A 56455-nucleotide genomic window follows, 5' to 3' on the forward strand; every position below is an offset into this window, starting at 1 on the left:
GACCTCCCGAGGTAAGACCGACCGCCTTCACCGCACGCCCGCCGGATTTACCACCCCGACCCTTGATGACCATGGACTTCGCAATCATGTGCTTGCTCGTCCGGCCGGGTAGGCCTCGTTATCCGGTTCTTGTCCATCGGGTCGCGGCTTTGCCCCGCGCTGTCTTCAGACCCCATCTCGCGATGACGCCCTTGCGCTTCGCTAATCCTTCGCCGTCATCAGGCTGGATAGAGGACTTCCACCTCCAAGCTGTCGTTCATACTCGGCACACACAAAACAGGCCCGCATCTCCGCGGGCCTCTTGTCTTGTGTCTTACCAGCTCTGTGTCTTACCAGCGTCCGCCGCCGAAGCTGAACGTCACGCCGGGACCGCCGCCATAGTACCCATAGGGACCGCCGCCATAGTACCCATAGGGGCCGCCGCCGTAATAGCCGCGGCGCGGGTAATAGCCGTAGCTTCTGTAATAGGGCCGGTAATAGCCGTGATGATGCCGCCAGTGATGATGCCTGCGGTGCGCGCTGATGTCGGTGGATTGGCTTTCCTGCGCGGTCTGCTTGGCGCTTACGCTGCCGGCCGCGTTCGCCGATCCGCCGACAAACGCCGCCGCACCGAGGGCGATCGCGGCAATGAGATATTTCATGTCATCACTCCAGTTGAATGTCGTGTGACAACACATGAGCATCCCGTGTGTTCCGGCCAGTGCGGGCGTCGAAACGACGCAGATGTCAGTTCCGATTAACGCTCGTTAACGTCTGTGGATGTTTGAACGCCGCGCTTGTCGCATGACGACGCGTCGCTTGCTTACCCGTGCCCCCGACGCAGCGCAGCGTCTCTTCGACCATGCGCTGCTGAGCCGGGGCCCATGTTCCTGGTGTGCCCGCTGCATGGGTCCCGGCTCTGCGCAGCAGCGCGAAGAGCGCTGCAGCGCGTCCGGGACACGAGAGTGGGCACGCAGATTTTGGCACACCCTCTCATGGATGCGGATCGGGAAAGCCGTGGCGCTCGGAGAGCGCGGCGAGGATTGCGTCCTTGTCGGCGATGAAGGCGCGGCCCTGGTGGCTGCCGGTTTGGTGCGGCGAAGTCGCCCCAGTCGCGAGCACGAGCAGCGGCAGCGATTGGTTCTCCTCGCCGACCAGCGCGATCACGGCTTGCCGCGGCCGTGGCCAGGCTATCCGCTCGACCTCGAGCTTGTCGGCGAGCTGTGGAAATGAGGCCAGCACGCCCTCGATCAGGGCGCAGTGCCAGCAATAGAAGCATTGGCCCGGAAAAGCCGGATCCTCGAAGCCGGGACGCAGCAGAAACAGGCGGTCGCGTTTCATGGGTTGCTCCGTGGCGTCGTCGCGATCGTACACATTGAAGCCAGCGGATGACGGAGCTACTTGAACGGGTCCTGGATCGACGGGGCCGACTGGCGGATCCGGCGCACGCTGACCGGCGTGCCGTCGGAGACGAACAAAAGCTCGTAGGTCCGGCCCTCATTGTCGGTCGCCGAGCAGGTGACGTCGTTCACCTTCCTGGCGGCGAAATTGCCGGTCTGGCGGCAGATACCGGTCGAGGTCTGCTCGGCCGGCACCGGCAGGCCGTCGACCCTGGGGCGGTCCTTGGAGTTGAGCAGCATGCGGTCGATCGGCAGCTCGTAGGAATTGTCATCGGCGCGCTTGCCGTTCTCGCCGGAGAACGACACGACGTGGCTGTCATCGGAGGGGTCGTCGACCGCGACCGCGAAATTGACCCGGCCCCTGTCGCCATGGGCATAGGCCACCGTCTTGCACGGGAAGGTGCGGCCTGCGACCCTCAACGTCTTGCAGTGGCCGGACATCAGCGCCAGCAGATCGATGAAGGCGTTCTGCTGCACTTGCGGATTGTTGACCGGAATGGGTTTGGAAGTCTCGGCAAAACAAGGACTTGCCAAGGCCACGAGCAATGCGGCGAGGACCGGTCGGCAGAGGCGCATTGTTGGGCTCGTATGCCAGGGGGCCGTGACGGCGGAAAGGTTCCGCACCATAACCATCGAATCGTAAATTGGTTGCGATCCCGTTCGTTCTGCAATTCCGGTCTGGAATACCACCGCGTCACCCCCGACGACGATTCGTCCAAATCGCCCGATCCGTCCCATCAGGCACATGCCATCAGGGCGGTGTTTTTTTCGTGGCGGAGTTAGCCTATCGCCGCCTGCCAGCGCGCATCGCGTAGGGACGGCCGGCGGTGGAGGCGGGCGTCCAGCAGGGCACGCGCGCGAGGCAGATCACCGCTGCGCATGAGCGCGACGATAAAGGTGTCCTCGATCAGCTCGCGTTGGGCATGGCTGCCGCCGATGCGCACGACGTCGCCGAGGACCGGCGCGAGCATCCGCACGCAAGTCCCGTAATCCTCATCGGCGAAAGCCGCGAGCGCCCGGAAGATCGCCGGCACCACGGAGCCGGCCGGCAGCTTACCCTCAGCGAGCCGCTGCTCGATCACCGCAAGGCGCGCGGCGAGCGCCTCGCGGTTTTGCGTCGCGGCCGCGAACAGCGCCATGTGGACGTCCGCAAAGGACAGGCTCGACTTCGGAAACAGTCTTTGCGCGGCGGCGTCGGCCTCGACCCACAGCGCCTTCGGCACGGTATGACCGTAAGCCGACAGGCGCCAGAGCAGGGAGGCACTGTCGGTGACGACGTTCAGTGGCGGCGCCTGCGTCGTGGCAGGCTGAAGCACGTCGGCATAGATCGCAAGCGCCCGTGCGGCATCGCCATGTTCAAGCGCGCCGAGCGCCTGATGCCAGCGGATATGGCCGTGCAGGATTCCGGCGCGGTCGTAAGTCGGGATCCATTCGTCGACGAGGCGGTCGGCCGCGTCGATCGATCCATCCTCGAACATCGCATGCAGCACCGCGTGCACGGCATGGGCATTCTCCCGGCGCAGATTGAAGCCGCGCTCGGTGACGGCATGGCCGCGCGCGACGTCGCCATTCTCCGTCATCGCCCAGCCGGACATGGTGAGGAACCACCAGTCCTCGCCGTAATGCTGCGCGACGCGCTCGCAGAGCTCGTGCCGGGCGCGATCGTGATCTGCCATGCCGGAGAAGGCGAACAGGCCGAACGCGCCGAGCGGCAGCGATAGCACCACGGCGTCGCGGGGCCATGCGTCGATGTGCTTCAGCGTCGATGCGATCGCCTCCGGCAGCCGGCCCTCGATCGCGAGCGCCAGCGTCTCGACATGCGAGCGCTCGCGCTCGGTGCCGCGCTTGGCGACCAGCTCGCGGGCGAGCGCCGCCTTGCCTCGGGCGAGATCGCCCTGTTGGTAGAAGGCATGCACGCGACCGCGTGCGATATGGGCCAGCGCGAAATCCGGGTCGGTCGCAATCGCGCGCTCCAGCGTCTCTGCCGTGCCGGTCCACCCAGAGAGCATGAGATCGACGCCCTCGCGATAGGCGCTTGCTGCCTCGTGTGAGCTGGTGGAGAGCGCCAGGCCATAGCGGTCTTCAAGCGCCATCGAGGTCTCCCGTTCTCACGCCGTCCGCGCGCGGCGGCCTTCGATCGGATAGGCCGGGTCGTTATAGCCCGGCGTTGAGGGATGGCCTGGTGTCACCAGCCGGTCGATCAGCGCCTCGTCCTCCGCGGTGAAACGATAATCGAGCGCGCTGATGTAGCCGTCCCATTGCTCCTCGGTGCGGGGACCGGCGATCACCGACGAGACGAAGGCGGAGTTCAACACCCACGCGACCGCAAACTGGCCGGCGGTGATGCCTTTCTTCTTCGCGTGCATCTTGATCTCCTGCGCGAGCTGAAGCGATTCCGGCCGCCATTCGGTCTGCATCATGCGGGTGTCGTTGCGGCCAGCGCGCGTCTCCTTGTCGGGGGCTGCATCGGGCTTGTACTTGCCGGTGAGCACGCCGCGCGCCAAGGGACTATAGGGCACGATGCCGAGGCCGTAATAGGAACAGGCTGGGAAGTGCTCGACCTCCGGCATGCGGTTCATGGCGTTATAGTAAGGCTGGCTCACTGCAGGCCGGTCGATGCCGAGCCGATCGCAGATGTTGCAGATCTCGGCAACGCGCCAGGCGCGGTAGTTCGAGACGCCGAAATAGCGCACCTTGCCCGCGCCGATCAGATCGCCCATCGCGCGCACCGTCTCCTCCAGCGGCGTCGCATGATCTTCCTTGTGCAGGTAATAGATGTCGATGTGGTCGGTGCCGAGCCGCTTCAGGCTCTCGTCAGCGGCCTGCAACACCCAGCGCCGCGACAGTCCGCCGCGATTGGGATCCTCGCCCATGGGATTTGCGAGCTTTGTCGCGAGCACCCAGGCGCTGCGATTGCTGGCGATCGCGCGGCCGACGACCTCCTCGGATGCGCCTTTCGAATAGGCGTCGGCGGTGTCGATGAAGTTGATGCCGGAATCGAATGCCTTCGCGATGATCCGTCTTGACGCGGCTTCATCCGTCGGCCCGCCGAACATCATGGTGCCTAGACAGATCGGCGACACTTTCAGGCCGCTGCGGCCGAGCTGACGGTATTGCATGGGCGGGTCCTCGGTGCGTTTTCATGCACCAGCATAGCCGCCCGGTACCGTCATTGCGAGCGCAGCGAAGCAATCCAGAACTGCATCCGCGGCAAGATGCTGGATTGCTTCGCTGCGCTCGCAACGACGAAGTGGACGCTCATGCCCCATGCTCGGTGTCATCGCCCGCGAAGGCGGGCGATCCAGTACACCGAGACGGCTGTGATCGATCGAGAGGCCGCGGCGTACTGGATTCCCCGCCTTCGCGGGGAATGACAGCGGGGGTGTGGCGATCAGCAGGGCAGGCCTGACTGCTCGCTACCCCGGCCCCTTCAAGATCTTGAACACGCCATTCGCCATCACGATGCAGCGGTCGTCCACCGTCACCTCGGTGCTCATGAAAATCAGGCTGCGCGTCGAGCGCACCACGCGGGGGCGGGAGATCAGGATGTCGCCGATCTGGCCGGCCTCCACGAAGTGAGTGTCGAGCTGCACCGTCGCCATGAACTCCTTGCCGGAGGTGTAGCGGGCGGTCATGCCGCAGGTGCGATCGGCGAACGTCATCATCACGCCGCCCTGGACCATGCCGCGGCGGTTGTGGTGCTTGTCTTCGGTGGCGAGTGCGAACTCGTAATGGCCATCGACCTTGCGCTCCCACAACGGGCCGATCAGGTGCAGGAAGCCCGTGGTCTCCAGGGTGCTCCAGCCCTCTGATTTGAGCCTTGCGGCGGCCTTGTTGGTCATGTCGTCGTCCGTTCCTGTGCGGGCTCATTTCATCGGGGCCGGACGTGGTGTAGTCAAGCATCATGAGACCGTTCGACGATGCCACACGGCGGAATATCGCGGATGCCTGCGCAGCCTTCACGCGCCTGCGGGAGGATGATGCGCCGGCGACGCTGAAGCGCGCCGCGGTGGCGGTTGCGCTGACCGCGAGCGACGGCGAGGACACTGCGCTGCTGCTCACGCTGCGCGCATCGCATCTGCGCGCCCATCGCGGTCAATGGGCGCTGCCTGGCGGCCGCTGCGATCCCGGCGAGACGCCGGTCGAAGCGGCCCTGCGCGAGCTTGACGAGGAGCTTGGCCTTCGCCTCACGAATACGGATGTGCTCGGTACGCTGGACGATTACCCGACACGTTCCGGCTATCTGATCACGCCGGTCGTGATCTGGGCTGCCGATACCGCCGCGATCAGACCGAACCCGGACGAGGTCGCATCCGTCCATCGCATCGCGTTGGCAGCGATCGAGCGCGACGACGCTTTCGATTTCGTCGTGATCCCCGAAAGCCGCCGCCGCGTCATCCGCTTCCATCACCAGATGAGCCTGATCCACGCCCCGACGGCGGCGCTGATTTACCAGTTCCGCGAGGTGCTGGCAGGGCGGCACACCCGCGTCACCGACCTGGAACAGCCGGTATTTGCCTGGAGGTGACGATGGTAAACGGCGCGTTAACGTGACGGTTACCGGATGCCTGCTAAGAGGGCAGCATGCATCACATACCGATTCGACGCGTCCTGACGCTGGTTCCACTCGCGCTCGTCCTGATCTCGCCCGCGGCGCGCGGCGGCGAGGCAGACGCGTTCCCGCCCGCCGTTCGCAATGCCAACGCCCAGCTGCTGTCGCAGTTTTTCGCGCAAGGTGGGGCCTCGCCGGCCGTGCTCGAATATCGCCGCAAGCTTGCGGAATATCAGGCCGCGCGTGCCGCCTTCGATGCCGAGGCCGGCGCCTATTGGAGCCAGATCTCCGAGAAGCGGAGGACCCGCAACGCCAAGCGGCGCAGCGGACAGCAGATCACGCTCGACGATTACGTGCTGGAGCATCCGCCGCTCTACACCGGGCCGAAGCGGCCGGTGAACCCGGAGCCGGAGGAGACGCCGGAGCGTCCGCCCCGAAAGCCCATTCCGGTGGTCGCCGATTTGCTGCGCGCGGCGCAGGAGCTCTATCAGTTCACGCCGCAAAGCCCGTCCAGCGAGCTCGAGTTCAAGCGCGCCTATGCGCGCTACGCGCTGGCCTTAGGGCTTACGCGCGAGCAGGCGGTGCGGGTCTATTCGTTCGAGACCGGTGGCACCGGCAGTTACGACGTGCAGGCGGGCATCGAGCATGGCGGCAAGCGCGCGATCTCGACCGCGATGGGCTACAACCAGCTGCTGACCACCAACAGCGTCGAGCTGCTCGCCGAGCAGGGGCATGAATTCATTCGTGCGCTCTCGGAGAAGCTGGCGCGAAGCTCGGGACCTGCGCGCCAGGCGCTCGAGCACAAGCTCGCCGTGCTCAAGAAGATGGTGGCGCATGCGAAGTCGGTGCCCGACACCTGGTCGGAGCACGAGAAGATCGGCAACACGCCGCAGGGCTGGGCCATGCATGCGATGGTGCTGGACATCGACATCGGGCCGATGCTGCAGACTCACAAGCTATTGACCTCGGTGCTGTTCGCCCGCGCCAAGGGCTACGGCCGCCCGCTCACCGCGGCCGAGCTCGAGATGATGAATCTCACCGGCGACGGCACCGGCCTCGACATGGTGACGATGCCGCAGGCGATGCGCGAGCAGGTGCCGACCTCGAACTTCTTCCAACGCGGCGGCTATGAGCGCAACCCCGTCGCGATCCGTCATAACACGGTGGCGAAGTTGCTCGCGGTGACGGATGAGCGCATGGACTCGAACAGCAGCAAAGCCGGCGCAAGGGAGCTGGCGGGGGCGTTCTAAGAGCAACCGCTCTCGCCACGTCTTCCGCTGTCATACCCCGGCTTGATCGGGGCATCCAGTACGCCGCGGCCTCTCGATTCAATCACAACGGCCTCTGGAATACTGGATCGTCCGCCTTCGCGGACGATGACGCCGAGTGTGTGGCACCGCTATCGGCCGCTAGCTCAAGCCCTACTGATCCGGCCCGAACTTGAACTTGCCGTCGCCTTCGAGATAGGGCCCGGTGCGCATGTAGAGCTGGCCGTTGTGGCCGATGAAGAACAGTGTGCCCTTCGGCACCTTCTTGGCACCCTTCAGCAGCTCGCCGGCGTTGCTGGTGCCCATCTTGTAGGAGTAGGTCTTGCCGTCCTTGTCATAGGCGTAGCCCGTGTCGGGCTTGAGCTCCCAGGGCGTCGCTCCGCTTTGCGCCAATGCGGGCCCCGCGCATGCGCCGAGCGCGGCTGCGATTGCAAATGTCTTGATTGAAAATGCCGTCATCCCATCCTCCCACGGTCGGGACATTCCAGGCTTGAACAAATCACGAACGATGTGTCCGGGTCAATTTGCGAAAGCGCCGCAGCGCATCACGTCTTGCCCAGCAGCTTGTGATTTTCCCTTCGTCCCCTCGCGACTATGTTCCGCTTTCCGTCTAGAACGCAACTCGACAAAATTATTGGTGGGGATGATTCGGATGCGCCATGTGATCAAGCTTTGCTGGGCCGCTGTAGTGTCGCTGACGGCGCTGGCGCCGGCAGCCCGGGCCGATGATTACCAGCTCAGCCACAACCAGCGAATTTCCTGCAGCCGCGGTCTTGCCCCGGGCAAGCTGAACACGGCGACCTGCAAGTCCTACACCTATCTCTTCAACACCAAGACCTCGGAATATTTCCGCTGCCAGGTCTCCCTGGCGCTGACCCGCGACAACAAGGAGGTCATCAACGTCCAGACCGACGGCGGCTGCACCAAGAAGCCGCGCATCTTCGAGACCGACGGCAAGTATGATTTCGACGCGACCGAGACCGAGCCGCCGAACACCAACTCGTTCTTCGGTCCCGGCGGCTATTCGGTCTGGGCCGCCGACGTCACCGCGCAGAAGATCCGCGGCTGCATCACCATCTCCTCCGGCCTTGGCTCCGACATCTCCAAATGCCTGGACATGATGTTCCAGTAGGGCGCCCGACGTGGCTGCGGGTGAAGCCCCTCTGTCGCCGTGATGACGGTGCGCTCCCTCCCCCGCCTGCGGGGGAGGGCTGGGGAGAGGGTGTCTCCAGAACGGGACAGTCCCCTAGAGGAGAAAACCCTCACCCGGCGCCATAGCCGATGCGAAGCATCGGCGTCTTGCAGAACGGCGGCCAGAGGCCGCCTATTCCGACCTCTCCCGCACGCGGGAGAGGTGCGGAGCTCGTGCCGCGCGCGATTCAGCCTCGCGCTGCGCCACCTCGCCGCACCCGCCGGGTTCCCCAAAAATCCAGCCGGAACGGCGGTTTACCGCAGTCCTGTTTTGCCTTTTGGATGGGTTGACCCGCACTCCTCATCCGGCCAATTTCGCCGCCGGTTTGGGGAGTACAACAACCATGAAACGGACGATTTTCGGCGTGGCCGCAGCTCTAGCTCTGGCGGCGTCGGCACCTTGCGCGCATGCGCAATCCTTCATCAACGTGCTGACCGGCGGCACCTCGGGCGTCTACTATCCGCTCGGGGTCGCGATCGGAAAGATCTATGGCGACAAGATTCCGAACGTGAAGACGCAGGTGCAGGCCACCAAGGCGTCGGTCGAGAATTTGATCCTGCTGCAGCAGGGCCGCGGCGAACTGGCGTTTACGCTGGGCGACTCGCTGAAAGCGGCCTGGGACGGCGAGGAGGAGGCGGGCTTCAAGACCAAGCTCGACAAGCTGCGCACGATCGGCGCGATCTATCCGAACTATATCCAGATCGTCGCGACCGCCGACAGCGGCATTAAGACGCTCGCCGATCTCAAAGGCAAGAGCTTGTCGGTCGGCGCGCCGAAATCGGGCACCGAGCTGAATTCCCGCGCGATCCTCAGCGCAGCCGGCATGAGCTACAAGGATCTCGGCAAGGTCGAATATCTGCCGTTCGCCGAATCCGTCGATCTCATGAAGAACCGGCAGCTCAACGCGACGCTGCAATCGGCCGGGCTCGGCGTCGCCTCGCTGAAGGACCTGTCGACCTCGAGCCCGATCACGGTGGTATCGGTGCCGAAGGAGACCGTCGACAAGATCGGCCCGCCCTTCGTCTCGGCGATCATTCCGGCCAACACCTATACCGGCCAGGACAAGGACGTGCCGACTGCGGCCGTGATCAATTATCTCGTCACGAGCTCCGCCGTATCGGACGATCTCGCCTATCAGATGACCAAGCTGGTCTACGAGTCGCTGCCGGAATTGCAGAATGCCCACGCAGCCGGCAAGGAGATCAAGCTCGAGACCGCCGCGGCAGGCAGCCCGGTTCCGCTGCACCCCGGCGCGATCCGCTACTACAAGGAAAAGGGGCTGATCAAGTAGTCTCCCTCCGTTGTCATTCCGGGGCGGCTCGCCAGAGCCGAACCCGGAATCTCGAGATTCCGGGTTCGATGCTCCGGGCCGCGCTACGCGCTCCCGTCACATCGCCCCGGAATGACGGAGAGGATTATCGCGAATGCCCGGGACAAGCCCGGGCATGACGTTTTTAGAGCCCGTGCCATTGCTAATTCGGCAGGACAGGCTGAGGACGATTTGAAATGCTGGAAAAAGCAGAGGCCACCGAGACCCCCATCAAGGTCGAGTTCGACAATTTCGAGCATGGCTTCCCGGAAGGTTTTGGTCCGGGCTGGTGGGGCCAGCTCGCCTATTGGATCGGCATCGCATTCGCGACGTTCCAGCTTTATGTCGCTGCGTTCAACTATCTGCCGAGTCAGGTGGTTCGCGGTGTCCATGTCGGCTTTCTTGTCCTGCTCACCTTCGGCCTGATCGCCAACTTCACCGCGAAGAGTAATTTTGGCCGCGCGCTCGGCTGGCTGATCGGCGGCGCCGGCTTCCTCTGCGGTCTCTACCAGTGGATCTTCTACGCCGACCTGATCGCCCGCGACGGCGATCCGACCCGGCTCGATCTCGTGGTCGGCACGCTGCTCGCGGTGCTGATCTTCGAGGGCACGCGGCGCCTGATGGGCGCGGCGCTGCCGCTGATGTGCGGCGCCTGCCTGCTCTACTGGTTCTTTGGCCAGTACCTGCCGTCGCCGCTCAATCATCGCGGCTATGATTTCGACCAGATCATCACGCATCTGTCGTTCGGCACCGAAGGCTTTTACGGCGTGCCGATCTACGTCTCGGCGACCTACATCTTCCTGTTCATCCTGTTCGGCTCGTTCCTCGAGCGCGCCGGCATGATCCAGCTGTTCACCGACGTCTCGCTCGGCCTGTTTGGCCGCACCCGCGGCGGCCCTGCCAAGGTCGCGGTGTTCGCCTCGGGCATGATGGGCACCATCTCCGGCTCGGGCGTCGCCAATGTCGTGACCGTCGGCCAGTTCACGATTCCCCTGATGATCCGGTTCGGCTATCGCCGCGCCTTCGCCGCCGGCGTCGAGGCGACGGCCTCGATGGGCGGCCAGATCATGCCGCCGGTGATGGGCGCGGTCGCCTTCATCATGGCCGAGACGCTCGGCGTGCAATATTCGGAGATCGTGAAGGCGGCGGCGATTCCCGCGATCCTCTATTTCGCCTCCGCGTTCTGGATGGTGCATCTGGAAGCCGGCAAGCACGGCCTCGTCGGCATGAAGCGCTCTGAGATCCCGAGCGCCTGGAAGGCGCTGGTGACGCGCTGGTACCTCGTGCTGCCGCTCGCCGCCCTGGTTTACATGCTGTTCGAGGGCTTCACGCCGCTCTATGCCGGCAGCATGGGTCTCGCGCTGACGGTGGCGCTGATCCTGGGGGCGAGCATCACGGCCGGCGTGTCGACGGTGGTCATCCGCTACATCTTCTGGATCGGGCTCGCGCTGGTCGTCGCCGCGCTCTCGCGTGAGGGCCTTCAGATCGTGCCGGTCGCGTGCGTCGTGGTCGGGCTGATCGTGATCACCGCGTTCGTGCGCGGCGGTTTTGCCGCCTTGCGCGCCTGCCGCGATGCGCTGGCCGAGAGCGCGAAATCCGCCATCACCGTCGGCATGGCCTGCGCGATCGTCGGCGTCATCATCGGCATGATGTCGCAGACCGGCGTCGGCACCATCTTCGGCGGCTGGGTGATCGGGCTTGGCGAGAAGAGCCTGTTCCTGGCGCTGGTCATGACCATGCTGCTGTCGATCCTGCTCGGCACCGGCATTCCGACCATCCCGACCTACATCATCACCGCCGCGCTGGCCGCGCCAGCCCTCGCGAAACTTGGTGTGCCGCTGATCGCGAGCCACATGTTCGCGTTCTACTACGGCATCATGGCGGATCTCTCGCCGCCGGTGGCGCTGGCCGCGCTGGCGGCCGCTCCGATCGCGAAGGAGAACCCGGACAAGATCGGCTGGGAGGCGATGCGCATCGCGCTCGCCGGCTATGTCATTCCCTTCATCTTCGTCTATTCGCCGGCGTTGATGCTGCAGGCCGGCGATCCCATGGCGGCCAAGCTCGGCTTCTACGGCGCAGTGGCGCTGGCGAGCTTGAAGGCGCTGGTGGCGATCGCGCTGTTCGGCATGGTCGCGATCGGCTTCCTGTTCACGCGACTAACGCTGATCGAGCGCCTGGTCGCGCTCGACGCCGCGTTCTGCCTGCTCGGCGAATTCCAGTTCAGCGACACCGCTGGCTTCGTGCTCGCTGCGGCGCTCGTGCTGTGGCAATGGCGGCAGCGTCCGCCGGCAGCGGTCGAGGCGGCGTGAGCCTCTGCTTCGCAACGGCGGTTGGCACCAAGGCGCTGGCGCTGTCCGCGTTCACGCTGGTCTGGACGCACTCGATCGCGAAGGTCGACTGGCAGGAAGACTGGCGCGTCACGCCGGCCGGCCTCGAGCTGCTGCAGGTCCGCGTCAAGGGCACCGGCCCCGGCATGGAGCCGCCGCCTGAGGCGCGGCTGGTCGATGGCTGGTTTCAATGGCGGCCGAACCGCGCGCCGATGCCGGAGGTCGTGCTTGGCAATTCGGGCGCGGCCGGGGAATGGCGGTTGTGCCATGAGGGAAAGTGCCGGACATTGTCGGAGATTGTCGGGCGTCCGATCGGTGCTAACGTCACCAAGATGAGCATCTGCGAACAACAAGAGAAATAAGGGAGATCACGATGGATCGGCTCAAGGGCAAGGTTGCGATGGTGGTGGGGGCCGGCTCGATCGGGCCGGGCTGGGGCAACGGCAAGGCGACCGCGGTGACCTTTGCGCGCGAGGGCGCGCAGGTGTTTTGCGTCGATCGCAATGGTGCTGCGGCCGAGGAGGCCGCGAAGATCATCACCGGCGAAGGCGGCACGGCGACGGCGTTCACGGCCGACGTCTCGCGGCCTGCCGAGATCGAAGCGATGGTGGCGGCGTGCCTGAAGGCCTATGGCCGCATCGACGTGCTCGACAACAATGTCGGCATCGCCGAGATGGGCAGCGTGGTCGAGGTGAGCGAGGAAAGCTGGGACCGCGTCTTCAGCGTCAACCTCAAGAGCGCCTATCTCGCCATGAAGCATGTCATCCCCGTCATGGTGAAGCAGGGCGGCGGCTCGATCATCAACATCTCGTCGATTGCCTCGATCCGCCACATGGGCATCTCTTACGTCACCTACGGCACCTCGAAGGCGGCGATGAACCAGATGACGCGCACCACGGCGATCGAGTTCGCGCGCCATCATGTGCGCGTGAATGCGATCCTGCCCGGCCTGATGAAGACGCCGATGGTCGAGCACTCCGCCGGCCTTGCCGCCAGCTACGCCAAGGGCGACGTCGAAGCGATGTGGCGCGCACGCGATGCGCAAGTGCCGATGGGTCACATGGGCGATGCCTTCGATGTCGCCAACGCCGCGCTGTTCCTGGCGTCGGACGAGTCGAAATATGTGACGGGCATCGAGCTCGTGGTCGATGGCGGGATCACGTGCAAGGCGGGGGCGTAATTCCAATCTTGCCCGTCGTCCCGGATCTGCGCTCCGCTTCGCCACGCTTGTCCGGGACGACAGTAGAGGTTGTCGCTACCTACTGCGCCAGCACCAGAATCCCGCCGGCAAAGGCCTGCCACGCTGCGGTCTCGCTGACCGGCCAGTTCAGCACCTTCACCGCCAAAAGCGCGAGCGTGCCGGTGATGTAAACCGGATGCACGCGACCTTCGGTGCGCAAGTCGCGCACCATGGCGACGACGAGCAGAAGGGAGGCGACCACAGCCGGTGCGATCGTCACGGGCACCGGCGGCGGGCCGGGCGGTCCGGGAGGTGCGAGAAAGGTCAGGAACCAGCGCGCAATCGCGGCATCGAGGATCGAGACCGCCGCCAGCAGCATCAGGCGCTTGTGAATCTCGGGTCTGCGCGTGTTCATGATCGCCAGCACGAACACGACTGCGAAGAACGCGATTCCGCTCATCGGCACGATCGAGAAGCCGATGCCGGCTTCCTTCTGCCCGAGCGCGGCGGAATGTTGCATCACGTGCACGGAGGCAAGGAAGCCGAAAATCGTCATCGCCGTCGCGAGCGACACGCCTGCGATGCCGAGCGAACGGTGATTGACCACGCGGCCGGAGGCCGCGAGCCAGGTCTGGAGCACGAAATAGAGCGACCAGGTGAAGAACAGGAGCCCGTGAAAGTGAATTACGGGGCTTGCGGAAAATGTCCGATTGGCGAGCGGCAGCCAATAGGTCGGTGCGAAGCCAAGAAAGGCGGTGGCCGCGCAGGCCAGGGCCATGTGGAAATAAAAATATCGTGCAGGCGACGCATCACGCGCGCGTACACGACGGTCGTCGAACAGGGTCGTCATCAGGAATGTGTCTGGGGAGGCAGCGTTTGGTTCAAACTCGCTGTCGTCCCGGACAAGCGCAAGCGCCGATCCGGGTGGCTATGGGTCCCGGATCGGCGCGCGCTTTGGGCGCGCTTGTCCGGGACGACAGCGGAGATTAACCGCCTGCGCTCAATTCTGCGCGATCGAGCTCTTCCTCGAGCCGGTGAAACGCATCGTCGCCGATCACCTCGGTGGCGCGCAGATCGAAGATCGATTTGCGCGCCGCGTCGATGGCGCGGCGACGCAGGGGATCGGCGGGCAATTCGCCGTTGGCAATGCCGCCGTTCGGATCGGTCTCGGTCTGCATCAGGATGGCGCGATATTCGAGCCGCAGGATCTCCGCCTCCTCCGACGGATCGCTCTCGATCGCATCGAGCGCGGCGCGATAGGCAACCGCGCGCCCGCGGGCGACCTCGATGCCGACGGGATCATCGTCCTTGAGGCCGAAGGCGAGGATCAGCGGCCGCAGCGTCAGGCCCTGGATCACCAGCGATCCCAGCACCACTGCAAACGCAATGAAGACGATGAAGTCGCGATAGGGAAAATTCTCCGGCAGGGCAAAGGCGGTGGCGAGCGTGACGAGGCCGCGCATGCCGCACCAGGAGATGATGAGCCCGCCCTTGGGCGAGGCGACGGCCCTGGGATCCTTCGGATGATAGATCCCCTGCGCCACCAGCACACGCAAGGTTGTGCGATAGAACGTCACCCAGCCGAGGCGCACCAGCATCACCGTGAGCAGGATCCAGGCGGCGGCCACGCAATATTCCCAGCGCACGTCCGCGTCCAGCCGCGTCCAGATCGGCCGCATCTGCATGCCGATCAACATGAAGGCGAGCACGTTGAGCACGAACACCATCGTCTCCCACACCGCATAGGAGGGCACCCGCAGCCGCGCCGGGATGCGCGCCGGCGCGGTCCGTGCGACCGTGATGGCATAGACCACGATGGTGAGGATGCCGGAGAGGCCGAGATGCTCGGCGGCGATCCAGACCAGGAAGGTGGTGGCGAACTGCACGATGATGGCGCTCGGCGCCTCCGTCACGCGCTCCATGAACAGCGGAATGATGCGGCCTGCGGCGAGACCTGCGATGACGCTGCCGACCAGCGCCAGCGCCATGGTCGGCGCGACCTGGCTCCATGTCAGATGCTCGGTGGCGACCGCGCCGACGGCGATGCGATAGATCAGAAGCGCGCTGGCGTCGTTGAGCAGGCTCTCGCCTTCCAGGACCTTGACCATGCGATGGGGCAGCTTCACCTGGCTCAGGATCGCAACCGCAGCGGCCGCGTCCGGCGGCGCCACGATGGCGCCGAGCGCGACCGCGGCGGCCCAGGGCATGTCAGGCATCAGCCGGTGCGCGACATAGGCCACGCCGGCCGTGGTCAGGCCGACCGCGGCGACGACCAGGGTTGAGACCGGAACCCAGTTGTTGCGCAGGTCCCGCAGCGAGGTGTCGAAGGCGGCATCGAGCAGGACCGGTGCGACAAAAAGCGCCAAGGCCAGGTCCGGCTCCAGCGTCCAGGACGGGCTCGACGGCACGAAGGCGATCAGCGCGCCGCCGATGGCGAGAAAGGTTGGGTAGGGGACCTTGATCCGCCGCGCCAGCGCCGATAAGGCAACAGCGCCGAGCAGCAGCGCGATGATCCATTCGAATGTCGACACGACGATCCCCAAAGCCGGTCTGAGCCGCGCCACAAGCTAGCACCAATCTGACCGTATGATGGATAGTACGGCCCCAACGCAAGACCTCAAGACAAGACCTCCGACTGCAACGAGCATGCGTTTTCTTATTCACCTGTTCGGCGCCGGGCTGCTCTACGCACTTTCGCTGTCCCCGGCCGATGCTGCGACCGGCGGCGAGCCGGTGGCCGTGACGCAGGTCGATGTCGCTCCCTGCCTCGCGGCGGCCGCGGCCGACGACATGGACAAGGCAGCCACTGCCTGCGCCGCCGTGATCGACAATGAGAAGACGGCGAAGGGCGACCTGGTCAAGGCACTGATCGCGCGCGCCGCACTCTATGCGCGGCACGATCAGGTCGATCGTGCCATCGCCGACGACAGTCGTGCGCTTTTGCTCGATCCGGGCCTTGCGGATATCTTCAATGCGCGCGGCGAGCTCTGGCTGAAGAAGGGCGACAAGCCCAAGGCAGTGCAGGATTTCGGTGCCGCGCTCAGAATCGATCCCAACCACGCGAAGGCCAAGGCCAATCACAAGGCCATGGCGCGCGAGATCGAGCGGATAGGCGCGCAGATGGCGGTCGCCGGCAAGCCCAGCTTCAATTGCGCGCGAGCGCGTCGCGCGGTGGAAAGGGCGATCTGCGGCAATCGCGAGCTCGCCGATCTCGATCGTGAGGTTTTTGCCTCCAATGCCCGTGCGATCCGGGAGGCGCGCAATGCGGCTGAAGTGAAGGCGCTCCAGCGCGAGCAGGACGAGTTCATCGCGCGCCGCAACGCCGATTTCGGCCGGCCGGGGTACGACCTGAAGAAGGCGATGCAGGAGCGCTTGCAGCGGCTGAACGGGGTGGATGGGTATTGAGCTCTTCGCCTCTCCCCGCGCGCGGGGAGAGGCCGGAATTTGCGTCAGCAAATTCCGGGTGAGGGGGACTTTCCGCGAGCCCAACTCTCGCCGTCCCCGCCGAGACTCCCCCTCACCCCACCCTCTCCCCGCAAGCGGGGCGAGGGAGTGCAGGCACCGCCCGCCACAGGGCAATTTGAACTCATCCCTTGCCAGCCGCGACAATGGTGAGAACCCGACGTCACGGAGCCCTATGTCATGTGCGGCACTCAAGCCTCCGCGCAAGCGCTTTCGCCTGCCAAAATCTCGCTTCGCGCCCTCTTCCTTGGGGCTGCAATGAGTCTCGTTCTCGCGGCCCCGGCTTCGGCGAACGCCGAGTGCGTGCTGGGCAGCAAGGCTGACCCGGCCGAGTTGATCCCGGCGTGCAGCGCCATCATCGACCAGACCGCGAATCCGAGCGCCGATCGTAGCGCAGCCCTCGTCGTCCGCGCCGAAGCCAATTCGCGAACCCTCGGAGGCCAGTCACAGGCGCTGCGGGATCTGGACCGCGCCATCGCGCTCGACGGCAAGAACGCAAAGGCCTGGCGCGTGCGCGGCGACCTCCTGCGCGAGGCCGGCGGCGACCTCAATCGCGCCGCGGCGGATCTGACCAAGGCGATCGAGCTCGATCCTAAGGATGCGGAAGCTTACGAGTTGCGCGGCGTCGTCTACACCAATCAGCGCCGGCTCGACCGCGCGCTCGCCGATTACGACCAGGCGATCAAGCTGAAGCCGGATGATGCGCAGGCCTGGTCCGACCGCGGCGTGGCCTATTATCTCAGCGGCGACAACGAGAAGGCGATCAGGAATTTCGACGAGGCGCTGCGGCTCGATCCCAACCGCGCGCGCACCTACACCAATCGCGGTGCGGCCTATAAGAAGCTCGGTCAACTCGACAAGGCGGTCGCCGATGACGGCGAGGCGATCAGGCTCGATCCGAAGGTGCCGGAGTATTACGACAACCGCGGCCTGACCTATGCCGCGATGGGCGAGTACGACAAGGCGATTGCCGATTACGACCAGGCGATCCTGCGGGAGCAGCGCGCCAACTTCCTGACCAACCGCGGCGATTCCTACCAGTTCAAGGGCGAGCTCGGGGCAGCGCTGAGCGACTACGAGACTGCGCTGAAGCTCGATCCGAATTTCGCAAAGACCTACAACAACCGCGCGGTGCTCTACAAGAAGATGGGGGAGCGTAAGAAGGCGCTGGCCGATTATGAGACGGCGCTCAAGCTCGACCCCGGCAACGAGAATGCAGCGAACGGCCGCCGTAGCATGATCGCCGAGATCGCCAGGTTCGGCGCGGCGTCCCCGGGCCTGATGCATGCGCGCTCGGCCGACGATAGCGGTCCGTCCTTCGATTGCGTCACCGCGAAGCGCGAGGTCGAGAAGGTGATCTGCGCCGATCCGCAGCTCGGAGTGCTCGACCGCCAGATCGCCGAGGCTTATGAGCGTGTGCTGAAATCCGCGAGCAAACGCTCGGCGGATGATCTGCGCAAGTCCCAGCGCGATTTCCTCGTCACGCGCGATGCGAGTTTCCGTCGCCCCGGCTATGACCTGAAAAAGGTCATGCAGGACCGCTTGCAGCGGCTGAATGCGATGGAGGGATAGTCGTTCCTTCGCCTCTCCCCGCGCTTGTCCGCCGAAGCTTCAGCGAAGGCGGACGCGGGGAGAGGCCGGAATTTGCGAGAGCAAATTCCGGGTGAGGGGGGCCTCCGCAAGCTCATCTCTCACCGTGTTTGCCGATGCAGCCCCTCACCCCAGCCCTCTCAGCGCGAGCGAAGCTCGTCGCGGCCCCGTAAGAACGGGGCGAGGGAGCGCTCCGCCGATGCGGCCGGCAGCGTGCCTCCGTCGAAAGGCCCATCCTTTTCAGCTTGAACCGCGGCCCGTTCCCGCGAAAATAAGCCCACAACAAGGCCGGCAATTGATCCTGGTCATGGCGGGGCGCCTGTCCTGCCACAAGGGTCAGGGCCAGGCGAATAAAGGCACGGGAGCGCGGGAATGAACGTCCAAGAAAACGTCGACGGCAAAAGTCGTTATCATGAGGTTCATGCGCGCTCGCTGGCCGATCCCGAAGGCTTCTGGGCCGAGGCGGGGAAGGAGATCGACTGGATCGAGCCTCCGACGAAGATTTTTGATCCCTCGCAAGGGACCTACGGCCGCTGGTTTGTCGGCGGCGTCGTCAACACCTGCTACAACGCGCTCGACCGCCATGTCGAACGCGGCCGCGCCGACCAGGTCGCGCTGATCCATGATTCGCCGTTGACCAATTCGGTCACCAAACTCACCTACGCCGAACTGCTGAACGAGGTCCAGGCGCTCGCTGCCATTATGCAGGATTTTGGCGTCGCTAAGGGCGATCGTGTCATTCTCTACATGCCGATGGTGCCGGAGGCGGTGGTCGCGATGCTCGCCTGCGCGCGGCTCGGCGCGGTACACTCGGTGGTGTTCGGCGGCTTTGCCGCGAAAGAGCTCGCCACACGGATCGACGATGCGCAGCCGAAGCTGATCCTCTCCGCCAGCTGCGGCATCGAGCCCGGCCGCATCGTGCAGTACAAGCCGCTGCTCGACGAGGCGATCAGGCTCGCCGGCAGCAAGCCGAAAGCCTGCATCGTGCTGCAACGTCCGCAGCTGACTTGCGAGATGACGCCAAGCCGCGACTACGACTGGGCGAGCCTGCGCCGCAAGGCGCTGAACGACGGCAAGAAGGCGGCTTGCGTGCCTGTCGCCGCCACCGATCCGCTCTACATCCTCTATACCTCGGGCACGACCGGCGTGCCGAAGGGCGTCGTGCGCGACAATGGCGGGCATCTCGTCGCGGTGAAATGGTCGATGTTCAACCTCTATGGCGTCAAGCCGGGCGAGGTCTGGTGGTGCGGCTCCGATATCGGTTGGGTGGTCGGCCACAGCTACATCGTCTACGGCCCACTGCTGCACGGCGCGACCTCGATCATGTACGAGGGCAAGCCGGTCGGCACGCCCGATGCCGGCGCGTTCTGGCGCGTGATCTCCGAGCACCAGGCCGTGGCCTTCTTCACCGCGCCGACCGCGTTCCGCGCGATCCGGAAAGAGGATCCGGAAGGAAAGTTCATCCGGCAGTACGATCTCTCCAAATTCCGCACGCTGTTCCTGGCCGGCGAGCGTGCCGATCCACCGACGGTGGAATGGGCGGAGCAGCAGCAGAAGGTGCCGGTGATCGACCATTGGTGGCAGACCGAAACCGGCTGGTGCATCGCCGGCAATCCGGTCGGCCTCGGCATGCTGCCGGTGAAGCACGGCTCGCCGACGGTGCCGATGCCGGGCTATCAGGTCGATGTCGTCGATGAAGCGGCAAAGCCGGTCGGCCCCAACACCATGGGCTCGATCGTCATCAAGCTGCCGATGCCGCCGGGCTGCCTGCCGACGCTGTGGAATCAGGACGCGCGCTTCAAGGAGGCCTACCTCAGCGAATTCCCGGGCTACTACAAGACCTCTGATGCCGGCTACAAGGACGAGGACGGCTATGTCTTCGTCATGGGCCGCACCGACGACATCATCAACGTCGCCGGCCATCGGCTCTCCACCGGCGGCATGGAGGAGATTTTGGCCTCGCATCCCGACGTCGCCGAATGCGCCGTGCTCGGCGTCAAGGACGCGATCAAGGGCGAGGTGCCCTGCGGCTTCCTGGTGCTCAAGGCCGGCGTGAAGCGCCCGCCTGCCGAGATCGAGAAGGAGATCGTCGCACTGGTCCGCGACAAGCTCGGCCCGGTCGCCGCCTTCAAGCTCGCCATCACCGTCGGCCGCCTGCCCAAGACGCGCTCCGGAAAGATCCTGCGCGGCACCATCAAGAAGATCGCCGATGGCGAACCCTGGACCATGCCGGCGACTATCGAAGATCCCAAGGCGCTCGACGAGATCGGGGAGGCGCTGAAGGGACGAGTGTGAGGCGAAGCGTCATCCCGGGGCGGTTCGCAGAACCGAACCCGGGATCTCGAGATTCCGGGTCTGGTGCTTACGCACCATCCCGGAATGACGGTGTTGCCGACTTACAATCTCCGCATTCCGCGCTAAACAGGGCCGGCCGATAGGGGATCTCGTATGCCACTCGCCGCCGCGCCACGCCTGCTGACCGCCTTAGCTCTCGCCATCGCTCTCTCCGCCTGCTCGGCGCGCTACCAGACGCCGGTGGCGGTGGGCGGCGACGATGATGACGCGGTCTGCCAGAGCCGGGGCTATGCGCAAGGCTCGCCGGAATACGTGGCCTGCCGCAAGGACCGCGACGTCCAGCGCAATGCCACCATCGCCCGCGCCGACCGCCGCCAGCGCGATCTCGGCGAATACATGCTGAACCATCCCGAGCGGCCGTGAGCCGCCCCAGCCTACGGAGGCCGTCATGAACGAAGACCAGTTCAACACCAGCCTGCGTAAATTCCTGAAGCAAGTCGGCGTCACCTCGCAGCGCGAGATCGAGAAGGCCGTGCGCGACGCGATCGCGGCGGGCCGGATCAAGGGCCACGAGAAACTCAACGCGAAGATGGTGCTGACGATCGACAACGTCGGACTCGTCCACGAGATCAACGACACAATCGAGCTGGGGTGATTTGCCGTTCGGCGAGCCGCACATACGACTCCCGCGCCGACAATGGGCGCGATCTAGATCACAAGCCCAAATAAAAACGCGGCGGGTCGGCCCGCCGCGTTCGAACCGGATTCGAAAGCGAACCGACAGAGGAGAGTTACTCCTCTTCCTCCTGCTTCTTGCCGCCGAGCGTCTTCAGCTTGGCGAACACGGCGTCGACATTGAGATCGTCGCTGGACTTCTCCGCGGGCTCGTACTCGTCCTTGCGGGTGGTCTCGGAGGCCGGCAGCAGGGTCGCGCCGCCATAGGTTGCGTCGATCGGCTTTTCCTTGGCGGCGCGTTGCACCTCGAAATCGAGTTCGATCTGCGAGCACAGGCCGAGGGTGACGGGATCGATCGGGGTCAGGGACGACGTGTTCCAGTGGGTACGGTCGCGCACGCTCGCGATCGTGCTCTTGGTGGTGCCGACCAGGCGCATGATCTGGGCGTCCTTGAGTTCCGGATGGTTGCGCAGCAGCCAGAGGATGGCGCTCGGACGCTCATGGCGGCGCGAGACCGGGGTGTAGCGCGGGCCCTTGCGCTTGGGCTGGGGCGGCAGCACCACCTTGCTCTCCTGGAGGCGGAGCCGGTAATCCGGGTTCTTCTCGCCCTTCTCGATCTCCTCGCGGGTCAGCTGGCCGTTGGAGAGGGGATCCATGCCCTTGATGCCCTGGGCCGCGTCGCCATCGGCGATGGCGCGCACCTCGAGGGGATGCATCTTGGTGAAATCGGCGACCTGGTCGAAGGTCAGCGCGGTGTTGTCGAGCAGCCAGACGGCGGTCGCCTTGGGCATCAGAGGTGCGTTGCTCATGGCAAATCTCCTTTGTGCTTCGCCCACCCCTCTGGAGGCGAAACCGGTGGTCATCAGCGATGACAGGGAATTCGCGCTATATAAGCCCTGAGGGGCTAGCCATGCAATGGTTCTGCTATAGATAGTGCCTTGACACCGCCCGAAAGGGGGCCCAATTCCCTTTGAACCGCTGTAAGGTTCAAGCCGACAGTTTTAAGCCCAATTCCCATCCATCGACCGCCCCCCGCCAGAAGGCGAACGGGTGATTCGGTCCCGAGATCGCGCAATGTCAGCCAAACCAGACCTCAAGATCGTGCTTTGTTCTCCTCGCGGCTTCTGTGCCGGGGTGGTCCGGGCGATCGACACCGTGGAACGGGCGCTCGATAAGTACGGCGCCCCCGTCTATGTTCGCCACGAGATTGTGCACAACAAGTACGTCGTCGATGGGTTGAAGAAGAAGGGCGCCATCTTCGTCGAGGAACTGGCGGAAATCCCGGAAAATACCACCGCCCCGGTGGTGTTCTCGGCGCACGGCGTGCCGAAGTCGGTTCCGGCCGACGCCCAGTCCCGCAATCTGTTCTCGCTGGATGCGACCTGCCCGCTGGTGACCAAGGTGCACCGCGAGGCTGCGATCCATTTCAAGCGCGGCCGCGAGATCTTCCTGATCGGCCATTCCCACCATCCCGAGGTGGTCGGCACGCTCGGCCAGCTTCCGCCCGGCGCCGTGACTCTGATCGAGACCGCCGAGGACGCCAAGACCATCACGCCGAAGGACCCCAACAATCTCGCCTTCGTGACCCAGACCACGCTATCGATCGACGACACCGCGGAGATCGTGGCGCTGCTCAAGGAGCGCTTCCCGAACATCAACGGGCCGCACAAGGAAGACATCTGCTACGCCACCACCAACCGCCAGCTCGCGGTGAAGAAGGTGGCGCCGGTGGTGGACGCCCTGATTGTGGTCGGTGCGCCGAACTCGTCGAACTCGCAGCGCCTGCGCGAGGTTGCCGAGCGCGAGGGCTGCAAGATCGCGGTGCTGGCGCAGCGCGCCACCGACATCGACTGGAGCAAGTTCGGCAACATCACCAGCCTTGGCATCACCGCGGGCGCCTCCGCGCCGGAAGTGATCGTCGAGGAGATCATGGACGCCTTCGCCGAGCGCTACACGCTGCATGTGGAGACGGTCTCGGCCGCGGAAGAGAACGAGTTCTTCCCGCTGCCGCGTCAGGTGCGCCCCGAAGCTGCCGCCGAGTAGACCTTTATGGCGGTCTACACCGACGTCGCCGCCGACGAGCTTGCGGATTTCCTGAAGCAATACGATCTCGGCGAACTGCTCTCCTACAAGGGCATCGCCGAGGGCGTCGAAAACTCCAACTTCCTGCTGCACACCAGCCAGGGATCGTTCATCCTCACGCTCTATGAGAAGCGCGTGGCGAAGAACGATCTGCCGTTCTTCCTTGCGCTGATGACGCATCTCGCCGAGCACGGCGTCAATTGCCCGCTGCCGGTGAAGGGACACGACGGCGAGGCGCTGCGCGAGCTGTCGGGCCGCCCCGCCGCGATCATCACCTTTCTCGAAGGGGTCTGGCCGCGCAAGCCGAACGCGGCCCATTGCGCCGGCGTCGGCGAGGGGCTGGCGCGGATGCATCTGGCCGGCGCCAATTTTGCGATCAAGCGCGCCAATGCGCTCTCGGTCGCGGGCTGGCGTCCCCTGTTCGACGCGGCGGCGAACCGCGCCGATGAGGTGCAGCCCGGCCTGCGTGCGTTTCTCGCCGCCGAGCTCGATTATCTCTCGAGCGGGGTCTGGCCCACCGATCTGCCGCAGGGCGTGATCCACGCCGATCTCTTCAACGACAACGTCTTCTTCCTCGGCGACAAGCTGTCAGGGATCATCGACTTCACTTTCGCCTGCAACGACATGCTGGCCTATGACGTCGCGATCTGCCTCAATGCCTGGTGCTTCGAGCCGGATCATTCCTTCAACGTCACCAAGGCGCGCGCCTTCCTCAACGCCTATGGCCGCGTGCGCAAGCTCACAGACGCGGAAGAGACCGCGCTGCCGCTCTTGGCGCGCGGCGCTGCGATCCGCTTCCTGCTGACGCGGCTGGTCGACTGGCTCAACGTGCCGCCAGGTGCGCTGGTCAAGCCGAAGGATCCCCTCGAGTATGTCCGCAAGCTGCGCTTCCACCAGAGCGTGACGAGCGCGCGCGACTATGGGCTTATGCCGTCGGGGCTGGTGGCGTGAGCGAGCTTCCCAACGTCACGATCTATACCGACGGCGCCTGCTCGGGAAATCCAGGGCCGGGCGGCTGGGGCGCGATCCTGAGGTTCGGCGACAAGGAAAAGGAGCTGAACGGCGGCCAGCCGCACACCACCAACAACCAGATGGAATTGATGGCGGCGATCTCCGCGCTCGAGGCGCTGAAGAAGCCGTGCACGGTCGATCTCTACACCGATAGCCAGTATGTGCGGCAGGGCATCACGGGTTGGATCTTCGGCTGGAAGCGCAACGGCTGGCGCACCGCCGACAAGAAGCCGGTGAAGAATGTCGAGCTATGGCAGCGCCTCGACGCCGCGCTGAAGCAGCACGAGGTCCGCTGGCACTGGGTCAGGGGCCACGCCGGTCACCCCGAGAACGAGCGCGCCGATCAGCTGGCGCGCGATGGGATTGCGATGGCACGTTTGCAGCAGCGGGTGCGGGAGTAGAGAGGACGCTCGCTCTCTCCACTCGTCATGGCCGGGCTTGACCCGGCCATCCACGTCTTTCCGCATATGGCCAAGAACGTGGATGCCCGGGACAAGCCCGGGCATGACGTAATCCTTGGAAGCAACTGCGCGTAAAGTTCACAGCTGCCCGAGCAGCGTATCCCCGCCGGAGACCTCGACCTTACCGGGCATCGCCTCGAGGTTCAGCTTCTTCACCACGCCGTCCTCGACCAGCATCGAATAGCGCTTGGAGCGGATGCCGAGGCCGTTGGCGGAGGCGTCCAGCTCCATGCCGATCGCCTTGGTGAAGTCGGCATTGCCGTCGGCGAGGAAGACGGCCTCGTCGCGCTGGTCGGTGTCGCGCTTCCAGGCGTTCATGACGAAGGCGTCGTTGACCGAGACGATGGCAATGGTGTCGACGCCTTTGTCCTTGATGGCGTAAGCATTGAGGAAGATGCTCGGCAGATGCATCTTGTGGCAGGTGCCGGTATAGGCGCCGGGCACCGCGAACAGCGCCACCTTCTTGCCCTTGAAGATATCGTCGGTGGTCTTCACCTGCGGGCCGTCCGCCGTCATCACGCGGAATTTCGCCTCGGGCAGCTTGTCGCCAGTCTGGATCGCCATCGTCAGTCTCCCTGAAAATCGGTCCCGCTTTTTAGACCGGGCGGCGGGCCTGCACAATATTGCCGGCGGCGGAAGCGGCGAGGACGGCGGCCGTTCACCATGATGTCATCAGCCGGAAAATCCGCCATGATCGAGGAAGGCCTGCTCTTCCTCCGTCGTGTCGCGACCGAGGAGGCGGTTGCGGTGGGGGAAGCGGCCGAACCGCCGGATGATGTCGGCGTGCTCGCGAGCGTATTTCAGGTTCTCGGCATTGTCGGTGTTTTGAAACAGCGCGACGCAGTGCAGCTGGTCAGCCAGGTGCTCGGAATGCATGAAGGGCAGGTAGAGGAATTCGAGCAGCATGGGATCGACCCTACGGTCGACGCCCCGATCGATGGCGCGACGGGCGACCTCGCGCGCCTGCGCGTCACTGGCAAAGGTTTGTGGCGTGCCGCGGAACATGTTGCGGGGGAACTGATCGAGCACGATGACGAGCGCGAGCGTGCCCTCATCCGTCGTCTCCCATGATCCGAGCTCACCGGCGACCGCCTTCTGCCATACAGCGAGAAAGCGGCGCCTGACTTCCGCATCGAAGGCGTCGTTGCGCTTGTACCAGCGCTCGCGGCCGGCCTCGCGCCAGAAGGCGAGAATGTCTGATGGCTCGATGTCGCCGACCTCAGTCATCGACCGGAAGCGTCGCCTTACGCCGCTTCCGCATTCTTCTCGTCGCGGAGCTGGCGGCGCAGGATCTTGCCGACATTGGTCTTCGGCAGGTCGTTGCGGAATTCGATGTGCTTGGGCACCTTGTAGCCGGTGAGCTGCTCGTGACAGAACTTGATCACGGCTTCTGCGGTGAGGTTCGGGTCCTTCTTCACCACGAACGCCTTCACCGCTTCGCCCGACTTGGAATCGGGGATGCCGATCACGGCGCATTCGAGCACGCCCGGATGGCTCGCGATCACTTCCTCGATCTCGTTGGGATAGACGTTGAAGCCGGAGACCAGGATCATGTCCTTCTTGCGGTCGACGATCTTGGTGTAGCCCTTCTCGTCCATGATGCCGATGTCGCCGGTGCGGAAATATCCGTCAGCGGTCATCACCTTGGCGGTCTCTTCCGGCCTGTTCCAGTAGCCGGACATGACCTGCGGGCCCTTGGCGCAGATCTCGCCGGGCTGGCCGAGCGGGACTTCGTTGCCGTCGTCGTCGCGGATCGAGATCCAGGTCGAAGGCACGGGGATGCCGATCGTACCCGTGAACTCCGTTGCCGTCGCCGGATTGCAGGTCAGCGTCGGCGAGGTCTCCGACAGGCCGTAACCTTCGGCAATGAAGCAGCCGGTGATCGCCTTCCACTGATCGGCCACGGCGCGCTGCACCGCCATGCCGCCGCCGTTGGAGATCTTCAGCTTGGAGAAGTCGAGCTTCTTGAAATCGGGATGGTGCATCAACCCGTTGTAGAGCGTGTTCACGGCCGGGAAGCTGTTGACCTGGTATTTCGCCAGCTCCTTGATGAAGCCGGCAATGTCGCGCGGGTTTGGGATCAGGAGATTGCAGCCGCCGGCGCGCACCGCCAGCAGGTAGCAGGCCGTCAGCGCGAAAATGTGATAGAGCGGCAGCGCGCAGACGATCATGAGCTGGTCGACATGCGGCGGCGCGGCGAGCGCCGGCTGGAGCCAGGCGTCGTTCTGCAGGACGTTGGCGACGATGTTGCGATGGAGCAGCGTGGCGCCCTTGGAGACGCCGGTGGTGCCGCCGGTATATTGCAGGAAGGCGACGTCGCCCGGCGACAGTTTCGGCTTGTTGAAGGTCATGCCGCGGCCGGCCGACAGCGCGTCGTTGAACGACACCGCGCCCGGCAGCGACCAGGCTGGCACCATCTTCTTCACGCGGCGGACGACGAGATTGACGATCACGCCTTTGAAGCCGAGCAGGTCGCCCATGCTGGCGACGATGACGTGCTTCACCTGCGTCTTGGCGATCACCTGCTCGACGGTATGGGCAAAGTTCTCCAGCACGATGATGGCTTCGGCGCCGGAATCCTTGAGCTGGTGCTCGAGCTCGCGCGGGGTGTAAAGCGGGTTGACGTTCACGACCGCAAATCCGGCGCGCAGCACGGCGGCGGTCGCGACCGGATATTGCAGCACGTTCGGCATCATGATCGCGACGCGGGCGCCGCGCTGGAGCCCGCGGCCCTGCAGGTAGGCGGCGAGGGCGACCGACATCTGGTCGAGGTCGCGATAGCTGATCGACTTGTCCATGCAGATGAACGCCTTGCGGTCGGCGAACTTGGTGAAGCTCTCCTCCAGCAGGTCGACCAGCGATGCGTATTGCGTCGGCTCGATATCGGCGGGCACGCCGGGCGGGTACTGCTTGAGCCAGATGCGCTCCATGGAAGACTCCCCTCATTGACCAGGGCCCGTTGTTCTCGGGCTTGCCTCATTGCCGCCAGTATCCAGCTTGCCGGAACGGGTGGCAAGTCGTCGTGGCTTAGGGCAAAGGTCGGGGCGTAGCTACTGGAATCGTCGCAAAGCACGCTGCCGCAGGTGCGAAGCGCGGGCTGCGGTTTATCCCGAGGGGCGCTAACTGTTGTTCGCCGGCTTGGCGGCGGCGGGCTTGGTCGCGGCCTTGGGCTTGGCAGGCTTTGCCGCCTGATCGCCGCTTGCCGCAGGCTTCTCGGCAGATTTGGCCGCATCGGGCTTGGCCGCAGCATGCTTGGCACCGGCCGGCTTGGCTGTGGTCTTTGTGTCGCTCTTGGCGTCAGGCTTGGAGGCGGCAGGCTTGGAGGCGGCAGGCTTCGCCGCCGCCGTCTTAGTGTCGTTGGGCTTGTCCGTGGGCTTGTCAGCCGCGTCGGGCTTCTTGGCGACGCGCGACTTCTTGCCACGCGGCTTTGATGCGGCCTGCTGGTCGGCGTCGGCGGCGACGGCCGCGATCAGCGCGGTGCCGGTGCGGGTCGGGCCGGTATAGACCAGCACGGGTTCGACCGCCGCGGGGGCCGAGGCCATCAGCTCGGAAGCCTTCATCAGCGGCGGCTGCAGGCCCGCCGTGAAGAAGGTGACCTGGGCCTCGCCGCCGGTGGCGGAGGCCGATCCGGTCGCGCCGCCATTGGCCGCGATCAGCGCATCGTCGTCGTCGGTGGCCGGCCGCTTGCGGTTGGGCCCGCACATCTCGTCGCGCAGATTCGGCGGAGTGGCGTCGACCGGCAGGAGATTTTCGACGGTGCCGAGCGAGGGGCGCAGCCAGGTGAGATTGTCCTGGCCGAAGCCACGCTCGAGCAGCTGCGCCGCCTTCACCGCGCGCGCGGTGCCGGAATTGGCACCCAGGACCACCGCGATCAGCCGGCGGCCGTTGCGCGTGGCCGAGGCGACGAGGTTGTAGCCGGAGGCGCAGATGAAGCCGGTCTTGAACCCGTCGGCGCCGGGATAGCGGCCGATCAGCTTGTTGAAATTGCCGGTGACGCGCTTGCCGAAGCGGATCGCCGGGATGTGCACGAAGTATTCGTATTCCGGCAGCTCGCGCAGGAACGAGCGCGCCAAAATGCCGAGGTCGCGCGCCGAGGTGATCTGGCCGTCGGCGGGCAGGCCGTTCGGATTGACGTAGCTCGTCTGCGTCATCCCGAGCTTCTTCGCGGTGTCGTTCATCATCGCGGAGAAGCCGTCGATCGAGCCGCCGACGCCTTCGGCGAGCACCACGGCCATATCGTTCGCCGACTTGACCATCATCATCTTCAGCGCGTTGTCGACGGTGACCTGCGTTCCCGGGCGGAATCCCATCTTCGAGGGCGATTGCGAGGCCGCGGTCGGCGATACCGTGAGCAGCGTGTCGAGCGTCAGCCTGCCGTCCTTGACCGCCTTCAGCGTGACATAGGCGGTCATGATCTTGGTGACGGAGGCCGGGTACCAGGGGATGGTCGCGTTATCGGCCTGTAGCACCTTGCCGCTGTCGGCCTCGATCAGCAGCAGCGCTTCGGCGCTCGCCGCGCGCGGCGCGAGCAACGCGGCACATGCGAGCGTCGCAGCGAGCAGGTTGAACAGGGATTTGCGAAGCAGCGGGCGAAGGGCGTGCACTATCCGATTCCGGTCCTTGGAGATCCGCCTGATACGGTCGGCTCTCGTGATCTGATCGTCGGTTCTGAAATCCGGCGCCGCCGCTTGCGGCGTCGCAAACCTATACCGGCTGGTGCGTCGAGAATAGGGGGATCGGCGCGGTATTCCGCAATGAAATAGGCCGAATTTCGACGGTGCTGTGGGGACTTGCTAAGGGGATTTGGCCGCCGTCGCGGCAGCCTCGGCCGCCGTCACGCTGGCCCGTGCGTTCTCATGGACCATGAACTGGGCCTTGGCCATCTCGGCAAAATGGCCGCCTTTGGTCACGAGTTCATCGAAAGTTCCGGTTTCGATCACGCGTCCATTCTCGAACACCAGGATCCGCGTGGCGCTACGGATGGTGGAGAGACGATGGGCGATCACGAAAGTGGTGCGGCCCTTCATCACTTCGTCGAGAGCGGCATTCACCTTGACCTCGGTGACGGCGTCCAGCGCGCTGGTGGCTTCGTCCAGGATCAGGATCGGCGGGTCCTTGAGAAGCGCGCGGGCAATCGAGAGGCGCTGGCGCTCGCCGCCGGAGAGCATGCGGCCGCGCTCGCCGGCATTGGTCGTGAAGCCGCCGCTGCGCTCGATAAAGTCGAGCGCCTGGGCGCGCTCGGCCGCCGTGCGCATCTCTGCCTCGGTCGCATCCGGCTTGCCGACGCGTAAGTTCTCCTCGATCGAACGGTTGAACAGCAGCGCTTCCTGGAACACGACGCCGATGTTTCGTCGCAGCGAGGTCAATGTCACGCCGCGGACGTCCATGCCGTCGATCTTGATGAAGCCGGATTGCGGATCGAAGGCGCGGTGCAAGAGCGCGATCGCGGTGGATTTGCCGGCGCCGGTCGGCCCGACCAGCGCGATGGTCTCGCCGGGCAGCGCGGTGAAGGTGAGGTCCTCGATCGCCGGCCGCTTGCCGTCATAGGAGAACGTGACGTCGTGGAACTCGACGAGGCCGGAGAGCCTGCCGGCATCGATCGCGTCGGGCCGATCGTGGACGGCCGGCACGGCATCGAGCACGCCAAAGAACTCGCGCAGGCGCGGCGCTTCCATGAACACGCTGTTGATGAAGCTCACGACCTGCTCGAGCTTCTGGATCAGCATCGTCGCAAAGCTCACGAACATCACGATCTCGCCGACCGAGGTCAGCCCCTGATCGTGCAGGGCGATGCCGAGCGTGAAGATCGCGAGCACTGTGATAGTGGTGGAGGCGCGCGTGATGATGGTGACGACCGCCCACCAGGACAGCACCGGCATCTGCGCCGCCAGCAGCTCGTCGGCGACGGAGCGCAGCCCCTTCACCTCGGATTCGACGCGGACGAAGCTCTGCACCAGCGCGACATTGCCGAGCGCATCGGAGGCGCGCGCGGAGAGCTCGCTATAGTGCTCCTCGACCTCCATCTGCATGCCGAAGGTCTTGCGCACCACGAAGGTCGTCAGCGCCGTGAAGACGATGCAGAGCACGAACAGCAGGATCGCGAGCCGCCAGTTCAGGTACAGCGATAGCGGCAGCAGCACCACGACCGAGAGGATCGCGGCAAAGTGCTCGCGGAAAAAGCCGACCCACAACCGCCACAGCGCATCGGTGCCGTTGAGCATCACCTTCATCAGCCGGCCCGAATGGGTGCCGGAGTGGAAGGTCAGCGGCAGTTGCAGGATGTGCTCGAAATAGTCGGTCAGCACCGCCTGACGCTGGCGATGTGAAAGCCGGTCGGCCTGCAAGGCCACGAGCGCGCTGCACGCGATGGTGAAGAGCCCGAACGCGACCCAGGCGGTCAGGAACGGCCAGGCCGAGTTCGACCCGGCCACCGTCTTGCCCGAGAGCACGTCGACGATACGGCCGAACAGCACAGGCTCGGCGAATTGCGAGCCCGCGAGCAGGAGATTGGCGACCGCGAGCAGCCAGCCCAGCCGCGCCTCCTTGCCGAGCAGCTCGAGTACGCGGGTGTAGATACGGAGCATGGACATACGGGCGACGAACTCGAACGGACGACGGAGCCCGTATTTTAAGCAGGGATCGTGCGGGAGATATAGCGGAAGCTGGCAGTTTTGCTCAATTGATCAGGCGCTCCGCCACGCCCGGCAGGAACTGGTCGTCGAAGACGTCGCCCGCCGCCGGCCGTTTGCGGAACTTGAAGTCCTGCGCGATCTGGTCGATCGAGCGCTCCAGGCGCGCCGGCTCGACGCCGCCGAGGCCGTTGCGCTTGACCTCGTCGGTCAGGACGTTGTCGGCGAGGACGGTGCGCAGGCGCTCCAGCTCCAGGTTGCGGTCTCCGTCGTCGATGCGGCTCGCGGCCTCCTCGGCCGCACGCCCCGGCTCTCTGATGGTGACGTTGATGCCCGCGATCAAAGCGCGGACGAAGCCCTTCACGGCGTCCGGCTTTGCTGCGGCGAAGGCCGGATTGACCACCACGGCAAAGCCATAGGCTTCGCAGCCGTAGTCCGCATAGCGCAGCACGACGAGATCGGCTCCAGGCACGCCGCGGTCGCGCAGATTCACCGCCGACAGATAGTTGAAGCCGGCGACGGCATCGACCTGTCCCGCGGACAGGATCGGCTCGCGTACCGCCGCGCCGATCTTGTGGAATTTGATGCGCGATGCCTTGATGCCGTTCTGCTGCGCCAGCGCCGGCCACAGCCGCATGGACAGGTCGCTGTCGGCAACGCCGACGGTCTTGCCGTCGAGATCGGGCAGGAGGTGGATGCCGCGGCTCTTGCGCGCGACGATCGCGTAGGGTGCGCTGTTGAACAGCACGAACACCGCCTTGACCGGCGCCGTGTCGTCCTTGTCACGGAAACGGATCAGCTCGTTGATGTCGACGAGCGCAAGCTCGCTGTCGCCCTTGGCGACGCGTGCGAGCGCCTCCGGCGATCCGCTCGCACTGTTGAAGGACACGTTGAGACGCTCGGCGCCGAACCTGCCGTCCTTCGCCGCAAGGAAGAACGGCGCCATGCTCGCATCAATGGGACGGTCGAAGGTGAAGTGGATCGCTGTGGAGGGGGTGCCGCTCTCGGCTCCCGTGGCCTCGCGCGCAGTCAATGCTGCGAACGAGATTGCAAGGGCCCGCAGGCAGTGAAGGGCGATCGTCTTGAATCCTGACATCGATTGCGCCGGTCCCGCATTGTTGTGGTTTCGAGACGCTTGCAGCGCCGGCCCGCAACGAGCGTGCGCGCACCAACATGAACGGCGGATGAGCGGCGGTTGCGTCACGATTACGCAACCCCGTTCAGCTTGTGTTGGGGTTGGGGAACCCAACTTAGGTACTGCGGGTTTGAGAGGCATGAGCCTGTCCGCAGGCGTCCATTCCAGGTCCCAAAGGAGGGCCCAAGATATGTTCGAGCGATTCTCCAGGTTTGCGGGCCGAAAGGCCGTTCTTGCCACCGCCGCGGTGCTGGCGGTGACCGCAATTGCCCCGACCGCTTCATATGCGGGCGGCCGACACTGGCATGGTGGCGGTGGCGCGGCTGCTGCTGCGGCTTTCGCCGCTATCGGCACCGGTCTTGCCATCGCCGCAACCCGTGACGCCTACGCCTATGACTACGGTCCGGGCTATGGCTATTACGGCGGCCCCGTCTATTACAGGGCTCCTGCCTACGGGCCCTATTATGGTCCAGGCCCGAACTTCCCGTATCAGCGCTATGGCGGCACGGCTCCGTCCGAGTTCTGCGGCCAGGGTTACTACCAGAACTGCTATTAGCTCCGGCACCCGAAGGTTGGCCAAAACAGGCCGTCGCGCTTGCCGCGCCGGCCTGTTTTCTGCTTTTATTGCCGCGCGTTAACACGCTCGCCATTTGTTTAGCGTAGTTTTGAGTACCATGAGTGATTCGCTTGAGCGGCTATATCTGGCTGTGCTCGCGGCCAGGGATCTTGATCCGGCAACATCGCGCACGGCCCGGCTGTTTCAGCGTGGGCCCTCCAAAATGGCAAAGAAGCTGGCCGAAGAGGCCATCGAAGTCGTCATCGATGCGGTCAATGGCGATAGCGAGGCCGTGATCCGTGAAAGCGCCGACCTGCTCTACAATCTCACCGTGCTGTGGGCTTCGGCCGGAGTACGTCCGGAGGACGTCTGGCGGGAAATGACGCGGCGGGAAGACTTGCTCGGCATCGCCGAGAAGCTGCCGAAGTCGCAACCGATGAAGCTGCCCAAAGTCGCGTCACCGCGCATGGCCTCACGGCGGCCAATTGTCGCGCTCGAAGGCCGCGCCGCGCGCAAGCGCCACTAGAAACGTCATAATTCGCCCCAATCTCGGCATGGACAAATCCGTCCCATGGTGCTTCATCGCGGCGCCATGCTGAAACGTATCTACGACTGGTGCATCGACGCCGCCCACAAGCCCTACGCGCTCTGGATCATGGGAGCCGTGGCTTTCGCAGAAAGCTCCTTCTTTCCGGTCCCGCCCGATGTGATGCTCATCCCGATGTCACTGGCGCGCCCGCAGCGCGCCTGGGTCTATGCAACCGTCTGTACCATCACCTCGGTGGTCGGCGGCATCGTCGGCTACGCCATCGGCGCGCTGCTGTTCGACTCGGTCGGCCAATGGCTGATCCAGGTCTATGGCCTCGGCGACAAGGTCGACGCCTTCCGCGCCTCCTATGCGGAATGGGGTGCGATCATTATCCTGCTCAAGGGGCTGACGCCGATCCCCTACAAGCTCGTCACGATCACCTCGGGCTTTGCCGGCTACAACATTGTTCTGTTCATCCTGTGTTCGATCGTCGCGCGCGGCGGACGCTTTTTCGTCGTGGCGATCCTGCTCAACCGCTATGGCGACTGGGTCCGGGTTCGGATCGAGAAGCATCTCGGACTGTGGGTCGCGATCGGCGCCGCGGTGCTGGTGCTCGGCTTCGTGGTCGCCATCAAACTGATCTAAAGCCAGCGGCTTTGCCGCCGCGCCGGCTTCGGCTACGGTTGCCGTCATGATGGTTCGATCCGGCAATCCGGCCGTGCGGCTCGGGACGCTGATACCAGCAGCGCTGCTGCTTCTGCTCGGTGGCGGCGGGCCTGCGTGGGCGCAATCCGCCCCGCCGTCGCTCGGTCTGCGGGAGCAGACCGCGCCGCCGTCGACACCCGCTCCATCGGCACCGCCGGCGGGCGAGGAAAATCCCGGGCTGATCAACGAAATGGGCAAGCTGTTCGACAAGCTGCCCTCGATTCTGCCGCCGATCAAAAGCCCCGGCGAGACCATGAACGACCTGTCGCGGCTGGCCAAGCCCTCGACCATGGTGTCGGGGCGCGTGGTCTGCCCGGTCTCGTCGAACGGCGCGCCCGACTGCAAGCAGGCCGCCGACCAGCTCTGCCAGGGCAAGGGTTACAAGGAAGGCAAGAGCCTCAACGCCGACTCCGCCGAGAAATGCTCGGCCAAGGTTCTCATCCCGGGCAGGCAACGCAAACCGGACGACTGCCGCACCGATACTTTCGTGACCAGCGCGTTGTGCCAGAATTGACGTGATGGCCCAGCGCGCAAGCAACAAGGAGCGCCCATGAGCCGGACGGAGCAGGACTTCCTCGGACAGCGTGAGATCGCCGACGACATCTACTACGGTGTCCAGACCATCCGGGGTAAGGAGAACTTCCACATCACCGGCATTCCGATGAGCCAGGAGCCTTACTTCGTGAAGGCGCTTGGCTACGTCAAGAAGGCTGCCGCCATGGCTAATCGCGATCTCGGCGCGATCGACGCCAAGGTCGCGGATGCCATCATCCTCGGCTGCGACCGCGTCATCGCCGGCGACATGATGGATCAGTTCGTCACCGACTTCATCCAGGGCGGCGCCGGCACCTCCACCAACATGAACGCCAACGAGGTTATCGCCAACCTTGCGCTGGAAGCGCTCGGCTTTGCCAAGGGCGACTACCAGCACGTCAGTCCCAACGATCACGTCAATTACGGCCAGTCCACCAACGACACCTATCCCACCGCCTTTCGGCTGGCATTGATCCTGCGGCTCGAGAGCTACATGACGGCGCTGCGACAGCTCCAGGAGGCCTTCTTCGCCAAGGGTCGCGAGTTCGACCGCGTGCTGAAGATGGGTCGCACCCATCTGCAGGACGCGGTGCCGATGTCGCTGGGGGCCGAATTCCGCGGATGGGGCACCACGATCGGCGAGGAGGTCGACCGCATTTCGGAAGCGCGCGCGCTGCTGCGCGAGATCAATCTCGGCGCCACCGCGATCGGCACCTCGGTTACCGCGGCCGTCGGCTATCCTAAGCTCGCGGTCCGGCACCTCAGCGCGCTGACCGGCGTCGAGTTCATTCTCGCCAGCGACCTCGTCGAGGCGACCTCGGACACCGGCGCCTATGTGCAATTGTCCGGCGTCCTGAAGCGCACGGCGAGCAAGCTGACGAAAATCTGCAACGACATCCGCCTGCTCGCCTCCGGCCCGCGCGCCGGCCTCAACGAGATCAACCTGCCCCAGCTTCAGCCGGGCTCCTCAATTATGCCCGGCAAGGTCAATCCGGTCATTCCCGAAGTCGTCAACCAGACCAGCTTCCTGGTCATCGGCCTCGACACCACGGTGACGCTTGCGGCCTCAGCGGGCCAGCTCCAGCTCAACGTGATGGAGCCGGTGATCTCGTTCGCGCTGTTCTTCTCGATCCGCACCATGGAGCGCGCGGTCAACAGCCTGCGCGAGAATTGCGTCGTCGGCATCACCGCCAACGAGGAGCACACCCGCAACATGGTGCTGAACTCGCTCGGCATCGTCACGGTGCTGAAGCCGCTGCTCGGCTACAAGCAATGCGCCGAGATCGCGCGCGAGGGCTACAAGAGCGGCAAGTCCCTGCACCAGATCGTCGTGGTCGAGCGAAAATTGCTGACTGAGGAGAAGTGGGACGAGATGTTCTCGTTCGAGCGGCTGATAAATCCGGATTTGATTGGGTAGGGCTGTCGTCCGCAGCTCTCGCCTCGCATTGCGAGGAGCTCTTGCGACGAAGCAATCCAGACTACCTCCGCTAAGACAGTCTGGATTTGCTTCGCTGCGCTCGCAATGACGGAGGGGACAGATGGGTAAGTATTCCGCTGCTTGGAATTGCAGTAACAGCACCCGCTACGGCGGCAAAACGCAATACTTGACAGTGGAAAGATTGCCTTGTTGGTATGGCTCCCAACCCAATTGACCGCCAGAAGAGGATCGTTCCGCAATGTCCATGCCTGCCTTGTTCAAGGGGCGCCTGTCGATCCCCGTGATCGGCTCGCCGCTCTTCATCATCTCGGTGCCCGATCTCGTGATCGCGCAGTGCAAGGCAGGTGTGGTCGGCTCGTTTCCGGCGCTGAATGCGCGGCCGCCGGAGCTGCTCGACGAATGGCTGGCGCGGATCACCGAAGAGCTCGCGGCCTATGACCGCGCCCATCCCGACAAGCCGTCGGCGCCGTTCGCCGTCAACCAGATCGTGCACAAGTCGAACAACCGGCTCGATCACGACATGCAGCTCTGCGCCAAGTACAAGGTGCCGATGATCATCTCCTCGTTAGGGGCGCGCGAGGAGCTGAACCAGGCCGTGCACGGCTGGGGCGGCATCGTCTTCCACGACGTGATCAACCAGAAATTCGCGCACAAGGCGATCGAGAAGGGCGCCGACGGCCTGATCCTGGTCGCGGCTGGGGCCGGCGGCCATGCCGGCACCATCTCGCCGCTGGCTTTCGTTGCCGAAACGCGTAAATGGTTCGACGGCCCGATCGCGCTGTCAGGAGCGATCGGCAATGGCAAGGCGATCCGCGCCGCACGCATTCTCGGCGCGGACTTCGCCTATATCGGTTCGGCCTTCATCGCGACCAAGGAGGCCAATGCGGTCGAGAAATACAAGGAGATGATCGCGGGCTCGAGCGCCGACGACATCGTCTATTCCAACCTCTTCACCGGCGTGCACGGCAACTATCTGAAGCCCTCGATCCTCGCTGCCGGCATGGATCCGGAAAACCTGCCGACCTCCGATCCCTCCAGAATGAATTTCGGCACCGACGCCTCCGGCGAGCGCGCCAAGCCGAAGGCGTGGAAGGAGATCTGGGGAAGCGGCCAGGGCATCGGCAGCATCGAGGGCATCGTGCCCGCCGCCGAGTTGATCGCGCGCTTCAAGAAGGAATACGACGAAGCAATCGATCCGCCGTTGTAGTTATCGTGTCCCGGACGCGGTGCAATGCGTAGCATTTGCTCCGCAGAGCCGGGACCCATCGTCGTAACGCTTGGACCCCCGGATCAGCAGCGCACCGCTACGCGCTGCGCAGCGTCCGGGGAACGTCAACTGAGACTGATTGAAACGATGTCACCCATCTACCGCGTCGACGGCAACAGCGTCGTCACCAGCCCGGATGCCGCCGGTCCCTGGGACCGGCGCATGCAGCACGGCTCGGCGCCGGCCTCGCTGGTGACGTGGGCGGCCGAACGCATTCCGACGCCAGTCGCGATGGACATTGCACGCGTCACCATCGATCTGATGCGTCCGGTGCCGGTCGCGCCGCTCACGATCGCGACCGAGGTCCTGCGCGAGGGCCGCAAGATCCAGCTCTGCGAGATCAAGCTGTACGCCGACGGCGTGCAGGTGGTCGGCGCCACCGTGCTCAAGATCAGGCGCCAGGCACAGGCGCTGCCGGACGATGTCAAAGAGCCGCCGTTCACGCTGCCGTCTCCGGAGGACTCGCTGGTGGAGGACGGTCATGCCGCCACTAGCCCGTTCGTGCGATCGGTCTCGATGCGCGCCGCGCGCGGCCGCTTCGGCCAGACCGGTGCCGGTGCGATCTGGTTTCGCGTCGACCATCCGCTGATCGAGGGCGAGGCGATCTCGCAGGCCATGCGCGCCGTGGTCGCGGCCGACTTCTCCAACGGCACCGCCTCCTCGCTCGACTTCCGCGCCTGGACCTATATCAATGCCGATCTCACCGTGAGCTTTGCGCGCCAGCCGGTCGGCGAGTGGATCCTGCTCGACGGCGACTCCTGGATCGGCCCTGACGGCGCGGGCCTCGCGATGTCGCGGCTTGCGGACAAGCAGGGCTATTTCGGCCGCGCCATGCAAAGCCTGGTGATCGAGAAGCGGTGAGGGGCGCGAAGTCCGTGCGTCATTCTCGCTGTCATGCTCCGCGGAAGCGGGGCATCCGGTACGCCGCGCCCTATCAGTTCAATCACAGCCGTCTTGGAGTACTGGGCAGATTCGCCCCGTCCCGGCTCCGCCAAGGCTACGCCGGGCCACAAGGGTGCTCGGCCGCCGTAGTTTTAGCGATGGCGGCAAGCCGGGCGATGACAGCTGTTGTGTGGTCGCTGTGTCGAATATGCGGAGGCTTGCGGCCGCGTGGACCAAATGAACGGCAGGCTTCCGCCGCCGCGGAAGGGACGCTTGGCATCCTGCCAGTTCACAGACCGTAGAAGATTTTGATCTCCCACAGCACCACGATGATAGCCGTGATCAACGTGACCGCGGCGACTGCACTTTCCAGGGAAGCGACTCTCATTTCACTCTCCGCTTCCCAGCCCCATCAGCGATCTAGGTGATTCCCTGATTCGCCGGCAATCGGGTGGGCATCGCCGACGCGCACTCCGTTGCGCGCTGTGGTGCCGGGGCCACAACGATACCGTAGAATTCCGGAGTATTTACCCCATCATCTCGGCTATCTGGGCACAAAATTCATCGCGACGCGCGAAAGCATGGCGGATGATCGTTACAAGCGAATACTGGTCGAGAGCAGCGCGGACGATGTCCTGCTCACCACCGCCTTCACGGGACTTCAGACCAACATGCTGAAGCCGTCGATCGTCGCTGCGGGACTCGATCCCGACGATCTGCCGGCGCGCGGCGCGATCGATATCGCCAAGGACATCGAACGGGGAGAGGGAGAAGCAGCACGGTTAATCCAGCAATGCTCCCCGTCCCTCACTTAACGGCGGATTAACCATCACCCGCCAAGAATCCCTCTCGAGGCCGCCAATCAGGATCGAGAGGGACAGGCGATGGATTTCGAGTTTCTCAACACCAAGACGGCAGCATCGCTGGACGAGATCCGCGTTCGCGTCGCCCATGCCCTGGCCCGCCACCCGCTGTGCCGCAACGTCCGTTTCGACATCGTCAGCGTCCCCCGGACCCGCCGCGGCGGCAATTGGACGGTGACGCTGCAATCGGTCGAGCCGCGCGCGGTCTGGGAAGCCTCGGAGATCGTGGCCGACATCCAGGACGCCTATGATCTTGCGGCAGCGGCCTGATTTCCTTGGGTTTTCCGGGCGATGTCGCCGCAGTCCGCGCGATTGCCGCCGCAATGGCACGGTTAAGCCTTAATTATCGCCCAGTTTCCGGGCAGTGATCACGTGGACTTGAAGTCGGACGCGGAGAGACGTTTGTCCAAAGCCATCACCATCGTCGCGCTGACCTGTTTCCTCGTCCTCGGTGCCGCCACCACCGCTATTCTCGGCCGCGACAGCGTGCCCAGCGTCAGCGCCGAGATGATCGCCCAGACGCCCCCGCCCAAGCCGCTCGCAACCAACCGCGCCGCCAAGGCCGACCGTCTGGTTCCGACGCTCGCGCTGGCTTCGGCCGCGATCGAGCCGATCCAGGTGGCCGCCGACAAGCTTGCGCAGGCGCCCATGCTGACCGAGCCGCTGCGCCAGGCCTTCGCCGCCGCCACGCCCTCCGATTTCCCCATGCCGAAAGCAAGCGTGCACGAGGCGCCCGCCGCGACCGAGGTCCCAGCCGTCGAAGTTCCGACCAAACCGAAGGTCGTCGCCAAGCCGCAGCCGCAGAAGGCCTATTCGCTGCTGTCCGACGTGCAGATCGCGGGCATCAGGGATCGTCTGAAACTGTCGTCGTCGCAGGAATATTACTGGCCCTCGGTCGAGACTGCGCTGCGCAACGTCGCCCGCAAGATCCAGGCGAACAAGCTGTCGAATCCGAACGCGCCGCCCAGCGCGCAGATCGATCCGAATTGCGACGAGGTGCAGCAGTTGAAGTCGGCCGCGATGCCGCTGTTGTTCCAGCTCCGTGACGACCAGAAGGAAGAAGTGCGCAAGCTCGCTCGCCTCATCGGGCTCGAGAAGGTCGCGCAGCAAATCTGATACGCGCGGTTCCTGTTTGAGAGCCGCGGCCATCAGGAACATCTGGCAATCCCCACGCGTTGCCCGCTCCAAATGGGAGTGGATGAATGCGCGCCTCGACAGCCTATTTTGTCGGTACCGGAACCATCATCGCAGCCATCGCCATCGGTCTCGGCGGCGGTATCGTTGCCGGCAACATCATGAATCCGGTCGCGCCCAAGCAGGGCCCGGACGCTGCCAGGGTGGCGCAGCGCACGGAGGCTCCCACGCCGGCGACCGCGAACGCCCCGTCGGAGCGCGTGAACTATCTCGCCGGCTCGCAAGCCTTTGGCGCGATGATCGCGGCGCCCGCGCGGGCCGAAGCAAAGCCTGAAGCCGCAAAGCCTGATACGCAAACCACGCAGGCGAATGCTGAACCACCGCCGCCGCAGCCCTCGCAAGCCGCTGCAGTCGAGCCGCCCAAGCCCGCACCCACATCGTCGCCACAGCCAGCAAAACCTGCCGAGCAGCAGGCCGCCACCGAGCCGTCATCCTCGTCGAATAACACCTATGCCAAAGCGAGGGATTCCGACGTGAAGCGCGCCGCGAGCGAACGGCGCCGAGCCGAGCGTCGCGAGCGCTGGGCCGAGCGCCGGCACTATGAATTCCGCGAGCCGCGCGGCATGCGCGAACGCACCGATTGGGATGACGTCGCGCGCCGCATCCGCGAAGATTCCGATGCGCGCGATTTCGCGGGCCGGCCGCGCGGCGGCTTTCCGCAGCTCAGGCTGTTCGGGCCTGACGACGATTAGCGCCTAGCCCAGGATTGCCGCCGCTGCGCATTCGGCAATCAGGATTGTCGGCGTCTGGATATTGCCTGAGACCATGATCGGGATCACCGAGGCGTCGGCGACGTGCAGACCGTCGATGCCGCGCACCTGCAATCGCTTGGGATCGACGACGGCCAGGTCGTCCGTGCCCATCCGGCAGCTCGATGCGGCATGATAGAGCGTCGTGCAATGGCCGCGGATATAGTCGGCGATCTCGGCATCGCTGATCGCTTCCGCGCTCGGCGTGACCTCGCTTTCGATCATCTCCTTGAGCGGTGATTGCGCGGCGATGCGACGGTTGATGCGTACGCCTTCGACCATGGTCGCGATATCCATGCCGCTCGGGTCCGACGCGAAATAGCCGGGGTCGATCGCGGGATCGTCGATCGGGTCGGCCGAGCGCAGCGTGATCCGGCCGCGGCTGTTCGGCCGCTGCAAGGTCGCATGCAGGGTGATGCCCGGCTTGGACGACAGGAAGCGGACATAGTCCCGGTGCGGGCTGATCGCGCCATAGAGCTGGAGATCGGGCTCGACGTCGGGGCGGCTGCGCACATGGGCACCGGCGGCCACCCAGGGCGAGGTGCGCGGACCGCTGCGGTGCGCTTGCCACTCTGCAAGGCTCGCCGCGAGACTTTCGTCGGTCCAGGCGCCGACACCGATCCTCTCCTTCGTGTAGAAGGTGATGGGAATGTTGATGTGATCCTGGAGATCCGTGCCGACGCCGGGCAGGTCATGCACGGCGTCGACGCCGACCGCCTTCAATTCGTCAGCCGGGCCGACGCCTGACAGCAGGAGTTGTTGCGCCGAGCCGATGGCGCCGGAGGCGAGCACGATCTCGCTGGTGGCGAAGGCGCTCTTCAGCTGCCCATTATCGAGATATGCGACGCCGATCGCGCGGCCGCTTTCGATGATGATGCGAGTGACGCGTACGCCGGTCTTGAGGACGAGATTGGGACGCGCCAGCGCGAGGCGCAGATAGGCCTTGCCGGTGCCGAACCGCTCGCCGTCCCTGATGACGAACTGGAAGAAGCCGGCACCTTCCTGGGTGGCGCCGTTGAAATCGGGGTTGTGCGGAAGCCCCGCGGCCTGCGCCGCCTCCAGCCATTTCAATTCGTTGGGATCGACGAAAGGCACGTCGGCGACGTGCAGCGGCCCGCTGGTACCGTGGAACGGATCGTCGGAGAAGCGGGCATTGTTCTCGAAGGCGATGAATTTCGGCAGCACGTCGCTCCAGGCCCAGCCTGCGCAGCCCGCCTGGGCCCATCCGTCGTAATCCGACGGCAGGCCGCGGATATAAATCATCGCATTCATCGCGCCGGAGCCGCCGACCATCTTGCCGCGCGGCCAGAAGATGCGCCGTCCCCGGCAGCCTGCTTGCGGCTCGGTGTGAAAGCCCCAATCGACCGCCGTGTTGAACATCGTCGGCCAGTCGGACGGAATGTCCGAAGCGGGCGGGGCCGCGCGACCGGCCTCCAGCACCAGCACCTTGCGATTTGGATCGGCCGACAGCCGGTTGGCCAGCACACAGCCGGCCGAGCCGGCGCCGACGATGATGGTATCGTACATTGAAGAGCGCTCCGCGAAGACATTCATGCTGCGGCACGCTGCAAGATTCGTGCTTTGCGGATCGGCACACTTTAGTCTCCTCCCCCGTGCACAAGGGGGAGGTGCGCCGTCGTCATCGCGCCGTTGTTACTTCATTCCGGCGCGCCGCAAGCCTTGGAGGTAATGCGCACGATCCTCCTCCCGCAGCATCGGCAGCTCGCGCGTGATCCAGGCAAGCGTAACCTCGGGCTGGGCGCGGCGCAGACCCTCCAGGGCGGACGCCGCGAGTGCCGGATTGCCGAGCATGCCGGCGGCGGCCGTCAGCACGCGGTGCGCGCCGACGAAATCTCCGCGCTCGCGCATCGATTCCCGTGCCATCTGCACAGCGCCCTCGTAGTCGCGGCCGACGAACCGGGCGTAGGCCGCAACCCCGCAATAGATCGCCGCGAGCGGGTCGCGTGGGCTCAGTCGTAGCGCGCGTCGGGCGGCGGCATCGCCATCCTGCCATCGTCCAGCATAGCACAGCGTCACGCCGTGGAAGGCATGCGCCATCGCGAAATTCGGATTGAGCCTCAAGGCCAGTTCGAATTCAGCCAGCGCATCATCGAAGCGGCGGCGGAACAGATAGGTGTAAGCGAGTCCGTGATGGGCCCAGGCATCCTCGCGATCGGCCTCCACCGCCGCGAGCGCCGCACGTTCAGCGACCGGCACGGTCGCGGCCATGTCGGCCCAGCCCATATGCGCCCCGAACATATGGCTGGTCGCGAGCAGGCCGAGCGCCTTGCCATAGGCGGGATCGATCGCGACGGCTTCTTCCAGCAGCTTTTGCGCGGCCGCATTGTCCTCGCGGGTGATGCGCCAGTAATGCGACAGTGCGCGCATCACGAGGTCCCAGGCATCCAGGCTGCCCGGCGGCTTCTGCTGGGCTCGGAAGCTCTCGGCGGCATAGAGCTGCGGCTCGATGGCAGCGACGATCGCCTCGGTGATCTCGTCCTGCACGGCGAAGATGTCGGCGAGCTCGCGGTCGTAGCGTTCGGCCCAGAGATGGCTGCCGGTCGAAACGTCGTTGAGCTGGGCCGAGATGCGCACCCGCTCGCCGCTCCGCCGCACGCTGCCTTCGACCACGTAGCGCACCCCGAGTTCCCGCGCGACCTCGTGGATGTGCACGGCGCGGCCCTTGTAGACGAAGGAGGAGTTGCGCGCGACGACGAAGAACCAGCGCAGCTTCGACAGCGCGGTGATGATGTCCTCGCTGATGCCGTCGGAGAAATAATCCTGCTCGGCCTCGCCGCTCATATTGGTGAAGGGCAGCACGGCGATCGCTGGCCGCTCGGGCAGCGCGAAGGCTGCCTGAGGCTGGGCGATGCGAACCGGCCCTGGCGGAACCGCGCCGTGTTGGGTCTGAACATCGCCGACGAAGCGAAAACCCTTGCGGGTGATGGTGCGGATCAGCGCCTGGCTCGCGCCATTGTCGCCGATCGCCTTGCGCGCCGCGTTGATCCGGCTGGTCAGGGTGGATTCGGAGACGCTGCGCCCGTGCCAGATCTTGTCGATCAGCTCGTCCTTGCTGACCACCCGGTCGCGGTTCTGCATGAGGTGGACGACGAGATCGAAAACCTGCGGCTCCACGGCAATGGGAACCTGCTCGCGGCTCAGCTCGCGCCGGTCGGTATCGAGAAGATGGTCCCGGAACAGAAACTGCACGTCGAGAACTCAGGCCTCATTGCGAAATCGGGTAAGCAAAATTGCAAAATGAAATTTGGGTCGAAAATCGTGTGTCTGCCGAAGGGGGTGCTTGGTTCATCGCGATTGCGTGATGGCAGCCATGCCTCTTTCGGAGGGGAATACAACCGCGGCTGGAATGTTGCGGTCTGGGGCTCGATGGCCGAGGGGACCATAGTCGCCCATCCAACACCGTCATCCTGAGGCCCCGGAGCGCAGCGGAGGCTTCGAAGGATGGACGGCCCCCGCTGCATCGCGGCCGCTCATCCTTCGAGGCTCCTCGTGCGGTGCTCCGCTTCGCACGCCTCGCGCCTCAGGATGACGGAGCAACAGGGGACGTGCCGTCATAATGTCGTGGCGCGGTAGATGTGACGAACGGTGAATGCCCTTTGCCGAATTGGGCCGGCTGCGTAAGCTAGCACCCACACAAAAACGCTAGCCACGAAGAAACGCCCATGCCCGCTTTTCACGCCTCGACCACCGTGCTCGATTCCATGCTGTTCCGCGACGCTTTCGGCACGCCCGAGATGCGCGAGGTGTTTTCCGATGTTGCGCTGGTCGCCCGCCATGCCGAGGTCGAGGTGGCGCTGGCGAAGGCGGAGGCGGCATGCGGCGTGATCCCGCAGGACGCCGCTGCGGCGATCGCAGCACGGACCGACGTTGCCGCGCTCGATTTTGATCTGCTCAGGCAGGAGACCGATGTCGTCGGCTATCCGATCCTCCCTTTGGTGCATCAGATGGTGAAGCAATGCGGCGAGGCCGGCCGCTACGTGCATTGGGGCGCGACGACGCAGGACATCATGGACACCGCCGTGGTGCTGCAACTGCGCGCCGCGCTTGACATCGTCGAACGCGACATCGCCGAGCTGCGCAAGATCCTAGCCGATCTGTCGATGCGCCATCGTGACACGGCGATGGCGGGCCGCACCCATCTGCAGCAGGCGCTGCCAGTCACCTTCGGCTACAAGACCGCGATCTGGCTCGCCATGTTCGATCGCCACGCTGAGCGACTGGCGCAGCTGAAGCCGCGCGTGCTGGTCGGCCAGTTTGCCGGCGCAGCCGGCACGCTGGCTTCGCTTGGCGACAAGGGGTTCGAGGTGCAGGAGGCGCTCTGTGCCGAGCTGAAGCTCGGCATTCCGGCCTCGACCTGGCACGTCGCGCGCGACGGCTTCGCCGAGGCGGTGAATTTTCTCGCCCTCGTCACTGGCTCGCTCGGCAAGATCGCGCTCGACGTTATGATCATGGCTTCGACCGAGTTCGCCGAGGTCTACGAGCCCTTCGTCAAGGGGCGCGGGGCTTCCTCGACCATGCCGCAGAAGCGCAACCCGATTTCATCGGAACTGATGCTTGCGGCATCCAAGGCGGTGCGCCAACACGCCTGCCTGATGCTCGACGCCATGGTGCAGGATTTCGAGCGTGCCACCGGTCCCTGGCACGCCGAATGGATGGCGATCCCCGAAAGCTTCGTGCTGACTGCCGGCGCGCTGCACCAGGCGAAGTTCGCGCTCGCAGGCCTCATCGTGGACGAGGCGAAGATGAACGACAACCTCGCCATCAGCCGCGGCCTGATTGTGGCCGAAGCGGTCATGATGGGGCTCGCGCCGCAGATCGGCCGGCAGGAGGCGCATGACGTCGTCTATGACGCCTGCCGTCAGGCCAACGAGAAGGGAATGAGCCTTGCTGATGCGTTGTCCTTGGATTCACGGATATCGAGCCGCATCGATCGCGCCACAATCGAGGCGCTCACCTCACCGAAAAATTACCTCGGCCTTGCACCGGCCATGGTCGATCGGGTGCTGAAATCGGCAACGCGTTGAAAACCAAAATGCGTGAAACTGCGTATCTTTCGTGCGTCGCAAGACGCTCGCATACTTGTGTCTCGCGATGCTAGACTTAAATTGAGAGAGCGAGCTTCGGCAGAGGGTCCGGCATGACTGATCAACGCAATACTTCCACTCCCATCGATCCCGCGAAGCTCGACCGGCTGGCCGAGGTGGCGGTGAAGGTGGGCCTGGGCTTGCGGCCGGGACAGGACCTGCTTCTGACGGCGCCCGCGATCGCGCTGCCCCTGGTGCGGCGGATCGCCGTGCATGCCTACAAAGCTGGTGCGGGCCTCGTGACGCCGATCCTGTCGGACGAGGAGATGACGCTGGCGCGCTACCGCCACGGCCGCGACAGCAGTTTCGATCGTGCCGCCGGCTGGCTCTACGAGGGCATGGCCAAGGCGTTCTCGGACAACACTGCACGGCTCGCCATCGTCGGCGACAACCCGATGCTGCTGTCGGGCGAGGATCCTTCCAAGGTCGCGCGCGCCAGCAAGGCCAATTCGATGGCCTATCAGCCCGCGCTGGAGAAGATCGTCAATTTCGACACCAACTGGAACATCATTGCCTATCCCAGCCCGTCCTGGGCGAAGCTGGTGTTCCCTGACGATCCCGAGGACGTCGCGGTCGAAAAGCTCGCAGACGCGATTTTCGCCGCGTCCCGTGTCGACCGCGAGGATGCGATCGGCAATTGGGCGAGCCACAATGCGGTGCTGCGCGAGCGCACCAATTGGCTCAACGGCCAGCGCTTTCGCGCGCTGCAATACTCGGGTCCCGGTACCGACCTCACCATCGGGCTTGCCGACGGCCACGAATGGGAAGGCGGCGCCTCGCTCTCCAAGAACGGCATCAGCTGCAACGCCAATATTCCGACCGAAGAGGTCTTCACCACCCCGCATTGTCGCCGCGTCTACGGCCATGTCGTGAGCTCGAAACCGCTGTCCTATCAGGGCACGCTGATCGACAACATCGCGGTGCGTTTCGAGGACGGCAAGATCGTCGACGCCAAGGCCTCGCGCGGCGCCGAGGTGCTGAACAAAGTGCTCGACACCGACGAGGGCGCTCGGCGCCTCGGCGAGGTGGCGCTGGTGCCGCATTCTTCGCCGATCTCGCAGAGCGGTCTGTTGTTCTACAACACGCTGTTCGATGAGAACGCAGCGTCTCACATCGCGCTCGGCCAGTGCTATTCGAAATGCTTCGTCAATGGCGCCCAGCTCACGCCGCAGCAGATCGCGGCGCAAGGCGGCAACCAGAGCCTGATCCATATCGACTGGATGATCGGTTCGGCCGAGACCGACATCGACGGCATTTTGGCCGACGGCAGCAAGGTGCCCGTGTTCCGCAAGGGCGAATGGGCGAAGTAGTGCGCTTCACTCTCCCGTAGGGAGAGGTCGGATCGCATCGAGAGATGCGATCCGGGTGAGGGTTTTGGTCTCACTGCTCACCGCGGCCCTTCACCCGGATTGCTGCGCAATCCGACCTCTCCCCGCTGGGGAGAGGTAAGGATCGGCCGATAGACTCTCTTAGACTTGCATCCCAGTGCTCTCTCTCGCGGCCGCGTTGCGCAGCATCGGGTTGTTGTCGATGCTGAAGCGGTTGAACAGCGTCGTGAACGGGCTGCCATCGGTGGCCCGCACGATGGCGTCGGAAGCTGCCACCGCGTCGTAGAGCGCGCCGACGGGATCATCCGTCTCCGGCAGCTCGAGCGCGCCGCGGATTTCTTCGCGAGCCTCATTGACCTCATCCTCGTCGTCGAGCGCCGCCTCCAGCGCATCCGCTGCACGCCGCATTTCGGCAAGGTCGCCGCCCGCAGAAAATTTGAGGATGTCGAGCCAGTAGGGGCGGGCGACGACGAGCCGGATGAATGCCTCAAGGCTCTCCGCGATGATGCCCGCGCGGCCCTCCGTTGAGACGTAGAGCACATTCTGCGACGGCAGCAGCACGAACGCGCTGCCGGAGCCGTCACTGCCGATCTGCCGCGGGCTTTCGATGCCGTCGATGGTGAACCAGGGCTCCTCGTCCGGCGCGAAGGAGACGTCGAGGCTGCGGAGCCGGGCGACGACCTCGCTGTTGGCTGTCAGAACCTCGGGCGTGAGGGGCATCGGTGCGGCTCCTTCCAATACTTCGCGCACTTTGTCGCACCCGGGAAAAGATCGGTTCATGTGTACGAATTTGCAGGGAAATCGGGACGTTAACCGTTTCGCACTTGCAACTAGGGGCTGATTGTCGAGCTCTGCGTAAGAAAGAATTAAAAACCGGCTACTAGCGTCCCAGCTTCTTTCGAAGCAATCCGGGCCGAGACCCGGCCATTCATATTATATCCCCTGGGGAAGCAGATGTCGCGCGCATTGATTGAAATCGGTAGTTGCAATGTGGATCTCGAGCTGCGGCCGATCGAGCCATCCTGGATCATCGAGGGCAATCCGGTGTCCCGCTCCCGCGTCCTGTCGACCAGCGCCGACGGCACCGCCCAGACGATCATCTGGCACTGCACCGAGGGTCGCTTCAACTGGTACTACGACATCGACGAGACGATCATGATCATGGAAGGATCGATCGTGCTCGAAAGCGAGGGCATGCCGCCCAAGCGTTACGGTCCCGGCGACGTCATTTTCTTCCGCGACGGCGCGCATGCCAAATGGCATGTCGAAGGCCACGTCAAGAAGATCGCCTTCTGCCGCAAGACCAATCCGGTGATGATCGGCTTCCTGATCCGCGTCGTCAACAAGCTGAAGAAGATGTTCGCCTTAACCGGCGAGCGCCGTCCGGCCTCGCTGATGGGTGCAGGCTAAAGCGGACAATAGGGTTTCAAGGACGCTTCCCAGCGGCCACGACGAAGAGGGGGCGGGTTCAACATCCCGGCCCCTCTTCTCGTTTCGATATCATGGCCTGCCGATGTTCATGGCCTGCGCCGTCGTGCTTTGACCTCCACCATCAGCTCCCAATCCTGCGCTGCTACCGACTTTGCCTCGCCGAGCCAATGAAAGGAATCGTCCGTGATCCCGGTAAAGCTCCAGCGCGTCAGCTCGCCGGATTCGGTCGTGCCTTCCTGCACGATGTCGTTGCCACGCGGACGGCCGATCTGCTGCCGGAACACGCGGCGGCCCGGATCGAACCAGGAAATCCGCCACGCATCGATGGCCGGATCGTAGACGCGCAGCGTCGTGCCATACCAGTTGCCGGCGATCGGAAAGGCTGGGCTGCCCGCGGGCCGGGGAATGATCCAGACGTCCTGCACCGCACGGCCTTCCAGCACCCAGCCGAAATGGATCTCGCCAACTGCCGTGTGCCTGGCGCCATCAGGCGCATATGCCGTGATCTCGCTGTTCCAGTCGCCGACGAAGCGGCCGTAAAGCCGAAGCGCCGCCGCGTGTTCGGGATGCGGCCCACTCGCGTGCAGAAGTCTTGCAAAGTCGCTCATCTTGCTCTCCTGTTGCGGAAATTTCAGCACGAACGAGCCGCGGGCGACTTGGAGAAAATTGCCGTCAGGTCTTGCGCAGTGACAGATGCCTCATCGCTCGATCGGCCTCGGCGTGCGTCCGCCGGCTGCTCGAGCGTTCGGCGCGCCAGATGACGACAACGGAGACAATGACGAGACTCGCGCCCACCAGCATCATGCGAGAGAACGGCTCTCCGAGCACGACGGTGCCGAGCAGCACCGCGATCACCGGATTGACGAAAGTATAGGTCGAGACCAAGGAGGTCGACACGTTCTCGAGCAGCCAATTGTAGGCGACGAATCCGATCACGCTGCCCGAGATGATCAGCCAAAGCGCTGCTGCAATCGACGTCGTCGAGACCTCGCTCGGTCTAAAACTCTCCAGCTCGCCCGTCAGCCAGCTGATTGCGAACAACACGGCGCCCCCGATCGATAGCTGCATCCCCGACAGCGAGATCGCGGATGCCTGACGCGACATGCTGCGCGACAGCACAGTGCCGATCGACCACGACAGGGCCGCAGCGAGCAGCCAGACGATGGGAAGCATGCTGATGCCGGCCTGCTCGGCATTCTGCCATGCCACAAGCCCGACGCCCACGAAGCCGGGCACGAGCGCGAGCAGCGCGATTGGCCATGGGCGCTGATCGCCCGGAAACAGCATGTCAGCCAGAAGTATCCAGAACGGAATCGTGGCGAGCACGATGGCGGCCACGCCGGAGGGAACCGATTGTTGCGCGAAGGCGAGAACGCCGTGGCAGCCGACGAAGAAGAGCAGCCCGCATAGGGCCGCCTGCAACCATGTCTGCCCCGAGGCGCCCGCGACGTGCCGTCCGCTGAAGGCGAGCAAGATGATGCCACCGCAGAACGAGCGAAGTGCCATCAGCAGAAACGGCGGTATCGATTTCAAGCCCAGCGTGATCGCAAAATAGGTGGAACCCCAGAGGAGATAGATGGCGGCAAATGAGCCGATGACCAGGAACCGTCTGCTCATGATTGCTCCGACTGACGTGGGTCTCGGAGCAACCAAGTCGTCGACGGTTGATGCGTTCCGGTTTTGGCGCTCAGACCCCGTCGAGGATGATCACGGTCGGCTTCGTCGGCAGCGTATCTCGCGACATCCGGAACGAGCGCTCGATGCGCCGGTCGATCTCGAACTGCTGGCCGATCCGGTGCATGAAATCGTCGAGTGGGGTAGCGAAACGGTGCATCGGCAGCACCACCGAGGCGCGCAGCCGTTTGGTGATCTCGGAGATTCCGTCGAGTGACATGGTGTAGGTGCCGTCGATCGGCACCATCACGATGTCCAGCCGCCCGATCTGGGCAAAATGGCTGTCGTCCAGCTTGTGGTGAAGATGGCCGAGATGGCCTATGCAGAGGCCGGCCGCCTCGAAGATGAAGATGGAATTGCCGTCGCGGATCATGTCGGTGCCGGCATCGTCGCCGAAATATCGGCGGATGTCGGTCGTGACGTTGCGGATGAAGGTGTCGCTGATGCGCTCCGACACGATCGCCGGCTTGCCGTCCTCGCCCCAGCCATGCAGCACATGGGGAATTCGTTTGTCGGGATATAAAGAATAATGCGTGCTGTGCGCCCGGTTCATGGTGACGACATCGGGCAGCCGCCCCACCTGGTAGGCGCCGCTATAGTCGGTCGCGATGCGCAAGCCGGCGGGCGTGTCGATGAAATAGGTGGAGTGGCCGGCATAGGTGATCTCGACCTCTGCGGGGGCCGCCGCCTGCCTGAAGACGACCGGCATGACCCTCGGCGCGGCGTTGGCCATCGCCAGGCATTCGCTGCGCTGTGGCTGCTGGGCGAGGGCAGGTGAGAGGATTGCGCCGAACAGCGCCAGAGCCGCCGAAACCAGTCGCCGCATGAGTCCGTCCCCGATGATGTCAGGGGAAAGTCTAGCGTGCAACGCAGAGCGTGGCCAATGGGCCGCGATCAACAGCGCGTCAGTGTCGGACCTTCACGCCTAGTCGCGCTTTGGGCTGAACTTCCAGGTGATCGCAACAAGGCCAGCGGTGATCAGGCCGCTGATCAGGCCGGCCAGCGGCAGGGCGAGCAGCAGCGCCGCACTCGCGGCCCAGCCGATCGAGGAGAACGCTTCGGCGAAGGTCGCAAGCCGCGACGAGGTCTGGCGGCGGCGGAATTGGCTGCGCCGGGCCTGCACCCGGAACCAGAGCTGGATCGCCGTCGCCGAGGCCGCGCTGATGATGATGGCGCCGGCGCTGACCGCAGCCTGGAACGGCGAGGCCAAGGCCAGCGCTCCGACCAGTGGGCAGAAGATGACCGCGATCGCGATCAGCACGACCTCGATCTTGGCGCGGATGACGCTGGATGACATCAGCGGCGCGGTGGCGACGAGATCGGGAGCATCCTCGCCGGAGATCGTCAGCCAGGCGAGCCCGCCGGCGAGCTGTCCCGCCGCCATCACGATGACAGGTGTGATCAGCGTCAGCGCCGCGGAGCTGTCGGCAAAGTTGCGCCAGAGCAGGAGCGCCGGCGGCACCAGATAGAGCAGCTGCATCAATGTCTGCGAGATCAGCCAGGGATCGCGCCACAGCAGCATGAATTCCTTGCGCCGCAGCGCCTGCTGGCGCGATTCGCCGCGGAACGGGCGCTCCCTGGCACGGACGCGGCCGGACGTGCCGTACGCCGCCGCATCGATCGCGGTGTCGGCGAAGCGATGCGAGAAGATCGCCATGACGCCTCCGAGCAGCACCAGAGCGAGCGCGAGAAGCAGCAGCAGCGCCTCGTTGTCGCCCATGGTCGCCCGCGCCGGCCACCACCAGATGCTGTCGACATCGGGCGCGTAGGCGGCAAGGCTCCCCGAGGTCAGGATGGTGAAGCGCGACAGCGTGCCGTAGGACATGATCGCGGCGACCTGAAGCGCGATCACGAAGCCCGCGCCGATGATCGCGGCGAGGATCTGGGCGATCAGGCGCGTTCGCGCCGGGCCGATCAGCCGGAACAGCAGGATGGTGACGGCGATCGCGATCGCCGCGGCCGACAGGCCCATCGCAATGACGACGCCGAAGGCGGCGAGCCAGCGCGCGCCGCCGCCGATCACCAGCACGTCGATGAAGGGCGTCGCGAACAGCAACGCGAGCACGGTGACGGTCAGCGCGATCGCGGCGATGCGGACCGAGAACAGATTGGCCAGTGTCGCGGGCGAGGACATGATCAGGTCGAGATCGGCGCGGGCGTAGAACACCCGCGTCACCGATTCGATCGCCTGCGAGAGCATCAAAGTCCAGGCGAGAAAGATCGTCGCCGAAATCACGATCAGCGGGGATTTGTCGAGCGGCAGCTGCAGGTCGGCGAAACGGCCGATCACAGCCCAAGCCGGCAGGTGCAGCACCGCGGCGAAGCAGAAGAGGCCGATCACCGCAGCGCGCGTCCGTTTGCGCCGGCCGCCCGTCATCATGGCGAACCATTCGCGCCAGGCGAGCCGCAGCTCGTGACGGGCAAACCAGGAGAGCGCGGTTGCCGAGCTCATGCCGCGGCCTGAAGCGTCACCAGCGCAATGAAGAGATCTTCCAGGCTGGTGTCGGCATGGCCATTCTGCTGGCGCAGCGCGGTGAGCGTGCCTTCCGCGACCAGGCGGCCAGAGGCGATCACGCCGATACGGTCGGCCATGCGCTCGGCGACCTCGAGGATATGCGTGGTCATGATGACCGTGCAGCCGGCGCGGACGCGCGCGCCGAGCAGGCCCTTGACGTGGCGGGCGGAGACGGCATCGAGCCCCGTCAGCGGCTCGTCGAGAATGATGAGGCGGGGATCGTGCACCAGTGCGCCGGCCAGCGCCACCTTCTGGCGCATGCCCTTGGAAAAGCCCTCGCAGCGCTCGTGCCGGTGCGCCTCAAGCCCGAGCGAGCCGAGCAGCTCTCGCGCGACCGGTTCCGAGGCCGACGGAGCGATGCCCCAGAGCCCGGCGACGAATTCGAGATATTCTCGCGGGGTCAGCTTGTCGTAGATCATGGGCTCGTCGGAAACCCAGGCCATCACCTGCTTGGCGGCGACGGGGTTGGCCAGCGCATCGATGCCGAAGATCGAGACCGCGCCGGCATCGGGGTGCAGCAGGCCCGCAACCATGCGCAAAGTGGTGGTCTTGCCGGCCCCGTTGGGGCCGACCAAGGCATAGAATTCGCCGGCGTGAATGGTGAGATCGAGGCTGTCGACCGCCAGACGGTCAAAACGCTTCGTTAACCCTCGGACTTCCAGCGCCGAGTTGTCCGGCTTCATGACGGCCACACCATCCGCTTTTGCATCACCCGCGACCTTGACTTGAAGATGTTTCGGCACCGTGAATCTACGGCCGACAAATCCTGTGATCCGGATTGGACTAAAGGCAAGGCACCCCTACAAGTCACCGTTTGTTGACAGCGCGCGGGCGTTCAGGCTGAATTGATTCCGGACAAATGGCGCTAACGCAGCGAAACGACTGCGTAGCGACTGGACACAAGATGCGCCAAGGTGGTCACGAAGAACCGCCGGTTGCATCGGGAGGATGCGCGGCGATGCTGGATTTCGTTCAGCAGCTGGTCAGCGGTGTTGCGCTCGGCTGCGTTTACGGCCTGATCGCGCTCGGCTTCGTGCTCGTCTACAAGGCCACCGAGGTCGTCAATTTCGCCCAGGGCGATCTGATGATGCTGGGCGGCTTCTTCGCCTTCACCTTCATCGGCATGATGGGCCTGAACTACTGGATCGGCTTTGCCGGTGCAGTGGCCGCGATGGCGCTGTTCGGCATGCTGGCCGAGCGCGTGGTGGTGCGGCCGATCCTCGGCTACCCGCAGTTCTCGATCATCATGGCGACGATCGGGCTGGGGTATTTCCTGCGCTCGGTCGCCGGCATGATCTGGGGCACCGACGATTTGAAGATCGAGACGCCGTTCAGCCAGGGCGTGCTGCGCATGGGCTCGCTGGTGCTCGCCTACGACAAGCTCTCCGTGATCGCGGCGACGATAATCCTGTGCACGCTGCTCTACCTCTTCTTCAACAAGACCATGCTCGGCACTGCGATGCGCGCCAGCTCCGAGAACATGCTGGCGGCCTACTATATGGGCATTCCGGTCAAGCGCGTGGTGTCGGTCGTCTGGGCGATCAGCGCGGCGGTCGCGACCTGCGCCGGCGTGCTGCTGGCGCCGATCACCTTCATCCACTCCAATGTCGGCCTCGTGCTCGGCCTGAAGGCCTTTCCCGCCGCCGTGCTCGGCGGCTTCGGCTCGATCCCGGGTGCTGTGGTCGGCGGCGTCCTGATCGGTGTGATCGAGAGCATGGCCGGCTTTTACCTGCCCGAAGGCTGGAAGGACGTCGCGCCCTATGTCGTGCTGCTGACTGTGCTGCTCTTGAAGCCCGAAGGCCTGTTCGGCCTCCAACTCCGCAAGAAGGTCTGAACGCATGCGCTTCCTGTTCAAGACCGACTACGAGGACGAAATCAAGCTGTTTCCGCATTCGGGCTACGTCGTCTCCTACGGCATCCTGCTCGCGCTGCTGCTGATCGCGCCCTATGTGCTCTCCAGCTATTTGATGAGCCAGCTCGTCTTCGTCTGCATCTATGCGACCGTCGGTGTGGCGCTCTTGATCCTGACCGGCTTCACCGGCCAGGCTTCGCTCGGGCATGCCGCGTTCCTCGCGATCGGGGCCTACACCGCGGCGTACTTGCAGAAATACAACGTGCCGTTCCCGGCCTACTTCCTCGCCGCCGGGCTGTTGACCGGCATCATCGGCGCGATGGTCGGCTTTCCCGCGCTGCGCCTCACCGGCATCTATCTCGTCATCGCCACCATCTCCTTTGCCCTGATCGTCGAGGAGATCCTGGCGCGGTGGGAGAGCGTCACCAACGGCAATGAGGGCATGCGGGTCAAGACGCTGTCGCTGCTCGGCGTCGCCGTGCCGCGCGACAGCCCGACCTTCTATTACCTCTGTCTTGCCGTGCTGGTGCTGACCATCGTCGGCACGCTCAATCTGCTGCGTTCGCCGACGGGCCGCGCCTTCGTCGCGATCCGCGACTCCGAGACCGCAGCGCGCAGCATGGGCGTCAATGTCGCGCTCTACAAGGTGAAGTCGTTTGCGATCTCGGCGGCGATCACCGGTTTTGCCGGCGTGCTGTTCGCGCACAAGCTCTCCTTCATCTCGCCGGAGATGTTCACGCTCCAGCTCTCGATCGAGTTCATCATCGTGATCCTGATCGGCGGCACCTTCAGCCTCCACGGCGCGGTGCTGGGCGCGATCTTCATCGTGATGATCGATCCGTTCCTGACCTATCTCAAGGACGACATGCCCGGCATCATCGCCGGGATCTCCGCGACGTTCGGCGCCAGCCCGGCCACCGCGGGAAACATCCAGTCGAACGTCGCGGCCTTCGCCTCGCTCAATGGCTTGAAGGGTGCGATCTACGGCATCATCATCGTGCTGTTCGTGCTGTTCGAGCCGCTCGGGCTCTACGGCCGCTGGCTCAAGATCAAGCTCTTCTTCCAGCTGTTCCCGCTCTACAAGCGCGCCACCTTCAAGCGGCAGAAGATCTACGTGAAGTCGGAGCGCAACCGATGAGCTATTTTCGCGCCGAGAACCTGTCGCTGCATTTCGGAGGCCTCAAGGCGGTCGATGCGGTGTCGTTCGCGGTGGAGAAGGGCGAGATCCTCTCCATCATTGGTCCCAACGGCGCCGGCAAGAGCTCGATCTTCAACCTGATCTCGCG

At 64.7% G+C, this 56455-nt stretch carries 55 protein-coding genes and 1 pseudogene (1 of these 56 cut by a window edge); 32 read left to right on the forward strand and 24 right to left on the reverse strand.

Annotation, left to right across the window (positions count from 1 at the left end; translation table 11 throughout):
• Window positions 1-329 precede the first annotated feature (329 nt).
• From YU9_RS0125825 to YU9_RS0125855, 6 genes are all read right to left on the reverse strand, one after another.
• Window positions 330-641, reverse strand: a complete 312-nt coding sequence (locus YU9_RS0125825; RefSeq protein ID WP_027575395.1) for a hypothetical protein — start codon at window positions 639-641, stop codon at window positions 330-332.
• 331 nt (window positions 642-972) lie between these two features.
• The gene (locus YU9_RS0125830; RefSeq protein ID WP_027575396.1) at window positions 973-1320 is read right to left on the reverse strand and encodes a DUF3088 domain-containing protein; all 348 of its coding nucleotides are present in this window, start codon (window positions 1318-1320) and stop codon (window positions 973-975) included.
• Between the two features lie 56 nt (window positions 1321-1376).
• The gene (locus YU9_RS0125835) at window positions 1377-1955 is read right to left on the reverse strand and encodes a hypothetical protein (RefSeq protein ID WP_027575397.1); all 579 of its coding nucleotides are present in this window, start codon (window positions 1953-1955) and stop codon (window positions 1377-1379) included.
• A 203-nt stretch (window positions 1956-2158) separates the two neighbouring features.
• Window positions 2159-3472 (reverse strand): tetratricopeptide repeat protein, encoded by a 1314-nt coding sequence (locus YU9_RS0125840; RefSeq protein ID WP_027575398.1) that lies wholly within the window; start codon window positions 3470-3472, stop codon window positions 2159-2161.
• Between the two features lie 15 nt (window positions 3473-3487).
• Window positions 3488-4498 carry an aldo/keto reductase gene (locus tag YU9_RS0125845; protein ID WP_027575399.1) on the reverse strand — a complete coding sequence of 337 codons (1011 nt, stop codon included), beginning with the start codon at window positions 4496-4498 and terminating at the stop codon, window positions 3488-3490.
• Window positions 4499-4795: 297 nt separating this feature from the next.
• Complete coding sequence (locus YU9_RS0125855; RefSeq protein ID WP_027575400.1) at window positions 4796-5221, reverse strand: PaaI family thioesterase; 426 nt, start codon at window positions 5219-5221, stop codon at window positions 4796-4798.
• Between the two features lie 59 nt (window positions 5222-5280).
• Between YU9_RS0125855 and YU9_RS0125860 the strand changes: the two genes are divergently transcribed.
• On the forward strand, window positions 5281-5907 hold the full coding sequence (locus YU9_RS0125860) for an NUDIX domain-containing protein (protein WP_027575401.1): 627 nt from the start codon (window positions 5281-5283) through the stop codon (window positions 5905-5907).
• A gap of 56 nt (window positions 5908-5963) precedes the next feature.
• Window positions 5964-7181, forward strand: coding sequence for a hypothetical protein (locus YU9_RS0125865; protein ID WP_027575402.1), 1218 nt, complete (start codon window positions 5964-5966; stop codon window positions 7179-7181).
• A gap of 171 nt (window positions 7182-7352) precedes the next feature.
• On the opposite strand, the gene YU9_RS0125870 is transcribed toward YU9_RS0125865, so the two are convergent.
• Window positions 7353-7658: a hypothetical protein gene (locus YU9_RS0125870; protein WP_027575403.1), complete on the reverse strand. Its 306-nt coding sequence runs from the start codon at window positions 7656-7658 to the stop codon at window positions 7353-7355.
• 193 nt (window positions 7659-7851) lie between these two features.
• Between YU9_RS0125870 and YU9_RS0125875 the strand changes: the two genes are divergently transcribed.
• The 5 genes from YU9_RS0125875 (at window position 7852) to YU9_RS0125895 (ending at window position 13207) form a co-directional block, all read left to right on the forward strand.
• Window positions 7852-8331: a hypothetical protein gene (locus YU9_RS0125875; RefSeq protein ID WP_027575404.1), complete on the forward strand. Its 480-nt coding sequence runs from the start codon at window positions 7852-7854 to the stop codon at window positions 8329-8331.
• Between the two features lie 403 nt (window positions 8332-8734).
• Window positions 8735-9682, forward strand: coding sequence for a TAXI family TRAP transporter solute-binding subunit (locus tag YU9_RS0125880; RefSeq protein ID WP_027575405.1), 948 nt, complete (start codon window positions 8735-8737; stop codon window positions 9680-9682).
• A 215-nt stretch (window positions 9683-9897) separates the two neighbouring features.
• On the forward strand, window positions 9898-12009 hold the full coding sequence (locus YU9_RS0125885) for a TRAP transporter permease (protein WP_027575406.1): 2112 nt from the start codon (window positions 9898-9900) through the stop codon (window positions 12007-12009).
• A complete protein-coding gene (locus YU9_RS0125890; protein WP_027575407.1) occupies window positions 11970-12389 on the forward strand; it encodes a DUF1850 domain-containing protein in 420 nt (139 codons plus the stop codon). Before YU9_RS0125885 ends, YU9_RS0125890 begins: the two co-directional genes overlap by 40 nt.
• A gap of 11 nt (window positions 12390-12400) precedes the next feature.
• Window positions 12401-13207, forward strand: a complete 807-nt coding sequence (locus YU9_RS0125895; protein ID WP_027575408.1) for an SDR family NAD(P)-dependent oxidoreductase — start codon at window positions 12401-12403, stop codon at window positions 13205-13207.
• Between the two features lie 79 nt (window positions 13208-13286).
• Here the strand turns inward: YU9_RS0125895 and YU9_RS0125900 are convergent, their stop codons facing one another.
• Entirely contained in the window at window positions 13287-14057 is a 771-nt protein-coding gene (locus tag YU9_RS0125900) for a hypothetical protein (RefSeq protein ID WP_027575409.1), read from the reverse strand.
• Window positions 14058-14193: 136 nt separating this feature from the next.
• Window positions 14194-15738, reverse strand: coding sequence for a sodium:proton antiporter (locus YU9_RS0125905; RefSeq protein ID WP_027575410.1), 1545 nt, complete (start codon window positions 15736-15738; stop codon window positions 14194-14196).
• A gap of 115 nt (window positions 15739-15853) precedes the next feature.
• On the opposite strand from YU9_RS0125905, the gene YU9_RS0125910 reads away from it, so the two are divergent.
• From YU9_RS0125910 to YU9_RS0125930, 5 genes are all read left to right on the forward strand, one after another.
• Complete coding sequence (locus YU9_RS0125910) at window positions 15854-16612, forward strand: tetratricopeptide repeat protein (RefSeq protein WP_027575411.1); 759 nt, start codon at window positions 15854-15856, stop codon at window positions 16610-16612.
• A gap of 237 nt (window positions 16613-16849) precedes the next feature.
• Entirely contained in the window at window positions 16850-18241 is a 1392-nt protein-coding gene (locus YU9_RS0125915) for a tetratricopeptide repeat protein (protein ID WP_027575412.1), read from the forward strand.
• Between the two features lie 390 nt (window positions 18242-18631).
• Window positions 18632-20554 carry a propionyl-CoA synthetase gene (locus YU9_RS0125920; RefSeq protein WP_027575413.1) on the forward strand — a complete coding sequence of 641 codons (1923 nt, stop codon included), beginning with the start codon at window positions 18632-18634 and terminating at the stop codon, window positions 20552-20554.
• A gap of 153 nt (window positions 20555-20707) precedes the next feature.
• Window positions 20708-20977 carry a hypothetical protein gene (locus YU9_RS0125925; RefSeq protein ID WP_027575414.1) on the forward strand — a complete coding sequence of 90 codons (270 nt, stop codon included), beginning with the start codon at window positions 20708-20710 and terminating at the stop codon, window positions 20975-20977.
• Window positions 20978-21002: 25 nt separating this feature from the next.
• Window positions 21003-21209: a DUF6494 family protein gene (locus YU9_RS0125930; RefSeq protein ID WP_027575415.1), complete on the forward strand. Its 207-nt coding sequence runs from the start codon at window positions 21003-21005 to the stop codon at window positions 21207-21209.
• Window positions 21210-21345: 136 nt separating this feature from the next.
• On the opposite strand, the gene YU9_RS0125935 is transcribed toward YU9_RS0125930, so the two are convergent.
• The gene (locus YU9_RS0125935) at window positions 21346-22038 is read right to left on the reverse strand and encodes a DUF1013 domain-containing protein (protein WP_027575416.1); all 693 of its coding nucleotides are present in this window, start codon (window positions 22036-22038) and stop codon (window positions 21346-21348) included.
• A gap of 265 nt (window positions 22039-22303) precedes the next feature.
• On the opposite strand from YU9_RS0125935, the gene ispH reads away from it, so the two are divergent.
• The 3 genes from ispH to rnhA are packed head-to-tail and all read left to right on the forward strand — an operon-like array spanning window position 22304 to window position 24723.
• Entirely contained in the window at window positions 22304-23272 is a 969-nt protein-coding gene (gene ispH, locus YU9_RS0125940) for a 4-hydroxy-3-methylbut-2-enyl diphosphate reductase (protein WP_027575417.1), read from the forward strand.
• Window positions 23273-23278: 6 nt separating this feature from the next.
• Window positions 23279-24262 carry a homoserine kinase gene (locus YU9_RS0125945; RefSeq protein WP_027575418.1) on the forward strand — a complete coding sequence of 328 codons (984 nt, stop codon included), beginning with the start codon at window positions 23279-23281 and terminating at the stop codon, window positions 24260-24262.
• Window positions 24259-24723, forward strand: coding sequence for a ribonuclease HI (gene rnhA, locus YU9_RS0125950; RefSeq protein WP_027575419.1), 465 nt, complete (start codon window positions 24259-24261; stop codon window positions 24721-24723). Before YU9_RS0125945 ends, rnhA begins: the two co-directional genes overlap by 4 nt.
• A 138-nt stretch (window positions 24724-24861) precedes the next feature.
• Here the strand turns inward: rnhA and YU9_RS0125955 are convergent, their stop codons facing one another.
• From YU9_RS0125955 to YU9_RS0125980, 6 genes are all read right to left on the reverse strand, one after another.
• Entirely contained in the window at window positions 24862-25347 is a 486-nt protein-coding gene (locus YU9_RS0125955; RefSeq protein ID WP_027575420.1) for a peroxiredoxin, read from the reverse strand.
• A 108-nt stretch (window positions 25348-25455) separates the two neighbouring features.
• A complete protein-coding gene (locus tag YU9_RS0125960; RefSeq protein ID WP_027575421.1) occupies window positions 25456-26010 on the reverse strand; it encodes a DUF924 family protein in 555 nt (184 codons plus the stop codon).
• A 17-nt stretch (window positions 26011-26027) separates the two neighbouring features.
• Window positions 26028-27713, reverse strand: coding sequence for a long-chain fatty acid--CoA ligase (locus YU9_RS0125965; protein ID WP_027575422.1), 1686 nt, complete (start codon window positions 27711-27713; stop codon window positions 26028-26030).
• Between the two features lie 189 nt (window positions 27714-27902).
• Entirely contained in the window at window positions 27903-29387 is a 1485-nt protein-coding gene (locus YU9_RS0125970; protein ID WP_027575423.1) for a D-alanyl-D-alanine carboxypeptidase family protein, read from the reverse strand.
• 189 nt (window positions 29388-29576) lie between these two features.
• Complete coding sequence (locus YU9_RS0125975) at window positions 29577-31373, reverse strand: glucan ABC transporter ATP-binding protein/ permease (RefSeq protein WP_027575424.1); 1797 nt, start codon at window positions 31371-31373, stop codon at window positions 29577-29579.
• Window positions 31374-31458: 85 nt separating this feature from the next.
• A complete protein-coding gene (locus YU9_RS0125980) occupies window positions 31459-32508 on the reverse strand; it encodes an ABC transporter substrate-binding protein (protein WP_027575425.1) in 1050 nt (349 codons plus the stop codon).
• A 229-nt stretch (window positions 32509-32737) separates the two neighbouring features.
• Here YU9_RS0125980 and YU9_RS0125985 point away from each other — a divergent pair, with 229 nt between their 5' ends.
• The 11 genes and pseudogenes from YU9_RS0125985 (at window position 32738) to YU9_RS0126040 (ending at window position 41207) form a co-directional block, all read left to right on the forward strand.
• Window positions 32738-33103, forward strand: coding sequence for a hypothetical protein (locus YU9_RS0125985; RefSeq protein ID WP_027575426.1), 366 nt, complete (start codon window positions 32738-32740; stop codon window positions 33101-33103).
• 118 nt (window positions 33104-33221) lie between these two features.
• Complete coding sequence (gene hisE / locus YU9_RS0125990) at window positions 33222-33629, forward strand: phosphoribosyl-ATP diphosphatase (RefSeq protein ID WP_027575427.1); 408 nt, start codon at window positions 33222-33224, stop codon at window positions 33627-33629.
• Between the two features lie 45 nt (window positions 33630-33674).
• Window positions 33675-34277, forward strand: coding sequence for a YqaA family protein (locus YU9_RS0125995; RefSeq protein ID WP_084299057.1), 603 nt, complete (start codon window positions 33675-33677; stop codon window positions 34275-34277).
• 46 nt (window positions 34278-34323) lie between these two features.
• Window positions 34324-34851, forward strand: a complete 528-nt coding sequence (locus YU9_RS0126000) for a hypothetical protein (RefSeq protein WP_027575429.1) — start codon at window positions 34324-34326, stop codon at window positions 34849-34851.
• A 36-nt stretch (window positions 34852-34887) separates the two neighbouring features.
• The gene (locus tag YU9_RS0126005; protein ID WP_027575430.1) at window positions 34888-36288 is read left to right on the forward strand and encodes an aspartate ammonia-lyase; all 1401 of its coding nucleotides are present in this window, start codon (window positions 34888-34890) and stop codon (window positions 36286-36288) included.
• A 259-nt stretch (window positions 36289-36547) separates the two neighbouring features.
• Window positions 36548-37516 (forward strand): nitronate monooxygenase family protein, encoded by a 969-nt coding sequence (locus YU9_RS0126010; protein ID WP_027575431.1) that lies wholly within the window; start codon window positions 36548-36550, stop codon window positions 37514-37516.
• Window positions 37517-37663: 147 nt separating this feature from the next.
• Window positions 37664-38437, forward strand: a complete 774-nt coding sequence (locus YU9_RS0126015) for a thioesterase family protein (RefSeq protein WP_027575432.1) — start codon at window positions 37664-37666, stop codon at window positions 38435-38437.
• A gap of 548 nt (window positions 38438-38985) precedes the next feature.
• Window positions 38986-39216 (forward strand): annotated as a pseudogene (locus YU9_RS0126025) (nitronate monooxygenase); the annotation flags it as partial.
• Between the two features lie 126 nt (window positions 39217-39342).
• Window positions 39343-39591, forward strand: a complete 249-nt coding sequence (locus YU9_RS0126030) for a hypothetical protein (protein ID WP_027575434.1) — start codon at window positions 39343-39345, stop codon at window positions 39589-39591.
• A gap of 132 nt (window positions 39592-39723) precedes the next feature.
• Window positions 39724-40437, forward strand: a complete 714-nt coding sequence (locus tag YU9_RS0126035) for a hypothetical protein (protein ID WP_027575435.1) — start codon at window positions 39724-39726, stop codon at window positions 40435-40437.
• Between the two features lie 86 nt (window positions 40438-40523).
• Window positions 40524-41207: a hypothetical protein gene (locus YU9_RS0126040; RefSeq protein ID WP_027575436.1), complete on the forward strand. Its 684-nt coding sequence runs from the start codon at window positions 40524-40526 to the stop codon at window positions 41205-41207.
• A gap of 3 nt (window positions 41208-41210) precedes the next feature.
• On the opposite strand, the gene YU9_RS0126045 is transcribed toward YU9_RS0126040, so the two are convergent.
• Window positions 41211-42791, reverse strand: a complete 1581-nt coding sequence (locus YU9_RS0126045) for a GMC family oxidoreductase (RefSeq protein WP_027575437.1) — start codon at window positions 42789-42791, stop codon at window positions 41211-41213.
• 126 nt (window positions 42792-42917) lie between these two features.
• Entirely contained in the window at window positions 42918-44474 is a 1557-nt protein-coding gene (locus YU9_RS0126050) for a winged helix-turn-helix domain-containing protein (protein ID WP_027575438.1), read from the reverse strand.
• Window positions 44475-44947: 473 nt separating this feature from the next.
• On the opposite strand from YU9_RS0126050, the gene pcaB reads away from it, so the two are divergent.
• Window positions 44948-46309, forward strand: a complete 1362-nt coding sequence (gene pcaB, locus YU9_RS0126055) for a 3-carboxy-cis,cis-muconate cycloisomerase (protein WP_027575439.1) — start codon at window positions 44948-44950, stop codon at window positions 46307-46309.
• A gap of 113 nt (window positions 46310-46422) precedes the next feature.
• Entirely contained in the window at window positions 46423-47679 is a 1257-nt protein-coding gene (locus YU9_RS0126060; RefSeq protein ID WP_027575440.1) for an aminopeptidase, read from the forward strand.
• A gap of 159 nt (window positions 47680-47838) precedes the next feature.
• Here YU9_RS0126060 and YU9_RS0126065 read toward each other — a convergent pair whose 3' ends face one another.
• The gene (locus YU9_RS0126065; protein WP_027575441.1) at window positions 47839-48417 is read right to left on the reverse strand and encodes a hypothetical protein; all 579 of its coding nucleotides are present in this window, start codon (window positions 48415-48417) and stop codon (window positions 47839-47841) included.
• A 234-nt stretch (window positions 48418-48651) separates the two neighbouring features.
• Here YU9_RS0126065 and YU9_RS0126070 point away from each other — a divergent pair, with 234 nt between their 5' ends.
• Complete coding sequence (locus YU9_RS0126070; protein ID WP_027575442.1) at window positions 48652-49107, forward strand: cupin domain-containing protein; 456 nt, start codon at window positions 48652-48654, stop codon at window positions 49105-49107.
• 107 nt (window positions 49108-49214) lie between these two features.
• On the opposite strand, the gene YU9_RS0126075 is transcribed toward YU9_RS0126070, so the two are convergent.
• The 5 genes from YU9_RS0126075 to YU9_RS0126095 all read right to left on the reverse strand — a co-directional run bounded on the left by YU9_RS0126075 (window position 49215) and on the right by YU9_RS0126095 (window position 54000).
• On the reverse strand, window positions 49215-49736 hold the full coding sequence (locus tag YU9_RS0126075) for a hypothetical protein (protein ID WP_027575443.1): 522 nt from the start codon (window positions 49734-49736) through the stop codon (window positions 49215-49217).
• 64 nt (window positions 49737-49800) lie between these two features.
• Window positions 49801-50745: an EamA family transporter gene (locus tag YU9_RS0126080; RefSeq protein WP_027575444.1), complete on the reverse strand. Its 945-nt coding sequence runs from the start codon at window positions 50743-50745 to the stop codon at window positions 49801-49803.
• Window positions 50746-50815: 70 nt separating this feature from the next.
• Window positions 50816-51628 (reverse strand): MBL fold metallo-hydrolase, encoded by an 813-nt coding sequence (locus YU9_RS0126085; RefSeq protein ID WP_027575445.1) that lies wholly within the window; start codon window positions 51626-51628, stop codon window positions 50816-50818.
• Between the two features lie 99 nt (window positions 51629-51727).
• Entirely contained in the window at window positions 51728-53254 is a 1527-nt protein-coding gene (locus tag YU9_RS0126090; RefSeq protein WP_027575446.1) for a hypothetical protein, read from the reverse strand.
• Window positions 53251-54000, reverse strand: coding sequence for an ABC transporter ATP-binding protein (locus YU9_RS0126095; RefSeq protein ID WP_027575447.1), 750 nt, complete (start codon window positions 53998-54000; stop codon window positions 53251-53253). Before YU9_RS0126095 ends, YU9_RS0126090 begins: the two co-directional genes overlap by 4 nt.
• Before the next feature lie 275 nt (window positions 54001-54275).
• On the opposite strand from YU9_RS0126095, the gene YU9_RS0126100 reads away from it, so the two are divergent.
• The 3 genes in view from YU9_RS0126100 to YU9_RS0126110 are tightly spaced (at most 4 nt apart) and all read left to right on the forward strand, a layout consistent with a single transcriptional unit that may run on beyond the window.
• Complete coding sequence (locus tag YU9_RS0126100) at window positions 54276-55151, forward strand: branched-chain amino acid ABC transporter permease (protein WP_027575448.1); 876 nt, start codon at window positions 54276-54278, stop codon at window positions 55149-55151.
• Window positions 55152-55155: 4 nt separating this feature from the next.
• The gene (locus YU9_RS0126105; protein WP_027575449.1) at window positions 55156-56307 is read left to right on the forward strand and encodes a branched-chain amino acid ABC transporter permease; all 1152 of its coding nucleotides are present in this window, start codon (window positions 55156-55158) and stop codon (window positions 56305-56307) included.
• Window positions 56304-56455, forward strand: the beginning of a protein-coding gene (locus YU9_RS0126110; protein WP_027575450.1) for an ABC transporter ATP-binding protein. It continues 607 nt past the right edge of the window; 152 of the gene's 759 nt are visible here — the first part of the coding sequence; it begins with the start codon at window positions 56304-56306; its stop codon lies off the right edge, out of view. The genes YU9_RS0126105 and YU9_RS0126110 overlap by 4 nt, the downstream gene beginning before the upstream one ends.

The sequence above is a fragment of the Bradyrhizobium sp. WSM1743 genome, from assembly GCF_000473065.1.
In the GTDB taxonomy this organism is placed as follows: domain Bacteria; phylum Pseudomonadota; class Alphaproteobacteria; order Rhizobiales; family Xanthobacteraceae; genus Bradyrhizobium.

Excerpts from the sequence above, each read along its gene's own strand:
- YU9_RS0126045 (WP_027575437.1), bottom strand. The coding sequence starts at position 42,791 with ATGTACGATACCATCATCGTCGGCGCCGGCTCGGCCGGCTGTGTGCTG.
- YU9_RS0126095 (WP_027575447.1), bottom strand. The coding sequence starts at position 54,000 with ATGAAGCCGGACAACTCGGCGCTGGAAGTCCGAGGGTTAACGAAGCGT.
- YU9_RS0125895 (WP_027575408.1), top strand. The coding sequence starts at position 12,401 with ATGGATCGGCTCAAGGGCAAGGTTGCGATGGTGGTGGGGGCCGGCTCG.
- YU9_RS0125910 (WP_027575411.1), top strand. The coding sequence starts at position 15,854 with ATGCGTTTTCTTATTCACCTGTTCGGCGCCGGGCTGCTCTACGCACTT.
- YU9_RS0125830 (WP_027575396.1), bottom strand. The coding sequence starts at position 1,320 with ATGAAACGCGACCGCCTGTTTCTGCTGCGTCCCGGCTTCGAGGATCCG.
- YU9_RS0125915 (WP_027575412.1), top strand. The coding sequence starts at position 16,850 with ATGTGCGGCACTCAAGCCTCCGCGCAAGCGCTTTCGCCTGCCAAAATC.
- YU9_RS0126105 (WP_027575449.1), top strand. The coding sequence starts at position 55,156 with ATGCGCTTCCTGTTCAAGACCGACTACGAGGACGAAATCAAGCTGTTT.
- YU9_RS0125825 (WP_027575395.1), bottom strand. The coding sequence starts at position 641 with ATGAAATATCTCATTGCCGCGATCGCCCTCGGTGCGGCGGCGTTTGTC.
- YU9_RS0125890 (WP_027575407.1), top strand. The coding sequence starts at position 11,970 with ATGGCGGCAGCGTCCGCCGGCAGCGGTCGAGGCGGCGTGAGCCTCTGC.
- YU9_RS0126075 (WP_027575443.1), bottom strand. The coding sequence starts at position 49,736 with ATGAGCGACTTTGCAAGACTTCTGCACGCGAGTGGGCCGCATCCCGAA.
- YU9_RS0125955 (WP_027575420.1), bottom strand. The coding sequence starts at position 25,347 with ATGGCGATCCAGACTGGCGACAAGCTGCCCGAGGCGAAATTCCGCGTG.
- YU9_RS0125960 (WP_027575421.1), bottom strand. The coding sequence starts at position 26,010 with ATGACTGAGGTCGGCGACATCGAGCCATCAGACATTCTCGCCTTCTGG.
- pcaB (WP_027575439.1), top strand. The coding sequence starts at position 44,948 with ATGCCCGCTTTTCACGCCTCGACCACCGTGCTCGATTCCATGCTGTTC.
- YU9_RS0125855 (WP_027575400.1), bottom strand. The coding sequence starts at position 5,221 with ATGACCAACAAGGCCGCCGCAAGGCTCAAATCAGAGGGCTGGAGCACC.
- YU9_RS0125870 (WP_027575403.1), bottom strand. The coding sequence starts at position 7,658 with ATGACGGCATTTTCAATCAAGACATTTGCAATCGCAGCCGCGCTCGGC.
- YU9_RS0126040 (WP_027575436.1), top strand. The coding sequence starts at position 40,524 with ATGCGCGCCTCGACAGCCTATTTTGTCGGTACCGGAACCATCATCGCA.
- YU9_RS0126100 (WP_027575448.1), top strand. The coding sequence starts at position 54,276 with ATGCTGGATTTCGTTCAGCAGCTGGTCAGCGGTGTTGCGCTCGGCTGC.
- YU9_RS0125880 (WP_027575405.1), top strand. The coding sequence starts at position 8,735 with ATGAAACGGACGATTTTCGGCGTGGCCGCAGCTCTAGCTCTGGCGGCG.
- YU9_RS0125985 (WP_027575426.1), top strand. The coding sequence starts at position 32,738 with ATGTTCGAGCGATTCTCCAGGTTTGCGGGCCGAAAGGCCGTTCTTGCC.
- hisE (WP_027575427.1), top strand. The coding sequence starts at position 33,222 with ATGAGTGATTCGCTTGAGCGGCTATATCTGGCTGTGCTCGCGGCCAGG.
- YU9_RS0126010 (WP_027575431.1), top strand. The coding sequence starts at position 36,548 with ATGTCCATGCCTGCCTTGTTCAAGGGGCGCCTGTCGATCCCCGTGATC.
- YU9_RS0125925 (WP_027575414.1), top strand. The coding sequence starts at position 20,708 with ATGCCACTCGCCGCCGCGCCACGCCTGCTGACCGCCTTAGCTCTCGCC.
- YU9_RS0125965 (WP_027575422.1), bottom strand. The coding sequence starts at position 27,713 with ATGGAGCGCATCTGGCTCAAGCAGTACCCGCCCGGCGTGCCCGCCGAT.
- YU9_RS0125975 (WP_027575424.1), bottom strand. The coding sequence starts at position 31,373 with ATGTCCATGCTCCGTATCTACACCCGCGTACTCGAGCTGCTCGGCAAG.
- YU9_RS0125840 (WP_027575398.1), bottom strand. The coding sequence starts at position 3,472 with ATGGCGCTTGAAGACCGCTATGGCCTGGCGCTCTCCACCAGCTCACAC.
- YU9_RS0126090 (WP_027575446.1), bottom strand. The coding sequence starts at position 53,254 with ATGAGCTCGGCAACCGCGCTCTCCTGGTTTGCCCGTCACGAGCTGCGG.
- ispH (WP_027575417.1), top strand. The coding sequence starts at position 22,304 with ATGTCAGCCAAACCAGACCTCAAGATCGTGCTTTGTTCTCCTCGCGGC.
- YU9_RS0126070 (WP_027575442.1), top strand. The coding sequence starts at position 48,652 with ATGTCGCGCGCATTGATTGAAATCGGTAGTTGCAATGTGGATCTCGAG.
- YU9_RS0125980 (WP_027575425.1), bottom strand. The coding sequence starts at position 32,508 with ATGTCAGGATTCAAGACGATCGCCCTTCACTGCCTGCGGGCCCTTGCA.
- YU9_RS0125835 (WP_027575397.1), bottom strand. The coding sequence starts at position 1,955 with ATGCGCCTCTGCCGACCGGTCCTCGCCGCATTGCTCGTGGCCTTGGCA.
- YU9_RS0125930 (WP_027575415.1), top strand. The coding sequence starts at position 21,003 with ATGAACGAAGACCAGTTCAACACCAGCCTGCGTAAATTCCTGAAGCAA.
- YU9_RS0125920 (WP_027575413.1), top strand. The coding sequence starts at position 18,632 with ATGAACGTCCAAGAAAACGTCGACGGCAAAAGTCGTTATCATGAGGTT.
- YU9_RS0126065 (WP_027575441.1), bottom strand. The coding sequence starts at position 48,417 with ATGCCCCTCACGCCCGAGGTTCTGACAGCCAACAGCGAGGTCGTCGCC.
- YU9_RS0126080 (WP_027575444.1), bottom strand. The coding sequence starts at position 50,745 with ATGAGCAGACGGTTCCTGGTCATCGGCTCATTTGCCGCCATCTATCTC.
- YU9_RS0126005 (WP_027575430.1), top strand. The coding sequence starts at position 34,888 with ATGAGCCGGACGGAGCAGGACTTCCTCGGACAGCGTGAGATCGCCGAC.
- YU9_RS0125945 (WP_027575418.1), top strand. The coding sequence starts at position 23,279 with ATGGCGGTCTACACCGACGTCGCCGCCGACGAGCTTGCGGATTTCCTG.
- YU9_RS0125900 (WP_027575409.1), bottom strand. The coding sequence starts at position 14,057 with ATGACGACCCTGTTCGACGACCGTCGTGTACGCGCGCGTGATGCGTCG.
- YU9_RS0125875 (WP_027575404.1), top strand. The coding sequence starts at position 7,852 with ATGCGCCATGTGATCAAGCTTTGCTGGGCCGCTGTAGTGTCGCTGACG.
- YU9_RS0125885 (WP_027575406.1), top strand. The coding sequence starts at position 9,898 with ATGCTGGAAAAAGCAGAGGCCACCGAGACCCCCATCAAGGTCGAGTTC.
- YU9_RS0126015 (WP_027575432.1), top strand. The coding sequence starts at position 37,664 with ATGTCACCCATCTACCGCGTCGACGGCAACAGCGTCGTCACCAGCCCG.
- YU9_RS0125865 (WP_027575402.1), top strand. The coding sequence starts at position 5,964 with ATGCATCACATACCGATTCGACGCGTCCTGACGCTGGTTCCACTCGCG.
- YU9_RS0125845 (WP_027575399.1), bottom strand. The coding sequence starts at position 4,498 with ATGCAATACCGTCAGCTCGGCCGCAGCGGCCTGAAAGTGTCGCCGATC.
- YU9_RS0126030 (WP_027575434.1), top strand. The coding sequence starts at position 39,343 with ATGGATTTCGAGTTTCTCAACACCAAGACGGCAGCATCGCTGGACGAG.
- YU9_RS0126000 (WP_027575429.1), top strand. The coding sequence starts at position 34,324 with ATGATGGTTCGATCCGGCAATCCGGCCGTGCGGCTCGGGACGCTGATA.
- YU9_RS0126060 (WP_027575440.1), top strand. The coding sequence starts at position 46,423 with ATGACTGATCAACGCAATACTTCCACTCCCATCGATCCCGCGAAGCTC.
- YU9_RS0125935 (WP_027575416.1), bottom strand. The coding sequence starts at position 22,038 with ATGAGCAACGCACCTCTGATGCCCAAGGCGACCGCCGTCTGGCTGCTC.
- YU9_RS0125995 (WP_084299057.1), top strand. The coding sequence starts at position 33,675 with ATGGTGCTTCATCGCGGCGCCATGCTGAAACGTATCTACGACTGGTGC.
- YU9_RS0126085 (WP_027575445.1), bottom strand. The coding sequence starts at position 51,628 with ATGCGGCGACTGGTTTCGGCGGCTCTGGCGCTGTTCGGCGCAATCCTC.